This window comes from Geobacillus proteiniphilus, assembly GCF_001908025.1.
Classification (GTDB): domain Bacteria; phylum Bacillota; class Bacilli; order Bacillales; family Anoxybacillaceae; genus Geobacillus; species Geobacillus proteiniphilus.
In genome coordinates this window covers 1-53,916 of sequence record NZ_MQMG01000021.1, presented here as the reverse complement: position 1 = coordinate 53,916, position 53,916 = coordinate 1, and the positions used below count along the sequence as shown (strand labels likewise).

At 50.9% G+C, this 53,916-nt stretch carries 56 protein-coding genes and 3 pseudogenes; 48 read left to right on the top strand and 11 right to left on the bottom strand.

Annotation, left to right across the window (positions count from 1 at the left end; genetic code table 11):
• The first annotated feature begins 61 nt into the window (after positions 1-61).
• The 13 genes from nfsA to BRO54_RS08970 all read left to right on the top strand — a co-directional run bounded on the left by nfsA (position 62) and on the right by BRO54_RS08970 (position 11,434).
• The gene (gene nfsA / locus BRO54_RS09035) at positions 62-811 is read left to right on the top strand and encodes an oxygen-insensitive NADPH nitroreductase (protein WP_074043750.1); all 750 of its coding nucleotides are present in this window, start codon (positions 62-64) and stop codon (positions 809-811) included.
• A 189-nt stretch (positions 812-1,000) separates the two neighbouring features.
• On the top strand, positions 1,001-1,744 hold the full coding sequence (locus BRO54_RS09025) for an NAD-dependent protein deacylase (protein ID WP_011231148.1): 744 nt from the start codon (positions 1,001-1,003) through the stop codon (positions 1,742-1,744).
• 179 nt (positions 1,745-1,923) lie between these two features.
• Positions 1,924-3,102 carry an acyl-CoA dehydrogenase family protein gene (locus BRO54_RS09020; protein WP_074043748.1) on the top strand — a complete coding sequence of 393 codons (1,179 nt, stop codon included), beginning with the start codon at positions 1,924-1,926 and terminating at the stop codon, positions 3,100-3,102.
• Positions 3,103-3,138: 36 nt separating this feature from the next.
• Positions 3,139-3,903: a 3-oxoacyl-ACP reductase FabG gene (gene fabG / locus BRO54_RS09015; RefSeq protein WP_074043747.1), complete on the top strand. Its 765-nt coding sequence runs from the start codon at positions 3,139-3,141 to the stop codon at positions 3,901-3,903.
• Positions 3,904-3,921: 18 nt separating this feature from the next.
• Positions 3,922-4,371 carry a MaoC family dehydratase N-terminal domain-containing protein gene (locus tag BRO54_RS09010; RefSeq protein ID WP_074043746.1) on the top strand — a complete coding sequence of 150 codons (450 nt, stop codon included), beginning with the start codon at positions 3,922-3,924 and terminating at the stop codon, positions 4,369-4,371.
• Entirely contained in the window at positions 4,368-4,772 is a 405-nt protein-coding gene (locus BRO54_RS09005) for a MaoC family dehydratase (protein ID WP_074043745.1), read from the top strand. The genes BRO54_RS09010 and BRO54_RS09005 overlap by 4 nt, the downstream gene beginning before the upstream one ends.
• Before the next feature lie 80 nt (positions 4,773-4,852).
• The gene (locus BRO54_RS09000) at positions 4,853-6,022 is read left to right on the top strand and encodes a thiolase family protein (protein ID WP_074043744.1); all 1,170 of its coding nucleotides are present in this window, start codon (positions 4,853-4,855) and stop codon (positions 6,020-6,022) included.
• 20 nt (positions 6,023-6,042) lie between these two features.
• A complete protein-coding gene (locus BRO54_RS08995; RefSeq protein ID WP_074043743.1) occupies positions 6,043-6,633 on the top strand; it encodes a TetR/AcrR family transcriptional regulator in 591 nt (196 codons plus the stop codon).
• Positions 6,634-6,728: 95 nt separating this feature from the next.
• Positions 6,729-7,592 carry a branched-chain amino acid ABC transporter permease gene (locus BRO54_RS08990; protein WP_025039055.1) on the top strand — a complete coding sequence of 288 codons (864 nt, stop codon included), beginning with the start codon at positions 6,729-6,731 and terminating at the stop codon, positions 7,590-7,592.
• On the top strand, positions 7,592-8,629 hold the full coding sequence (locus tag BRO54_RS08985) for a branched-chain amino acid ABC transporter permease (protein WP_074043742.1): 1,038 nt from the start codon (positions 7,592-7,594) through the stop codon (positions 8,627-8,629). The genes BRO54_RS08990 and BRO54_RS08985 overlap by 1 nt, the downstream gene beginning before the upstream one ends.
• Before the next feature lie 3 nt (positions 8,630-8,632).
• Positions 8,633-9,397, top strand: a complete 765-nt coding sequence (locus tag BRO54_RS08980) for an ABC transporter ATP-binding protein (protein ID WP_074043741.1) — start codon at positions 8,633-8,635, stop codon at positions 9,395-9,397.
• Positions 9,390-10,097 (top strand): ABC transporter ATP-binding protein, encoded by a 708-nt coding sequence (locus BRO54_RS08975; protein WP_074043740.1) that lies wholly within the window; start codon positions 9,390-9,392, stop codon positions 10,095-10,097. The genes BRO54_RS08980 and BRO54_RS08975 overlap by 8 nt, the downstream gene beginning before the upstream one ends.
• Before the next feature lie 125 nt (positions 10,098-10,222).
• Entirely contained in the window at positions 10,223-11,434 is a 1,212-nt protein-coding gene (locus BRO54_RS08970) for an ABC transporter substrate-binding protein (RefSeq protein ID WP_074043739.1), read from the top strand.
• 191 nt (positions 11,435-11,625) lie between these two features.
• On the opposite strand, the gene BRO54_RS08965 is transcribed toward BRO54_RS08970, so the two are convergent.
• A complete protein-coding gene (locus BRO54_RS08965; protein ID WP_074043738.1) occupies positions 11,626-12,069 on the bottom strand; it encodes an OsmC family protein in 444 nt (147 codons plus the stop codon).
• 302 nt (positions 12,070-12,371) lie between these two features.
• Here BRO54_RS08965 and BRO54_RS20515 point away from each other — a divergent pair, with 302 nt between their 5' ends.
• Both BRO54_RS20515 and BRO54_RS08955 read left to right on the top strand, forming a co-directional pair.
• Entirely contained in the window at positions 12,372-12,674 is a 303-nt protein-coding gene (locus tag BRO54_RS20515) for a hypothetical protein (protein WP_074043737.1), read from the top strand.
• Entirely contained in the window at positions 12,671-12,928 is a 258-nt protein-coding gene (locus tag BRO54_RS08955; RefSeq protein ID WP_074043736.1) for a hypothetical protein, read from the top strand. Before BRO54_RS20515 ends, BRO54_RS08955 begins: the two co-directional genes overlap by 4 nt.
• 10 nt (positions 12,929-12,938) lie before the next feature.
• On the opposite strand, the gene BRO54_RS08950 is transcribed toward BRO54_RS08955, so the two are convergent.
• The gene (locus tag BRO54_RS08950; protein WP_074043735.1) at positions 12,939-13,445 is read right to left on the bottom strand and encodes a QueT transporter family protein; all 507 of its coding nucleotides are present in this window, start codon (positions 13,443-13,445) and stop codon (positions 12,939-12,941) included.
• Between the two features lie 74 nt (positions 13,446-13,519).
• Between BRO54_RS08950 and chrA the strand changes: the two genes are divergently transcribed.
• From chrA to BRO54_RS08905, 8 genes and pseudogenes are all read left to right on the top strand, one after another.
• Positions 13,520-14,728 carry a chromate efflux transporter gene (chrA, locus tag BRO54_RS08945; protein WP_074043734.1) on the top strand — a complete coding sequence of 403 codons (1,209 nt, stop codon included), beginning with the start codon at positions 13,520-13,522 and terminating at the stop codon, positions 14,726-14,728.
• 202 nt (positions 14,729-14,930) lie between these two features.
• Complete coding sequence (locus tag BRO54_RS08935) at positions 14,931-15,131, top strand: acyl-CoA carboxylase (RefSeq protein ID WP_239691237.1); 201 nt, start codon at positions 14,931-14,933, stop codon at positions 15,129-15,131.
• A 56-nt stretch (positions 15,132-15,187) separates the two neighbouring features.
• A complete protein-coding gene (locus BRO54_RS08930) occupies positions 15,188-15,622 on the top strand; it encodes a DMT family transporter (protein ID WP_074043731.1) in 435 nt (144 codons plus the stop codon).
• A gap of 269 nt (positions 15,623-15,891) precedes the next feature.
• A pseudogene (tnpB, locus tag BRO54_RS08925) lies at positions 15,892-16,999 on the top strand (IS200/IS605 family element RNA-guided endonuclease TnpB).
• A 117-nt stretch (positions 17,000-17,116) separates the two neighbouring features.
• Positions 17,117-17,362, top strand: a complete 246-nt coding sequence (locus BRO54_RS20510) for a YhgE/Pip domain-containing protein (protein WP_074043730.1) — start codon at positions 17,117-17,119, stop codon at positions 17,360-17,362.
• Positions 17,359-18,054, top strand: a complete 696-nt coding sequence (locus BRO54_RS08915; protein ID WP_239691236.1) for a YhgE/Pip family protein — start codon at positions 17,359-17,361, stop codon at positions 18,052-18,054. The genes BRO54_RS20510 and BRO54_RS08915 overlap by 4 nt, the downstream gene beginning before the upstream one ends.
• Positions 18,055-18,404: 350 nt before the next feature.
• The gene (locus BRO54_RS08910; RefSeq protein WP_239691238.1) at positions 18,405-19,511 is read left to right on the top strand and encodes a nitric oxide synthase oxygenase; all 1,107 of its coding nucleotides are present in this window, start codon (positions 18,405-18,407) and stop codon (positions 19,509-19,511) included.
• A complete protein-coding gene (locus tag BRO54_RS08905; RefSeq protein ID WP_011231172.1) occupies positions 19,508-20,290 on the top strand; it encodes an ABC transporter ATP-binding protein in 783 nt (260 codons plus the stop codon). Before BRO54_RS08910 ends, BRO54_RS08905 begins: the two co-directional genes overlap by 4 nt.
• Positions 20,291-20,325: 35 nt before the next feature.
• On the opposite strand, the pseudogene BRO54_RS08900 reads toward BRO54_RS08905, so the two are convergent.
• Positions 20,326-20,898 (bottom strand): annotated as a pseudogene (locus BRO54_RS08900) (trehalase family glycosidase); the annotation flags it as partial.
• A gap of 74 nt (positions 20,899-20,972) precedes the next feature.
• Positions 20,973-21,179 (bottom strand): hypothetical protein, encoded by a 207-nt coding sequence (locus tag BRO54_RS08895; protein ID WP_074043728.1) that lies wholly within the window; start codon positions 21,177-21,179, stop codon positions 20,973-20,975.
• A gap of 153 nt (positions 21,180-21,332) precedes the next feature.
• Between BRO54_RS08895 and BRO54_RS19825 the strand changes: the two genes are divergently transcribed.
• The 8 genes from BRO54_RS19825 (at position 21,333) to BRO54_RS08865 (ending at position 27,855) form a co-directional block, all read left to right on the top strand.
• On the top strand, positions 21,333-21,509 hold the full coding sequence (locus BRO54_RS19825) for a hypothetical protein (RefSeq protein WP_161496650.1): 177 nt from the start codon (positions 21,333-21,335) through the stop codon (positions 21,507-21,509).
• A gap of 46 nt (positions 21,510-21,555) precedes the next feature.
• Positions 21,556-22,722, top strand: coding sequence for an RNA-guided endonuclease TnpB family protein (locus BRO54_RS08890; RefSeq protein WP_239691235.1), 1,167 nt, complete (start codon positions 21,556-21,558; stop codon positions 22,720-22,722).
• Between the two features lie 44 nt (positions 22,723-22,766).
• Complete coding sequence (locus BRO54_RS19820; protein ID WP_161496649.1) at positions 22,767-22,934, top strand: hypothetical protein; 168 nt, start codon at positions 22,767-22,769, stop codon at positions 22,932-22,934.
• A 30-nt stretch (positions 22,935-22,964) separates the two neighbouring features.
• The gene (locus BRO54_RS08885) at positions 22,965-23,228 is read left to right on the top strand and encodes a hypothetical protein (RefSeq protein ID WP_079936096.1); all 264 of its coding nucleotides are present in this window, start codon (positions 22,965-22,967) and stop codon (positions 23,226-23,228) included.
• A 288-nt stretch (positions 23,229-23,516) separates the two neighbouring features.
• Entirely contained in the window at positions 23,517-25,175 is a 1,659-nt protein-coding gene (locus tag BRO54_RS08880) for an IS1634 family transposase (RefSeq protein WP_074043727.1), read from the top strand.
• A 252-nt stretch (positions 25,176-25,427) separates the two neighbouring features.
• On the top strand, positions 25,428-26,180 hold the full coding sequence (locus BRO54_RS08875) for an SDR family NAD(P)-dependent oxidoreductase (RefSeq protein WP_074043726.1): 753 nt from the start codon (positions 25,428-25,430) through the stop codon (positions 26,178-26,180).
• 76 nt (positions 26,181-26,256) lie between these two features.
• Positions 26,257-27,027: an SDR family NAD(P)-dependent oxidoreductase gene (locus BRO54_RS08870; protein WP_074043725.1), complete on the top strand. Its 771-nt coding sequence runs from the start codon at positions 26,257-26,259 to the stop codon at positions 27,025-27,027.
• Positions 27,028-27,075: 48 nt separating this feature from the next.
• Complete coding sequence (locus tag BRO54_RS08865; protein WP_074043724.1) at positions 27,076-27,855, top strand: enoyl-CoA hydratase/isomerase family protein; 780 nt, start codon at positions 27,076-27,078, stop codon at positions 27,853-27,855.
• 157 nt (positions 27,856-28,012) lie between these two features.
• On the opposite strand, the gene BRO54_RS08860 is transcribed toward BRO54_RS08865, so the two are convergent.
• The 3 genes from BRO54_RS08860 to BRO54_RS08850 all read right to left on the bottom strand — a co-directional run bounded on the left by BRO54_RS08860 (position 28,013) and on the right by BRO54_RS08850 (position 31,250).
• Entirely contained in the window at positions 28,013-28,840 is an 828-nt protein-coding gene (locus BRO54_RS08860; protein ID WP_074043723.1) for a serine/threonine protein kinase, read from the bottom strand.
• Positions 28,840-29,037, bottom strand: a complete 198-nt coding sequence (locus tag BRO54_RS08855) for a hypothetical protein (RefSeq protein WP_074043722.1) — start codon at positions 29,035-29,037, stop codon at positions 28,840-28,842. The genes BRO54_RS08860 and BRO54_RS08855 overlap by 1 nt, the downstream gene beginning before the upstream one ends.
• Before the next feature lie 119 nt (positions 29,038-29,156).
• Positions 29,157-31,250 carry a DNA topoisomerase III gene (locus BRO54_RS08850; RefSeq protein ID WP_074043721.1) on the bottom strand — a complete coding sequence of 698 codons (2,094 nt, stop codon included), beginning with the start codon at positions 31,248-31,250 and terminating at the stop codon, positions 29,157-29,159.
• A gap of 216 nt (positions 31,251-31,466) precedes the next feature.
• Between BRO54_RS08850 and BRO54_RS08845 the strand changes: the two genes are divergently transcribed.
• From BRO54_RS08845 to BRO54_RS08825, 5 genes are all read left to right on the top strand, one after another.
• Positions 31,467-32,840: a sensor histidine kinase gene (locus tag BRO54_RS08845; protein ID WP_074043720.1), complete on the top strand. Its 1,374-nt coding sequence runs from the start codon at positions 31,467-31,469 to the stop codon at positions 32,838-32,840.
• Positions 32,841-32,842: 2 nt separating this feature from the next.
• Positions 32,843-33,523: a response regulator transcription factor gene (locus BRO54_RS08840; protein ID WP_074043719.1), complete on the top strand. Its 681-nt coding sequence runs from the start codon at positions 32,843-32,845 to the stop codon at positions 33,521-33,523.
• A gap of 40 nt (positions 33,524-33,563) precedes the next feature.
• Complete coding sequence (locus BRO54_RS08835; protein WP_074043718.1) at positions 33,564-34,121, top strand: TVP38/TMEM64 family protein; 558 nt, start codon at positions 33,564-33,566, stop codon at positions 34,119-34,121.
• Between the two features lie 290 nt (positions 34,122-34,411).
• Positions 34,412-34,978 (top strand): YdhK family protein, encoded by a 567-nt coding sequence (locus tag BRO54_RS08830; RefSeq protein ID WP_074043717.1) that lies wholly within the window; start codon positions 34,412-34,414, stop codon positions 34,976-34,978.
• A gap of 237 nt (positions 34,979-35,215) precedes the next feature.
• Positions 35,216-35,392: a hypothetical protein gene (locus tag BRO54_RS08825; RefSeq protein WP_239691234.1), complete on the top strand. Its 177-nt coding sequence runs from the start codon at positions 35,216-35,218 to the stop codon at positions 35,390-35,392.
• Between the two features lie 51 nt (positions 35,393-35,443).
• On the opposite strand, the gene BRO54_RS08820 is transcribed toward BRO54_RS08825, so the two are convergent.
• A complete protein-coding gene (locus tag BRO54_RS08820) occupies positions 35,444-35,698 on the bottom strand; it encodes a hypothetical protein (RefSeq protein ID WP_074043715.1) in 255 nt (84 codons plus the stop codon).
• Positions 35,699-35,828: 130 nt separating this feature from the next.
• Between BRO54_RS08820 and BRO54_RS08815 the strand changes: the two genes are divergently transcribed.
• The 3 genes from BRO54_RS08815 (at position 35,829) to BRO54_RS08805 (ending at position 39,197) form a co-directional block, all read left to right on the top strand.
• Positions 35,829-36,311: a PH domain-containing protein gene (locus BRO54_RS08815; protein ID WP_074043714.1), complete on the top strand. Its 483-nt coding sequence runs from the start codon at positions 35,829-35,831 to the stop codon at positions 36,309-36,311.
• Positions 36,301-37,743, top strand: coding sequence for a PH domain-containing protein (locus BRO54_RS08810; protein WP_074043713.1), 1,443 nt, complete (start codon positions 36,301-36,303; stop codon positions 37,741-37,743). Before BRO54_RS08815 ends, BRO54_RS08810 begins: the two co-directional genes overlap by 11 nt.
• Positions 37,744-37,937: 194 nt before the next feature.
• Positions 37,938-39,197 (top strand): DNA polymerase IV, encoded by a 1,260-nt coding sequence (locus BRO54_RS08805; protein WP_074043712.1) that lies wholly within the window; start codon positions 37,938-37,940, stop codon positions 39,195-39,197.
• Positions 39,198-39,226: 29 nt separating this feature from the next.
• On the opposite strand, the gene BRO54_RS08800 is transcribed toward BRO54_RS08805, so the two are convergent.
• The gene (locus tag BRO54_RS08800; protein ID WP_074043711.1) at positions 39,227-40,945 is read right to left on the bottom strand and encodes a coiled-coil domain-containing protein; all 1,719 of its coding nucleotides are present in this window, start codon (positions 40,943-40,945) and stop codon (positions 39,227-39,229) included.
• A 412-nt stretch (positions 40,946-41,357) separates the two neighbouring features.
• Between BRO54_RS08800 and BRO54_RS08795 the strand changes: the two genes are divergently transcribed.
• Together BRO54_RS08795 and BRO54_RS08790 are read left to right on the top strand one after the other, a co-directional pair.
• Positions 41,358-41,993: a BMQ_0737 family morphogenetic spore coat protein gene (locus tag BRO54_RS08795; RefSeq protein WP_074043710.1), complete on the top strand. Its 636-nt coding sequence runs from the start codon at positions 41,358-41,360 to the stop codon at positions 41,991-41,993.
• A gap of 100 nt (positions 41,994-42,093) precedes the next feature.
• Positions 42,094-42,672: a hypothetical protein gene (locus tag BRO54_RS08790; protein WP_074043709.1), complete on the top strand. Its 579-nt coding sequence runs from the start codon at positions 42,094-42,096 to the stop codon at positions 42,670-42,672.
• A 280-nt stretch (positions 42,673-42,952) separates the two neighbouring features.
• On the opposite strand, the gene BRO54_RS08785 is transcribed toward BRO54_RS08790, so the two are convergent.
• Positions 42,953-43,435, bottom strand: coding sequence for a hypothetical protein (locus BRO54_RS08785; RefSeq protein ID WP_074043708.1), 483 nt, complete (start codon positions 43,433-43,435; stop codon positions 42,953-42,955).
• Between the two features lie 339 nt (positions 43,436-43,774).
• On the opposite strand from BRO54_RS08785, the gene BRO54_RS08780 reads away from it, so the two are divergent.
• The 4 genes from BRO54_RS08780 (at position 43,775) to BRO54_RS08760 (ending at position 47,774) form a co-directional block, all read left to right on the top strand.
• Entirely contained in the window at positions 43,775-44,908 is a 1,134-nt protein-coding gene (locus BRO54_RS08780; RefSeq protein WP_074043707.1) for an IS4 family transposase, read from the top strand.
• A 676-nt stretch (positions 44,909-45,584) separates the two neighbouring features.
• Positions 45,585-46,460, top strand: coding sequence for an IS4 family transposase (locus BRO54_RS08775; protein ID WP_239691233.1), 876 nt, complete (start codon positions 45,585-45,587; stop codon positions 46,458-46,460).
• A gap of 266 nt (positions 46,461-46,726) precedes the next feature.
• Entirely contained in the window at positions 46,727-47,059 is a 333-nt protein-coding gene (locus tag BRO54_RS08765) for a hypothetical protein (protein ID WP_074043705.1), read from the top strand.
• A gap of 46 nt (positions 47,060-47,105) precedes the next feature.
• The gene (locus BRO54_RS08760; RefSeq protein ID WP_074043704.1) at positions 47,106-47,774 is read left to right on the top strand and encodes a DUF2642 domain-containing protein; all 669 of its coding nucleotides are present in this window, start codon (positions 47,106-47,108) and stop codon (positions 47,772-47,774) included.
• Positions 47,775-47,920: 146 nt separating this feature from the next.
• Here the strand turns inward: BRO54_RS08760 and BRO54_RS08755 are convergent.
• Positions 47,921-48,796: pseudogene (locus BRO54_RS08755) on the bottom strand (ArsB/NhaD family transporter); the annotation flags it as partial.
• A gap of 785 nt (positions 48,797-49,581) precedes the next feature.
• Between BRO54_RS08755 and katG the strand changes: the two are divergent.
• The 3 genes from katG to BRO54_RS08735 form a co-directional block, all read left to right on the top strand.
• Positions 49,582-51,792, top strand: coding sequence for a catalase/peroxidase HPI (gene katG / locus BRO54_RS08750; protein WP_074043703.1), 2,211 nt, complete (start codon positions 49,582-49,584; stop codon positions 51,790-51,792).
• Between the two features lie 512 nt (positions 51,793-52,304).
• Positions 52,305-53,261 carry a DUF3800 domain-containing protein gene (locus BRO54_RS08740; RefSeq protein ID WP_074043701.1) on the top strand — a complete coding sequence of 319 codons (957 nt, stop codon included), beginning with the start codon at positions 52,305-52,307 and terminating at the stop codon, positions 53,259-53,261.
• A 233-nt stretch (positions 53,262-53,494) separates the two neighbouring features.
• The coding region (locus tag BRO54_RS08735) for an NUDIX hydrolase (protein ID WP_074043751.1) at positions 53,495-53,916 on the top strand (422 nt) is incomplete at its 3' end.

Genomic DNA, 53,916 nt, shown 5'->3' with positions numbered 1-53,916 from the left:
TTCTTTTTTGTTATCATGTTCACAAAAAGAAGCCGTTGGGCTGTTCAAGGAGGACATAGTCATGAACCAAGTCATCGAAACGATTCTCCAGCACCGTTCGATCCGCCGGTTTGAAGACAGGCCGCTCACGGATGAACAAATCCGCACGATCGTCGAATGCGCCCAGGCGGCATCGACTTCAAGCTATGTTCAAGCGTACTCGATCATCGGGGTGAAAGATCCGGAGAAAAAACGGAAGCTCGCCGAGCTGGCGGGAAATCAATCCTATGTCGAGCATAACGGCCATTTCTTTGTCTTTTGCGCTGATTTTCACCGCCATGAGCTCATTGGCGAGCTAGAAGGAAAAGACGTGCTTCCATCGCTTGAGAGTACGGAAAAGTTTATGGTTGCGCTGATTGACACGGCGCTTGCGGCGCAAAACGCCGCCATTGCCGCGGAGTCGATGGGGCTTGGCATCTGCTACATTGGCGGGCTGCGCAACAACCTGCCGGAAGTATGCCAACTGCTTAACATACCGAAACGGGTCATTCCGCTGTTCGGGCTTGCCGTCGGCTATCCTGCGCAAACGCCGGATCCAAAGCCGCGGCTGCCGTTTGAACACGTTTATCATGAGGACGAATACAACCAAGACCACGCCCGATTCCTCGAACAATTGCAACGCTACAACGAAACGGTTTCGGCGTATTATGAGCAGCGGACAAATGGCCGCCGCCGCGACACATGGACCGGGCAGATGGCCGATACGCTCAGCCGCCAAGTCCGGATGTACATGAAGGAGTTTGTGGAAGGGAAAGGGTTCAATTTACGGTAGCCTCTCTTCGTTCGGAAGAGGGGTTTTTCTTGCAGGCGATTCCATTTGTGAGAAAACTATGCCAGCCCGTTGGACATTGGTTTTAGTGATTGATTTTGTCTGGAGTTTCAGCTATACGTTATGGCCTCGAAAAGAACCGAAGGCGAGACTGGCAAAACCAAGAGGTTCGTAGGAAAGGAGAGAACGAGGATGGACCAAATCCGGCAACTGGCGCAATGGATCAAAGAGGCGAATACGATCGCCGTCCTGACCGGGGCGGGGATGAGCACGGAATCCGGCATTCCTGATTTTCGCAGCGAAAACGGCCTTTACGCCCAAGAGGACAATGTCGAATATTATTTGTCAGAGTATTATTACAAAAAAGATCCGGTTGATTTTTGGCGTCGATTCAAGCGGATGTTTTCATTAAAAATGATGGGCGGCTTTGCCCCGAATGACGGGCATCGGTTTCTCCGCTGGCTTGAGGAGATGGGCAAGACGGTGACGATTTTGACGCAAAATATTGACGGGCTGCATACGAAAGCAGGAAGCACGAATGTCATTGAGCTGCACGGCACGCTGCAGACGGCGACATGCCCGTCATGCGGCAACAAGTATGATCTGTCGTTTATCAACCGTCACGAGGTGCCGCGCTGTGAAAAGTGCCAGACGATTGTCAAACCGGATGTCGTTTTGTTTGGCGGGCTCGTGCCGCGCATGGAAGAAGCGTTTGCTGCGGCGGCCGCCAGCGACTTGCTTCTGGCGATGGGAACAAGTTTGGAAGTGGCGCCCGTGAATCAAATCCCGTTTTATGTCGCCGCCGAATCGCCGGCAACAAGGAAAGTATTGATCAACAAAACAGCGACAAGAATGGACGGGATGTTTGACCTTGTCATTTATGGCGGAATCGGGAAAACGGTCGCTAGCGTGCGCAAGCAAATACAGGCGGAATAGATCGATAGATTCCATGCCAACGGGAGAACGCATATGGCGTTTTCCCGTTGGACGAAAATCAAAAAAGGTATTGTACTTTTCAGAACATTCGAATATAATAAAGATAACATACCAACCGGTTGGTATTTTGATGAGTGGAGTCGAGCATAAAGGCGTAACGGAAAAGGGAGGGGACCATCATGTATTTGCGCTTAACGGACGAGCAGCGCATGGTGCAAAAAGCGATCCGCAAGTTTGTCGAAAAAGAATTGATGCCGCTCGAAAATGAAGTATTGCGCAATGAGCGCGAAGGGAAGCCTGGGCTCCCGCCCGAAAAATTAAAAGAGCTGCAGCTCAAAGCGAAGGAAGCGGGGTTTTGGGGGATCAACACGCCGGAGGAATACGGCGGCGCGAATTTGGGCCATGTCATGCAGGCGATTGTGTTGATGGAAGTGTCGAAAACGCTTGTTCCGTTCCAGTTTGGCGGATCGGCGGACAACATTTTGTATTACGCGAATGAAGAGCAAAAGAAAAAATATTTGATCCCGACGATCAACGGCGAGAAAAAATCGTGCTTTGCCATGACCGAGCCGGGAGCAGGATCAGATACGCGCAACATTAAAATGACGGCGGTGAAAGACGGCGACGAGTGGGTGTTAAACGGGGAGAAGACATTCATTACCGGCGGCAACGACGCCGATTTTGTCATGGTGATCGCCATCACCGACAAAGAGCGTCACCAAGCCTCGAACGGGCGCGAAGGGGTGACGTGCTTTATCGTCGACCGCGAGATGGGCTGGCGTTCGGAACCGATACATACGATGGGACCTTCCACTCCAGCCAGCTTAATTTTCGAAAACGTGCGCGTGCCGGAAGAAAACATTTTAGGCGAGCTGCATCACGGCTATAAGCTTGGACTTGAGTGGATCGGCTACGCCCGCTGGGTCGTCGGCGCCCGTGCGGTCGGAGCGGCCGAGCGGCTGTTGCAAATGGCCATCGACTATGCGAAGGAGCGCGTCACATTCGGCAAACCGATCGCGGAGCGGCAGGCGATCCAATGGATGATTGCCGATTCGGCGGTAGAAATCGAAGCGGCGAAATGGCTTGTGTTAAACGCGGCGTTTACGCTTGACCAAGGGGAGGACAACCGCCATTTAGCCTCGATGGCGAAACTGTTTGGCGCGAACATGGGCAACCGCGTCGTCGACCGCGTCATGCAAATCCACGGCGGCATGGGCTACACGAAAGAAATGCCGATCGAGCGCTGGTATCGTGAAGCGAGATTGTGGCGCATTTACGACGGCACGGATGAAATTCAGCGCCTCATTATCGCCCGCAACTTAATTAAGGGGCATGTCAAACTTGGACAGTTTCTCTAAAAAATGAAAGCGTTACCGAAAGGGAGGAGAAAACCGATGAGTCAACGGTTTGCAGGAAGAGTAGCGTTTGTGACCGGGGGGAGCCGCGGCATCGGCAAAGCGATTGTCACCCGTTTTGCCGAAGAAGGGGCGAAAGTGGCGTTCATTGATTTAAACGCGGAAGCCCTTGAAGCGACGGCTGCCGAGCTGCGGGAAAAAGGGTATGACGTTTACGCCAAAGTCGCGAGCGTCACCGACCGCGAACAAGTAGAAGCGACGATCCAAGAAGTGGTCGAACGGTTCGGTTCGCTCGATATTCTCGTCAACAACGCCGGCGTCATCCGCGACAATTTGCTGTTTAAAATGACTGATGACGACTGGCAAACGGTGATGGACGTCCATTTGAAAGGCGCATTTTACTGCGCCCGCGCCGCGCAAAAATATATGGTGGAAAGAGGGTACGGCCGCATCATCAACATTTCGTCGACCTCGGCGCTCGGCAACCGCGGCCAGGCGAACTACTCGGCGGCGAAAGCCGGCATCCAAGGATTTACGAAAACGCTGGCGATTGAGCTTGGCAAGTTTGGCATCACGACGAATGCCGTCGCCCCTGGATTTATTGAAACCGACATGACGAAAGCGACAGCGGAGCGGCTTGGCATTTCGTTTGAGCAGCTCATCCAAGCGAGCGTCGCCAACATCCCGGTCGGGCGCAGCGGCCGTCCGGAAGACATTGCTCATGCGGTTGCCTTTTTCGCCGATGAGCGGTCGTCGTTTGTCAACGGCCAAGTGCTGTATGTCGCCGGCGGTCCGAAATGCTGAAAACAAGGAGGACGGGGCATGTACCAAAATGACATCGGGAAACGGTCAGCGAAAGTGAAAAACGTCGTTGAGCGCGGAGCGGTGAAAAAATTCGCTGAAGCGATCGGCGATCTGAGCCCGATTTATTGGGACGAAGAGACGGGAAAACGGTCGCGCTACGGGCGCAACATTGCGCCGCCGACGTTTCCGCGCGTGTTTGACTACGGCGTCATTGAAGGGCTGAAATTGCCGTCCAAAGGGCTCATCCATGGCGAACAGCACTTCCATTATGAGCGCCCGTTGTTTGTCGGTGAAGAGCTGTATTGCTATGCCGAAGTGAAAGATTATTACGAAAAACAAAGCAGCATGGGTTTGCTTGGCTTTTTAGTGATCGCGAACAACGGCGAGGACGCTGATGGACGTCTTCTATTCACTTCCACCTCGACGATTATCATTAACGAGGCGGTTAGAAAGGCGATGAGCGTATGACGAGCATCCGCAAATGGCAAGTCGGAGAGTCGCTTCCCGAAGTAACGCTCGCACCGGTGTCCCGGCTCGATTTAATCAAATACGCCGGCGCATCAGGCGACTACAACCCGATTCATACGATCGATGAAGAGGCGAAAAAAGCCGGCCTGCCGGGCATTATCGCCCACGGCATGTGGACGATGGGCAACCTCGCGAAGCTGTTTACGCCGTACTACGAAGAAGGGTTTGTCCAAGACTATTTCGTCCGCTTCCAGTCGATGGTGTTTTTAAACGATGTCATCACCTTAAAAGCAATGGTGAAGGAAAAAGACGAGAAAGCGATCCGCTTTGCCGTCGCCGCCGTCAACCAGCATGGAAAAGAAGTCATTAAGGGCGAAGCCGTGTTTTCTCTGTATGAGTGAAGCAAGGCAGCGAGCCCGGTAACATCGAGAACGCCCAGTTGCCGGGTTTCGTACTACAAAGGGGATGAGGAGGAGTCAGGATGAGACGGGATGCCGTCATTGTGTCGGCCGTACGAACGGCCATCGCCCGCCAAGGTGGCGCTTTAGCGACGTTGCCGGCGCATATTTACGGCGCGGAAGTGATCAAAGAAGCGATGCGGCGGGCGAATATTGGTCCGGAGCATGTCGATGATGTCATTATGGGCAACGTCCTAAGCGGCGGCGGCAATATCGCCCGGCTGACCGCGCTGCAAACCGGATTGTCGCTTGAGCTGACGGGGGTGACGGTCGATCGGCAGTGCGGTTCGGGCATTAACGCCGTCAATTTAGCGGCGCAAGCCATTTGGGCCGGTGACGGAGATGTGTATATTGCCGGCGGCGTGGAAAGCATGAGCCGCGCGCCGTATTTGATGGACCGCCCGGAAAAACCGTACAGCTCGACGCCGCCGAGCTTTCGAAAGTCGCAGCTATCTCCGAAAGAAATCGGCGATCCGCCGATGGGGATTACGGCGGAAAACTTAGCGAAACAATACGGCATCAGCCGTGAAGAACAAGACGCATTCGCCTTGCGCAGCCAGCAGCGCATGGCGCGCGCCATGCAGGAAGGGCGATTTGACGAGCAAATCGTGCCTATTGCCGTGCCGGTGAAAAAAGGGGAGCCGTTCATCTTCGATACGGACGAACATCCGCGGCCAAACACAACCATGGAAGCGCTCGCAAAACTGCCGCCGGCGTTTTTGGAAGGCGGAACGGTGACGGCCGGGAACAGTTCCGGATTGAACGACGGGGCGTCGGCGCTCGTCATCATGTCGCGGGAAAAAGCAGAGGAGCTTGGCTTAAAGCCGCTTGCCGTCATCCGCGCCCATGCGGTCGCCGGAGTTGATCCGAACATCATGGGCATCGGCCCGGTGCCGGCGACAAGAAAAGTGCTTGAAAAGGCGGGGCTGACGCTTGATGATATGGACATCATTGAAATCAATGAAGCGTTTGCCGCGCAAGTGATCGCCTGTGACCGTGAGCTTGAGATGGATCCCGAAAAAGTGAACGTCAACGGCGGCGCCATCGCCCATGGCCATCCGCTCGGCGCGACGGGGGCGATTTTGATCACAAAAGCGGTGTATGAACTGAAGCGCCGCGGCGGGAAATACGCGCTCATTACCGCGTGCATCGGCGGCGGTCAAGGCATTGCGACCATCATTGAAAGAGAATGACGCATTGGAGACCGTGGAGGATGAAAGAAAAATTAAGGGAAGTTTCCATAGAGTTGTTCGAACGCAAAGGATTCAAAGAAACGTCGGTGCAGGAAATCGTCGAAGCGATCGGGGCAACGAAAGGGGCTTTTTACTACTATTACAAAAGCAAAGAGGAGTTGCTATGTGACATTTGCGTTTCCTATCTGGACGATTTGCTTCGGCAGCAAGCCTGCATTGTCCAAGATCCCGAGAAAAGCTGCACGGAGAAATTGCGGGCCATCGTCCATATGGTCATCTGCAATATCCGCACACGGAAGAAAAGCGCCCGCATTTTCTTCCGCGAAATGCGGCATTTGGCTGATGACCATTTGGCGGAAATCCGCGCCAAGCGGCGGTTGTTTCGCAAGCGGTATGAACAGCTGGTTCGAGAAGGGATCGCCCGCGGGGAATTCAAGCCATCGCTTCATGCAGAAATGATCACGTTTGGCCTGCTTGGCATCACCAACTGGAGCTATTATTGGTTCCGGCCTGACGGAGACATCTCTGAAGAAGAACTGACGGACATTTTCGTTGATTTCATTTTGCACGGCATAAAGGCGCCAAGAGCTGGAGAAAAGCGGTCGAAATGAGGCGGAGCCAGGCAATCCGGGCGTCCAGACCGAATGAAAGATCGGCGCGCCGCTTTGATGGTCTGGCCAAACGGCAAACAAAAAGGGGGATCGGGATGGAGCTATTCATCCAGCAGCTGTTAAACGGGCTGACAGTTGGAAGCGTTTACAGCCTTGTCGCGTTAGGTTTGACGCTTGTTTATGGCATTTTGCACATTCCAAACTTTGCCCACGGCGCGTTATATATGATGGGCGGTTATGTCACGCTCACTGCGATGACGAAAGCCGGGCTGCCGTACGGGTTGGCCGTTGTCGTGTCGATGGCCGCGGTCGGGATGCTCGGTGTATTGATGGAACGGCTTGTGTTTTATCCGCTTCGCGACGCACCGCCGCTCCATGACAAAATTGCGGCGATCGGCATTTTGTTGTTTTTGGAAGCATTCGCCCAGTTCGTCTGGGGGGCGGACTATCAGACGATGCCGACCCCATACGGCGACGTTGTCAGCATTTTCGGCTTGACCTTGACTATTCAACGCATCCTCATCATCGCATCCGCTGTCATCATCATGATCTTGCTTTACCTCTTCTTGAAAAAGACGTTCATCGGCGCTTCCATCATCGCGATGGCGCAAAACCGCGAAGGGGCGAATTTGGTCGGCATCAACACGAATAAAGTCGCCATGATGACATTTCTTCTTTCCGGCAGTTTGGCCGCGCTCGCCGCGTCGCTCGCTTCGCCGATCAACCTCGTGTTTCCCGGCATGGGCCATCTTGTTATCTTGAAGGCGTTTGTCATCATCATTCTCGGCGGCATGGGAAGCATTCCGGGCGCCATTGTCGGCGGCTATATTTTAGGATTCAGCGAAAGCTTAGGAGCGACGTATGTGTCGAACGACTACAAAGATATTATCGCTTTTGCCATCCTCGTCATCATTTTAACGGTCAAACCGAACGGACTGTTTGCCAAGGAGGGACATTAATGGCGGTATTCGCTAACCGGCGCTTATGGATCGCCGTCCTTGCGGCGCTGGCGCTTGCCTTTCCGTTGCTTGTCACTAACAGCTATTACTTGCACATAATGACGATCTCCTTTATTTGGATGATCGCTGTTTACGGATTGAATTTATTTGCTGGCTATACCGGTTATTTGTCGCTTGCCCACGCCGGGTTTTTTGCGATGGGCGCGTATGCGCTCGGCATTTTGACGGTGAAAGTCGGCGTGCCGTTTTGGCTGGCTTTCGTGCTTGCTTGTTTGTTCACCACGCTGCTTGGCGCCGTCATCGGGCTTGTCGCGCTGCGAACGAAAGAGCACTTTTTCGCCATTTACACGCTGTGCGTTGGTTATATCATTTATTTGGTCATTGACAAATGGGACAGTTTAACCGGCGGAGTGCGCGGCTTCATCGGCATTCCGGCGCCGGCTGACATCGGTCCGCTCTCGTTTCAAACGCCGGTCGCCCAATATTATTTGGTGTTGTTTTTCTTGTTTGCCGTCATCTTTGTCATGTATCGGCTTGTCTACTCGCTGACCGGGCGGACGTATATCGCCATTCGCAACAGCGAGGAGCTCGCGTTGACGCTTGGCATCTCGACGATGAAAAACAAGCTCGCCTCATTTGTCTTGTCGGTCTTTTTTACATCGCTTGCCGGAGCGCTGTACGCATCGTTCATCCGGTTTCTCGGCCCAGATATCGCGTATATAAGCGTCATGTTTGACTTTTTGACATATTTGCTTGTCGGTGGGATTGGCACGCTCGCCGGTCCGGTCGTCGGGACGTTGCTCGTTACGTTTTTGTCTCAACAGCTGCAGTTTTTGCAGGACTATCGGATGCTTATTTTTGGCCCGATTTTGACGTTGCTCATCATTTTTTATCCGCATGGCATCGCCGGCGGCTTCATCCGCTATCAAGCGAAGCGGAAGGAAGCGCGCCGTCTCGAGCCGGAAGCGAACCGAGCTGCTGCGGAACTGGCCGTTTCGAGCCAAGGACGAGGCGAGCGGCACGCAGAGGAGGGATAAACTATGCTTTTGCACGTTGAACGATTGACGAAGCGGTTTGGCGGGCTCCTGGCGGTCAACGATGTCACCTTTTCCGTCGAACAAGGGAAAATCAATGCCATCATCGGCCCAAACGGCGCCGGAAAATCGACGTTTTTCAATTTAATCAGCGGCTTGTACCGGCCGACGTCAGGGACGATTACGTTCAAAGGGCGCGATATTACCCGCTTGCCGGCGAACGAACGGGCGAAGCTCGGCATCGCCCGCACGTTTCAAACGACCCATTTGTTTGAACAATCGACGGTCATTGACAACGTGATCATCGGCCATCGTCTCCGCACGTCATCCAACTTATTTGATGCCATTTTGCGCACGAAACGGCACCGCCGCGAGGAACAGGCATGCAAAGAAAAAGCGATGGAAGTGCTCGACTTTGTCGGTTTAACCCATGTGGCGGATCGGATGGTGGCCAACTTGTCGCAGGAGCAGAAAAAGCGGGTGGCGTTCGCGCTTGCCTTGGCGACCGATCCGGAGCTCGTGCTGCTTGATGAACCAGCAGCCGGCATCAACCCGGATGAAACGGAAGGGCTTGAGGAGTTGATCGTCAAAATGGTAGAAGGCGGCCTGACCGTTTGCCTGATTGAGCACAAAATGTCGATGATCATGAAAATTGCCGACCGCATTATGGTGTTAAACTATGGGGAAAAAATCGCTGAAGGAACGCCCGAGGAAGTGCGAAACAACGAGGCGGTCATTCAAGCGTATTTAGGAGGGAGCGCCATTGCTTGAAGTTGCGAACGTATCCGTCCGCTACGGGAGTTTTACGGCCATTCGCGATGTGACGTTTTCCGTCAAGCGAGGGGAGATCGCCGTTTTGCTTGGCGCCAACGGGGCCGGGAAAAGCACATTGTTTCGCACGATCAGCGGGCTGCACAAACCAGTGCGGGGGGAAATCCGCCTCGATGGCGAGCGCATTGATTCGCTGCCGCCTGACCGTATCGTCGGGCGCGGCGTCGTGCAATGCGCGGAAGGGCGCAAACTGTTTCCGCGCATGAGTGTATACGAAAACTTGCTGATGGGCGCTTACGTCCATCGGAAGGACAAAGAAGGCATCCGCCGCTCGATCGAACATGTATACGAACTGTTTCCGATTTTGCGCGACAAGCAAAACGCGCCAGCCGGGTCGTTAAGCGGCGGCCAGCAGCAAATGCTCGCCATCGGCCGCGCCTTAATGTCACGCCCAAGCGTGCTGCTGCTTGATGAGCCGTCAATCGGACTCGCTCCGTTGATTGTCGAGCAGATGTTTGCGACGATTAAGCAAATCAATGAGGGAGGAACAACGATTTTGTTGGCGGAACAAAACGCTCATGCGGCGCTGTCGATTGCCCATCGAGGCTATGTGTTTGAAAATGGAACGATCGTTGCCTCAGGGACGGCGGAGGAACTGTTGGCCAACGACGATGTCCGCAAGGCGTACATTGGTGCATGATAGGCCTCATCCTGTCCATCAGCGAAAGCAAGGAGAGGAGATGGCACTGAAAGGGGGTGAATAACGGGTGTGCCAAATATTATCTAAATATTCACAATAATAAATAATCGATAGGGGGGAGTAGAATGAAAAAAAGAAAATGGTCAATCGCCGCTATGATCGCGGCCATCATGATGTTTATGCTTGCGGCGTGCAACAATTCGCCAAGCAGCAATAACGCCAACGGCGGAAACAATAGCGGAGGAGGCGGCGGTGAAACGGGCACGGTCAACATCGGCTACAGCGGCCCGCTGAGCGGCCCGGCCGCCTATTATGGCCAACGGACGTTAAACGGCTTGAAAATGGCGGCCGAGGAAATCAACAACAGCGGCGGCTTTGAGGTGAAAGGAAAGAAATACAAAGTTAACCTCGTCCCATTAGATGACAAATATTTGCCAAACGAAACGGCGGCGAACGCCAAACGCCTTGTGCAAGAGCATCATACGCCGATCATTTTCACGCCGCACAGCGGTGGCGTCATGGCGCTGCAAGTGTTCAACCAAACGGACAATTTCATCATCGCGGCGTATACGAGTGAGCCGAAAATTACACAAACGGGCAATAAGCTGACCGTGCGCATCCCGCCGCGCTATGACGGCTACATTCCGACGTTTACCGACTATGCCATGAAGCGGTTTGGCAAAAAACTCGCCGCCTTGCCGACGGCTACGCAATACGGGAAAGACTGGACAGAAAAGCTGTTGCCGTATTGGGAAAAACAAGGAGGAAAAGTCGTCTACAAATCATCGATTGACTTTACGAAAGACACCGACTTCTTTACGATCGTGACGAATGCATTGAAAGAAAAGCCGGATGTCTTGTTTATCGGTGGACCGTCGGAACCGACGGCAAAAGTGGCGAAACAAGCGCGCGAACTTGGCTTTAAAGGCGGCTTTATCATTATGGACCAAGCGAAACTCGATGAGATGAAACGAGTGACCGGCTCTTATGACATGCTTGAAGGTTCGATCGGCGTCATGCCGCTGGTCGAATCGGACGAACCGGCTGTTCCGGATTTTGTGAAAAACTACCGGGCGAAGTTCAATGAAGATCCGGGATCGGAAGCCGCTTACAACTATTTGGCGCTTTACGCTTTCGTCGAAGCGATGAAAGCCGCAGGCACCGTCGATGACCCGCAAGCCATCCGCGAACATATGAACGACGGCTTGAAAAACATTCCGGCAGAAAAGAAAGTGTATAACGTCCCAAGCATCGGCGACGATGGCGGCTTTGAATCGGAAATCGTCGTTGCCGCGGTGGAAAATGGAAAAATTGTGCCGATTGAGTTAAAACAATAATAAACGATGCAGACTGACAAGCAGAGGAACCCTATCATCGGGCTTTCAATGGGAATGTTCTTTGCATGAGCCCTGAAGTGTGCATCTTCTCAAGGATCCGTAGATGGAGCGGTATATGGATGGAGCAATAGAGTGGCTGTCTGAAAAGGTCATCGCACGACTTTTTCCAGACAGCCTTTTCCATTTTCGCATTATGACGTTTTTTGATTCGTTATAGGTACCGTGGGTACGCCCCTTAGGGTGTCTTTTACCGGGCAGACACGTTCAACGTGTTCAATCAAAGCTTGGACGTTTTTTGGATCGGAAGGAGAGTCGATATCAATATGGTAACGAATTTCTAAGAATCCAGGCCGAACGTCCGCTTTCTCCATAAAGCCATCGGGATCTAAATCCCCTTCTACGTGTACTTGAACTCCTTTCAGTTCGACCCCGTGATGGCTGGCAAACAGAGAGACCAGTACATTGATGCAACCGCCTAGTGCAGCTAGGACCAGCTCTACGGGATTCGGTCCCTGATCGGTGCCTCCCAAGACTGGGGGTTCGTCAATGATGACTTGTTTGCCGTTAATGTCAGCCACCGAGCGTACTCCTTCGCCAGACCATTTGACATCAGAGGAAAAGGTAAGCTTAGGCATGAAAAAAACCTCCTGACAAAATAAGAATAATGGATAAATTAAGAATAATACATAAATTCCTATTTGACAAGTAAGAATTTAAAGAAAACGGAGGTGACGGAAAGAAGAATGGATGCGGTGATGATAGGATTGCCGCCTGGCGGAACTGTTTCGGGTTGATAAATTCTTATTGTGTACTTCTTATCGTAAAAAACTATGTTCTAAATAATCAAAAAAACAAATAGAAAAATTTTCAATAATGCGATAAAATAAAACTGCTCTGCCACATGATGAATCTAATCACAGGAGGGGAGAGACCGACCATGCGGGAAATGGCCCTCGGCCTTGCCGCTTCGTTCTTTTTTGCGATCACCGAACAAATCGAGACGGAAACCGGAACCGTCACTGTGCGCCGCCCAATTGAAAAACGGGCGCTTTTCATCTCCTTATTTATTTTGCTTGGCGTGTTATCCGCCCCGCTTCCAAACGGTTGGGCGCTCGTCGGCTTAACGATCATTGTCGTTGGGATTTGTTGGCATAGCTTCGAGGCTGCAAAGACGGTGAAACGGTCGTCGCCCTCCGTTCCGAAAACCCGGCACTCCTATCAGGTGGGAAAAGAACCATGAGGACGATCGTGTATTTGCTTTTGGCTTGTCATGTTGCTGTCATTTGCTGCTGGATAAGCGACTGGACTGTGCTCACGACCCAAATTGGCCTCGCTGTATGGGCTGGCGGGATGGTCACGAGCTTCATCATCCTTCGTTTTTGCCAAAACATTCAGCCAAAGCTGCGGTACATGTTAAAAACGATGACAGCGACGTCGGTGCTGCTTGCCGTCTGTTCATTGATCATCGAGTGGGCGGTGCGCTCGATGCCGTAGGAACACTTGGTCAGTCGTTGCGGCCGTCAGCGGCCCGGAAGGCTTCTGGAGCAATCCGACGGCCGACGGCATACATGATCGGTGCACCGACGGCCATGACGACCAACTCGCCGATAGCCGTCGTGAGCCACGTAAGCCAAAACGGAAGGCCGAGCGCCAGTTTCAATTCGAAGGCGATAATGGCCATTGTCACAGTAAATGACAGCGTATTGACGGCCATGCGCGCCCAAACGTTTCGGACATACCGCATAGAGACGATCGTGATGAGCAGCGCCAACACCGACTGGCCAACGCCAAATACGAGATCATACGCGACGATCGGCGAGAAAAACCAGTTGGCGAAAAACACGCCAAGCACAATGCCGATGGCGTATGTTTTGCGGAACACGACCAAGTGATTCAATATTTCTGACACGCGAAACTGAATATTCGTAAAGCCAAACGGCTGAATGAGTGCCGTCACCGCGATATACACGGCGGCGATCAAGCCATTTGCCGCTATGATCCGAATGTTCATAACGTCCTCTCCTCGCATTGATGATAATATGATTGTAGCACGACAAACGAATGAACGAAAGGAAGTGAATCTCGTTGACCTTGACGGATCAACAAGCAACAAGCCGGCGGCGATCGGTTTGGGAAGTCGGAAAAACAGCGCTTCTCCTCGGTTTAACGTCATTTGGTGGTCCGGTCGCTCATCTCGGCTATTTTTACGAAGAGTACGTCAAACGAAAAAAATGGATTGATGAGAAAACGTATGCCGATTTGGTCGCTTTATGCCAATTCCTCCCTGGTCCGGCGAGCAGCCAAGTCGGCATCGGCATCGGGTTCATGCGTGCCGGCGTTTGGGGGGCGTTGGCAGCTTGGCTTGGTTTTACGCTGCCGTCGGCGGTCGCCCTCAGCCTGGTTGCTGTTTGGCTGCAACACAATTCTTGGGGTGACGCCGGCTGGATGCACGGCTTGCTGTTGGCGGCCGTGGCGGTCGTGGCGCAAGCCGTATGGGAGATGGCGCGCAAATTCGCCTCTGGCCGCCTCGAGGCAACGGTCGCCATCATAGCGGCGGCCGCCGTGCTTCTTGTGCCGGGCGCGTGGAGCCAAGTAACCGTCATCGCCGCAGCGGGGGGCATTGGCGCTGTTGGATTGCGAAAAAACGTCGCACCTTCTTCGTCTTCGGCAGGCATCCCGCCTTCCATTCGTCGTTCCACCGGTTTGACGCTGCTTTCATTGTTTGCCGTGTTGCTTGTTGCGCTGCCGCTCATTCGCACTTGGATCCATTCACCGTTTTTGGCGCTGTTTGACAGCTTTTACCGCGCCGGGGCGCTCGTGTTTGGCGGCGGTCATGTGGTGTTGCCGCTCTTGGAGGCGGAAGTGGTGCCGCAAGGGTGGATAACCGCCAACCAGTTTTTAGCCGGCTACAGCGCCGCCCAAGCCGTCCCTGGGCCGCTGTTTACGTTTGCCGCGTATATTGGAATGGCGGCGTTGGGCTGGAAGGGAGCGCTAGTGGCTACCACAGCCATTTTTCTTCCATCCTTTTTACTCGTTCTTGGCGCGTTTCCGTTTTGGCACTGGCTTCGCCATCATCCACGCTTTCAAGCGGCGCTTGCTGGCATTAACGCCGCTGTGGTCGGGATTTTGCTTGCGGCGCTGTATGACCCGATCTGGACGAAAGCGGTGAAGGGACCGGCCGATTTGGCGTTTTCCCTTGGGGCTTTTCTTCTTCTTGTCGTGTGGAAGTGGCCAGCATGGGCGGTCGTCCTTGTTTCGTTCGTCGGCGGATGGCTGCGCGCTTGGCTCGGCTGATCGCCCTAAGCACCATGATGGCGGCTTTTCATTATCGTCCGAAAATGGACAACGACGTGTTTGGCTTTGCCGTTGCAATAGCCGGCAGATGCAAATAGATGCATAGATCGATCAACAGCAGCGCCAGCCAAGAGAAACGCTATGAGAAAATGGATGGTCACAATAGCAGGCGGGAGGTCAAACCAGACAACAAGGGCGCCGAGTGCGATCTGCGCCGCAAGCAAGCCAGCCGCCGCCGACCGTCGTGGCGAGCACGATGGCGTCGATCGTCAACCTCGTTTCCTTAATGGCCGGCGCCAGTGTATTAGTGATGAGCTTGATCAAATGGTTTTCGTTTGCATGGAAGCGATACCGAGGCGGCAGAAACAAAAGAGCGCCGGCATGGCGTAGGGCTGTGCGCTGAAAGGAAAGCTCGCCGCCTGATCCGCAGGCGTATATAGGCAAAAGGAGGGGGAGCCGATGAAGTGGGTATGGATGCTGCTCGCTCTAACGGCCGGGATGGCTGTCTCCGTACAGGCAGGAGTGAACGGCGGCCTCGGCAAGCGGGTTGGTGTGTTGGAAGGGGCGTTCGTGTCGTTTTTAATCGGAACGATCGTCTTATTTTTAGTGCAATTGTTTTTCGGAAAAGGAGAATTGCTGGCCATGTTTTCTGTGCCGAAATGGCAGCTGACGGGCGGCATTCTCGGCGCTTTTTATGTGTTTGTCATGGTGCTGATCGTTCCGAAAGTCGGCGTCGCCAACTCTCTGGCAGCCGTGATCGCCGGCCAGCTCGTCATGAGCTCGATCATTGATCACTTCGGGTTATTCGGGGGACAGCGCATTCCGTTTGACATGACGCGCCTCGCTGCTATAGCCTGTTTGTTTTTGGCGCTTTGGCTTTTTTTCCGCAAATGAACAACAGGACTGGCCAAGTTGGTTTAGTTTTCCGTGATCCGCTCATACTAACAGCAGCATCATCGACTTGAAAGAAAAGGAAGCGGATCAAAGTGAAACAGGCATGGCGCATTTATCATCCTGAACCGAGAAGACCCCCACTTCCACGCGTGAGCGTAAGTGGGGGAGGAATCGGGATTCGTCATCGATCTTCCTCTTGCCTGAACAAAACAGAAGGTGTAAAATGGATAGCAATAGAACACACGTTCCCTGATGTAGGAGAGAAGATCATGTATCAAGCCTATCGCTTTCGGCTGTATCCCACCCGAACACAAGAGGAGCTTATCAACCAAACGATCGGGTGCTGCCGGTTTGTGTACAACCACTTTTTGGCCGAGTGGAATCAGGCGTATGAAACCACGGGAAAAGGACTCGGTTACAACGAGTGTTCCAAACGATTGACAGCGTTGAAGAAAACCCTTCCGTGGCTGAAGGTTCCCGATTCGACCGCCTTGCAAAACGCGCTGCAGCAGTTGGCCGAGGCGTTTGACCGATTCTTTGATGGAACGGCGAACGCTCCCCGCTTCAAAAGCAAAAAACACCCGAATCCATCGTACACCGCCCAGTGCAACTACCCAAAGAAAGGACGCCCATCGATTGAAGCGGATGGCCATCGTTTGAAACTCCCGAAGCTTGGATGGGTAAAGTTTGCCAAAAGCCGTGCGGTGGAAGGCTGCATTCTCTCCGCCACCATTCGTCGCAACCGAACGGGGAAGTATTTCGTCTCCATCTTGGTGGAAACGGAAATCCCTCCATTACCGGCGACGGACAAGCAAGTGGGTGTCGATTTGGGATTGAAACATATCGTGGTGTTTTCCACAGGCGAAAAGATCGAACACCCCCAGTATTGGCGCCGGTATGAAGAAAAGCTCGCCTACTGGCAGCGGGTGATGGCCCGCCGGAAGCCGGGCGGTTCGAACTGGCAGAAAGCCCGTTTAAAAGTAGCCAAGCTTCATGAAAAAATCGCCAACTGCCGGAACGATTTCCTGCACAAATGGTCCACCCGCCTCATCTGCGAAAACCAAGTGGTGTGCGTGGAGGACTTGCGCGTCAAGAACATGCAGAAGAATCACAAGTTGGCCAAGGGCATTTCCGATTCCGCGTGGGGGCGCTTTCTCAACATGCTCTAAAGCGAAATGGTACGGGCGGACGGTGGTCCGTGTCGGGAGCACGTTCCCATCGAGCCAATGGTGCTCGTGCTGCGGGCATCGGCAGGTTAAGGTGAAATCGCTCGACATCCGCGAGTGGGTGTGCCCAAAATGCGAAGCCGAACACGATCGAGACGAGAACGCCGCCCGGAATATCCTGAATGAAGGGCTTCGTTTGCTGTCTTTGTAAGTAAGGCAGCTGAACCGTGGGACGCACGGGGATGGCTTGGTTCATAGCCTGCCGTGGGGCGGGTGTTCCCAAGAATCTCCCACCTCTAAGTATAAGCGTAGGTGGGAGAGCGTTCAAGTGAACGATTTGAAACATCTCACGACCAACTGGGCCGCAGCCATATTGGCTCTCGGTCTGATCGTTCTTCCATCGCTTTACTCTTGGATCAATGTAGAGGCTTCGATTGACCCTTATGCCCATACAGATGATTTACCGGTTGGGGTGGTGAACGAAGACCGCGGGGCGGAGTTGGCCGGTCACCGGCTTCACGCCGGCGATGAGATCGTCAAGGCCTTAAAAAACAACCACCAGTTCGCTTGTTGAAACAAGATCCACAGGCGAAAGGTGCATTTTTGGCCCACCCGGTTGACGTGCAAACGTTCCACCTTTTCCCGTTGCCGAACTATGGTTCGGGCATGAATCCATTTTACACGGTGCTGGCCATATGGGTAGGATGTTTGTTGCTTGTTTCCGTCTTGTCGACGGATCCTTCTTCGTTTTCGGAAGCGAATGAGCGGGAAAGATATGCCGGACGGCTGTTGACCTTTTGGACGCTGAATGCTTTGCAGGCGATGGTCGTGACAGCTGGAGCTGCTTTCATCTTGCCGAATATTTTCGTCCGTGAGCCGGGATGGTTCATGACGTTCGGCCTTTTGTGCGGTTTTGTCTTTATGACAGTGGTTTTTTCGCTTGTTTCCTTGTTCGGCAATGTGGGAAAAGCGATGGCGATTGTGTTGCTCGTCTTGCAAATTGCCGGAGCGGGAGGAACGTATCCCGTTGAGCTGATTCCTCCGTTCTTTCAGCAATTAAACCCTTGGCTGCCGTTTACCTATGCCATTGATGTAATGCGCGAGGCGGTCGGCGGGATCGTATGGGAAAATGTTGAGCATGATGTCAAGCGGCTTCTCTCGTTTGCCGTTGCCGCCCTTTTGGCTGGGCTTTTGTTGAAAGCCCCATTAACCCCATGGATGCGCGTGCTGAAGGAAAAAGCTGCTCAAAGTGGTTTGTTTCATTGAAAATTTTCTGTTCTCTTTATGGAAGCATCTGTTACAATAGGGACGAGAGCGTTGCTTCATTCTCAATTGCCCCGTAGGATAGACGTCTCCCAAGCATTGTTCACTGCTGCTTTTGCGCGATGGGAGAGCGCTCGATGGCGGGGAAAAGGGGAGAGAATCATGTCGATCCGTCGACTGCTTGGTTTTGCGCTCATTTTTTTGGCGATTTCGATGTTTATCGAGCAAATGTGGTGGGTCGGGGGAATTTGTTTCATGATTGGAATCGGAATGTCCATGAAGAGCTCAATCAACGGAAAGTGGAGAAGAAAGAAAAATACATGGTAAATATCGAGAGTGGTGTGAATCAAACCATGGCGGTACAGCATGATGCACAGTTGCTACCAAAAGCAGAACAGTTTATCACTTTAAGTTATCGAGAGCTTGGAAAAAGTGAACAGGAAATTAAGCGGCGGTTGAACGAAATCCGTTGGGAAGTGGAACAAACCGGCACATATATTCATACGTACGAAGAGTTAAGCTATGGGGCTAAGATGGCTTGGCGTCATAGCAACCGTTGCATCGGCCGCTTGTTTTGGCAATCGCTCTATGTCATTGATGCGAGAGAGGCGGTTACCGTAGACGAGGTTTTTTCTTATCTATTCCATCATATTGAGTTTGCGACCAATGGCGGGAAAATCCGGCCGACGATCACGATCTTCCGTCCAAATGGGGAAGTGCGCATTTGGAATCATCAACTGATTCGTTATGCCGGTTATGAAACCGAAGAAGGGATCATCGGCGACTCATCCTCCCTCACTTTCACCCGCGCCTGTGAACAGCTTGGGTGGAAGGGGGAAAAAACGCCTTTTGACGTGTTGCCCTTGGTGATCCAGGTAGGCGGCCAGAAGCCTGTTTGGACGCCGATCCCTAAAGAATTGGTGCTTGAGGTGCCAATTGAACATCCGGAGTTTCCGTGGTTTCGCGATCTGCAGTTAAAATGGTACGCGGTCCCGATTATTTCAGATATGTGTCTAGAAATTGGCGGCATTCGCTATATGGCAGCACCGTTTAACGGGTGGTACATGGGTACGGAGATTGGAGCCCGCAATTTTGCCGATGATTATCGCTACAACATGCTTCCGAAAGTGGCCTCTTGCATGGGGCTTGACACTAACTCCAACGCATCATTATGGAAAGACAAGGCGTTGGTCGAATTGAATATCGCTGTTTTGTATTCCTACAAAAAGGCGGGCGTCAGCATCGTTGACCATCATACCGCCGCGCGCCAATTTCAGTTGTTTGAACAGCAAGAGAAAGCAGCCGGCCGCCATGTCACCGGCGATTGGACATGGCTGATTCCGCCTCTTTCTCCGGCGACAACGCACATTTTTCACCGAACTTATGACAACACGACCATGTTGCCCAACTTTTTCTATCAGGACCGTCCATACGAACAACAAAGGGGAGAGGAACAATGACCGTCATCATCCGCATGCGCGATGTGTCATGGGCAAGAGGAGGGCGCATGATTTTGCGTGATATAAACTGGGAGGTGAAAGAAGGCGAGCAATGGGCGATTCTTGGCCTAAACGGCTCCGGGAAAACATCGCTTCTCAATATCGTCACCGGCTATCAGTACCCGACGCGCGGGGATGTTGAAGTATTGGGCTATCGGTTTGGACAGGCGAGCTTGTGGGAATTGCGCCGGCATATCGGGTTTGTGAGCAGCTCGCTTGATCAGTTTTATGATACCTTGCAAGCCGAAACAGTCGAAGATATTGTCATCAGCGGCAAGTTTGCAACGATTGGCCTGTACGATGCCGTCACTGAGGACGATCGGTCCAAAGCGCAATCGTTAATCGAGTCTTTCCGCCTCGAAGCTGTCCAAGAAAAGCGGTACGCAACGTTGTCACAAGGAGAAAAGCGAAAAACATTGATCGCCCGAGCGTTGATGGCGAATCCGAAGCTGCTCATTTTGGACGAGCCGACGGTCGGCCTTGACTTATTGGCCCGCGAAGAAATTTTAGCATTGATCGGACAGATCGTCACTCAGCCGTGCCATCTCTTATACGTCACCCATTATATCGAAGAAATCGTCGACTCCATTACCCATGTCTTGCTTTTGCAAGACGGGCGCATCCTTGCGGCTGGCCAAAAAGAGGAAGTGTTAACCGACGAGCGGCTTTCAGAAGCGTTTCGCCTTCCGATCCGCGTTCATTGGGAAGACGGCCGGCCGTGGGTGTCCGTCCATCGGTAGGGCGGCCGTTGGCAGCCGTTCCTAGGCCGACTGCCTCAACATACCGTGCACCCAAGAAGGTCAACCGCTATTTTTTGATAGACCGCATTGGTCCAGCCGAACCCTTTTTGCGAAGGGTAGCGGCCGATGGTGCGGATGCTCATGTCGACCACATTATATTTTTCATACATGTTGCCAGTTTCCAAATACACTTTGGTGCAAAGCCGAATCCATCGCCGGGCGATCTCTTGCGCTTCAAGGTCATAGCCGTAGTTTTGCAACCCTTTGATGACAATCCAGTGAAGCGGGGCCCAGCCGTTCGGAAAATCCCATTGAAATCCGGTTTGGACATTGGAGGCAGCCAATCCGCCGGGTTGAAGGAACAAAGGTAAATGCCGGACGACTTTCGCTGCTTGCTGTTTAGAGGCCGCCCGAGCCCATAACGGATAAAAAGCAGCCAACGAATAATAGCAGTGCTGCCGCCCGTTGAGGAAATGAAAATCAAAATACATGCCAAACGACTCGTTCCATAAATATTGATTCATCAAGTCTTTTCGCCGCTTAGCCGCCTGCTCCCATTGTTCCGCTTCGCCGTTTAAAGCTAAAAGGCGGGCAAACGCCGCTAAATCGGTTTCGTACTTTTGAACGCTCTCCCACCTCTAAGCGTGAGCGTAGGTGGGAGAGCGTTCAATTTCCTAGCGGCTCAAAATGCTCGGTCAACAGGCGGAAGATCGATGCCATCCGCCTCTTGGCGGCTGTCAGCCGGCGTCACTTCGATGACCGGCGGCCGACCGTTTTCAAAACCGCGGGCGATGTCGCGAATCGAGCTCATTTCATCGGGAACGCCAATTCCCGGGGTATAGCGCGGCAGGCTGGAAGTGGCGCCGCGTTCTTCCCAAGGCTCTCTCATGAATCAACACCTCCATATTCTCAGTATGGCCATTGATGGATGCCGTATAAATGGAAATCAAATCCTTTCCCGCCAATTTCTTTTGTGGAGCCCTGTCATCTGTTGTAGGCATACTATGGATGACAATATGGGCAACAGGAGGGAAGGAACTCAATGCAGTTCGGGAAAGATGCGATCGAAGCGATTTGGCGCCGCCAGTGCGGAGCGTGGGAGCGGAGCGATGCGGCATGTGTCCAATCATTTTTGGTGGAATGTTTACAGACCTGCGAGCGAGAAAGCCCACTCCTTGAGGGGTGGGATGAAAGCGAGCTGTTTTCTTATATGGAATGATTCTAAAAAAAACGGTATCCTGTAATCGTCACAAGGAGGTGAATCCATGCCCACGATCACACTAAGGCTGGAGCTGCACAAACCAACGAAAGTCAAACAAGACATGTATGAACGGATGACAGAAGTGAATACCGCGTTTGCGAATTGGCTGTTGAATCATCCCGAGCTGAATCAAGCGACGAGCAAACGATTTAAAGAATTTTCATCGCAGCGGTTTCCTTCTGCCGTCGTGAATCAGACGATTCGAGAAGTGAAGTCCCAAAAGAAAAACCAGAAAACAAAGAAGTTTCGAACATTATGGTGTTGCTTTAACAATCAAAACGTAAAGGTGGAAAAGAAAGGAGAGTTCTACACCGTTTCATTCCCCACACTGGAGAAGCGAATTGGCGTGCCAGTGGTCACGCGCCCCTATCAAGAAGCATGGCTGAATCGGCTGCTCGATGGAACCGTCAAACAAGGGGCAGCCAAGCTCTACAAAAAGAGAAAGAAATGGTGCTTGGCTGTTGCGATCACAGTTGAAGTCCAACAACGGGAAGAAACCAAGGTAATGGGAATTGACCTAGGACTTCGCTATATTGCCGTTGCCAGCGTTGGAACGAAATCGTTGTTTTTCAAGGGCAGCCAATGCGCTTTCATTCGCCGACGATATGCGGCTTTGCGTCGAAAGTTGGGCAAAGCCAAGAAGCTCCATATGATTCGCAAAATCGGCCGTAAAGAATCCCGTTGGATGAAGGATGTCAACCACAAAATCAGCCGTCAAATCGTGAATTTTGCCCTCGCCAACGGTGTTGGCGTGATTCGGATGGAAGCGTTGACAGGGATTCGCAAGCGAGCAAAATCGGCCAAAGAAGCGGGGCGAAGCCTTCATTCTTGGGCGTTTCATCAACTGCAAACGATGATCGCCTATAAGGCGGAAATGGCGGGCATTCGGGTGGAGTGGGTGGATCCGACCTACACGAGCCAAACGTGTAAATGCGGACATCGGGAAAAGGGAAATCGTCATGGCATCCACTTCCAATGCAAAAAATGTGGATATACGATTCATGCCGATCTGAATGGCGCGATCAACATCGCCAAAGCGATTTCGGGCTTCGCCGCTGAACCTAGCGCACTGGTCACAGGTGCGCCGCCCATTGGGGTACATCGTAACCCGATGGGACGGGGTGATGACACAACCCTGAACTTGGGCGTTGTCCGAACCAGAAATGGATGAGGGCGCAAACGACCCAAGAATCCCACGCCCTTTAGGCGTGTGGAGTGTCAAAACATAACCTTGATCCGCAAGACGGGCTCAATTGGATCATTGAGCACCGCACCCAGCTTTCTGACGCCGATGCAGTGGTGGACGCGGCACTCCGTTGGGTGAATGAACATACGTCCACTGGCTCCCCGGTGTCAGGAATCGGAGCGGAACAACAAGAGTGAGGCGGCGAACAGGAAAGGGCGGAACAAAGGATGGTATGGGTCATCAAAACAAAACACGAAAATGACCAAGGGGAGACGGTCGGGCTGGAGCTTGAGAGCGAAGATGGCTGGCTTGACGCCAACGTCCGCTGGGACGGATGCATGGAAATTCACTTGTACTTGGTGACGGAGGAAGGCCGCGAACTGAGCGATACGCTCCATACGTGCGATTTGCAGGGGCTGATCGAGCGGTTGCAGTCATTGGATTCCGTGTGTCGATCGTTCTTTTTCCAAATTTCAAGACAGGGGAGCTGATGAAGGCCGAACCGCCGGCAGCGCCGCTGACCTCATCGATGAATGAACGAGGAGCCAAAACCGAGGCTCCTCTTTTTTCCTTAACGGCATGGTGTTCATTGAAGGAAGGAGACGCGTCAGGAGGGGAAGCAGGCTCGATTGCCGTTGGCTTCGTCTTTGTTTGGAGGTGCAGGCTTTTCTGATTAAGACTCACATTTCGCACCCTCTCGACGAAAATCGGGAGGATTTTTTCGTTCCGATGTCGAATGAATCCTTGACACACAAGGAAAGCAAAGGAGTTTGCCCACCATGGATGTTCGAATTCGCGCGATTTATGAAAGTTCCTATTTAAATATAATAAGCACCCTCTTCAAGGATCTTGACCTCCCTCAGCTGATGGATCGGCTGGTTCCGGTGGATCCCCAATGCCAAACCCGAACCAGCGATGCGGTCAAGCTGATCATTCTGGATATCTTGAGCGGTCGTCAAGCGCTCGTTCATTTGGAACGATGGGCGCATGAGATCGATTTGCCGAAGCTGATCCGACCAGGACTAGAGCCCTCTTGGTTCAATGATGATGCGTTGGCTCGTCATCTCGACCGCCTGTATGAGGCCGATATTCACAAGGTCATCAGCACTTGCTTGATTCATATTTATCGGAAAGAAGGCCTTCCTCTCCGAGTATTCCACGCCGATACGACGGACAAGACCGTTTACGGCGCGTATGAATCGGTCTCGTCAGAGGCCCTGCAGATCACGCATGGTTACAACCGGCATCACCTTTGGCAAAAACAGATCGGCTTCGGGCTGATCGGCAACGAGGACGGCATCCCGTTTTACGGCGATGTGCACGACGGCAACGTGCCGGACAAAACGTGGAATCCCGAGGTGCTGTCCCGTGTCCATGAACAGCTCCAACAAGCCAAGATCGAAGACGAATGGATTTATGTGGCCGATTCCGCCGCCATGACGAAAGACACTTTGGCGCAAACCAAAGCGGCGAACGCCTTTTTGATCACGAGAGGCCCTTCGTCGCTCCGAATCGTGAAACAGGCGTTGGCTGAAGCGGATGCTCAGGACACGACGTGGAGCGATCCGTTTTCGCTGGCGGAAAAACACGGCGCCACGTATCGTGTATGGGAAACGGCCGGGACGTATGAAGGCCATCCGGTTCGGCTGGTCGTCGTTGAATCGAGCGCTCTTGACCAACGGAAAGGAAAGACGCTTGAAAAAGAACGAGCAAAAGAAGCGGAGCTTCTTCGCCAGGAACAAGCCCGCTGGGAGCGTCACCCGTTTTCGTGCCGGGAAGACGCCGAACAAGCCTTGGCTTCCCTTTTGTCCTCCCTTCGCCTCCGGTTTCATCGGGTCGAGGCCGTGGTGGAAGAGATCGTGCGTCCGAAAAAACGGCGCGGACGGCCGAAAAAAGGGGCGAACCCGGACATGGAGACGCTGTATCTCCTGCGCCTTGACGTCGAATTCGATCAAGAGGCGTGGGAACAGGCGAGACGGAAAGCGTCCCGGTTTGTCCTTGTCACGACCGTTCCGAAGGAATGGAAGGGCCAACGAATGGATGCCCAAGAGATCTTGAAGTTGTATAAAGGGCAGATCTCCGTGGAAATGAATTTCTCCTTCCTAAAAGATCCGTTCTTTACCGACGAGATTTACGTGAAAAAACCGGAACGAGTGGCGGTGTTGGGCTATTTGTTTCTTCTCGCATTGGCGATTTACCGCGTCTTCCAGCGCCGGGTGCGTCAGTTCATCACACCGGAACGCCCGTTAAAGGGCGCCGGAGGCCGCAAGCTGACCCGACCGACCGGGCAAGCGATTTTTCAGTTGTTTGAGTATGTGAAAGTCGTCCTGTTGGAGCTGCCGGATGGGCACATCCAACGCGCGCTAGGGAAACCGCTCACCTACGAGCAACGAAGGATTCTGCAAGGGTTGGGAATGGATGAGAGCATTTACGTGTAACGTCATACGGAACGACCAGCGATGGTAAAAAAAGGATTACCATCGCTCGTCGTGTTGGTCAAAAAGTTATTCTGAAAAACTAAATAAAAAATCCTTTGTTTCTACCTTGTTAGGGTGCGAAATGTGAGTTAAGATATAAAAATGTTTAAAATATTCTAAATGTGATGTATAATAAAAGAAACAACATACTAACCGGTTGGTATATCGTCTGTTGAAAACGGATTCAGAAGCGGATCGAAAGGTGGGAAGATCATGAGGCTAAAAGGAAAAGCGGCGATTGTCACCGGCGGCGCGAGCGGCATCGGCCGGGCGACGGCGATCCGCTTTGCGGAAGAAGGCGCCAAAGTGGCGGTGAGCGACATCAATGAGGAAGGAGGGGAAGAAACGGTCCGCCTGATTCGGGAAAAAGGAGGGGAGGCGATTTTTGTCCAGACGGATGTCGCCGATTCCAAGCAAGTGAGCCGCCTTGTCCAAACGGCGGTTGATGTCTTTGGCGGCCTACATATTCTCTTTAACAATGCCGGCATCGGCCATTCAGAAGTGCGGAGCACCGACTTGTCTGAAGAAGAGTGGGACCGGGTCATGAACGTTAATTTGAAAGGAGTGTTCCTCGGCATCAAATACGCGGTGCCGGCACTGAAAGCATCCGGGGGTGGGGCGATTGTCAACACAGCAAGCCTGCTCGGGCTGAAGGGAAAAAAATATCAAGCCGCCTACAACGCATCAAAAGCAGGCGTCATTTTGTTAACACAAAATGCAGCATTGGAATACGGGAAATTTAACATTCGCGTCAACGCCATTGCGCCGGGGGTCATTGATACGAACATCATTACGCCGTGGAAACAAGATGCGCGCAAATGGCCGATCATCTCGAAAGCGAACGCCCTCGGCCGCATCGGGACACCAGAGGAAGTGGCGAACGCGGTGTTGTTTTTGGCGTCCGATGAGGCGTCGTTTATCACCGGCGCGACATTGTCGGTCGACGGCGGCGGACTGACGTTTTAGCGGCCCGAAGTTTGAAAAAAGAAGGGCAGGCCCAAACGGCCGGGCTAGCAACATGAAATGAGGGGAGAGGAAAACGATGCGTTTTTTGAATACCGTGGCAGTGGTCACAGGAGGAGGCAGCGGCATCGGCAAGGCGACGGCCCTCCGTTTTGCTAAAGAAGGCGCCACTGTCGTACTTGTCGGCCGTACAGCAACGAAACTGGAGGAGGCTGCAGCAGAAATCGCGCGTCTCGGGACGCCGGGGGGCGCTGACCGGTTTGCGGCGGATGTCACCGACCGCGAACAAGTGAAAGCGTTGGCCGAGTATGTCCGACAGCGGTACGGCGATTTGCATGTGCTTGTCAATAACGCCGGCATCTCCACCCATGCGAGATGGCTTGAGTTGACGGAACAAGAGTGGGATGACGTTCAACGCATCAACATCAAAAGCGTGTTTCTCGTTTCACAAGCGCTCGCTTCACTGATGATCGAAGGGGCAAAACGCGAGCGCGCCAACCGGGCGATTGTGAACGTGGCGTCATTGTCCGGCCATCAGGCCGGGGCGGAAATTCCGCACTACAGCGCGGCGAAAGCAGGGGTCATCAACTTGACCAAATCGCTCGCTTTGGAGCTGGCGCCATATGGCATTCGCGTCAATTCCGTCTCGCCCGGCTTTGTCGAGACGCCGCTTACCGAGCGCGGCCTGCAAAACGAGCGGTTTGTCAAAGCCATCGAGCGCAACACCGCCTTAGGCCGAGTCGGGACGCCGGAGGAAATTGCGAACGTCATTGCGTTTCTTGCTTCTAACGAAGCCTCATACATGACCGGTTCCGATGTGCTCGTCGATGGCGGTTGGCTGATCAAATAAAGAGTTGCGTCAAATTCCATCCAAACACTAAAAGAAAGGGAGAGGAACATGGAAACGCCTCATTTGCTTGTGGAACAATCCGGATCGATATTATGGTTGACGCTGAATCGCCCGGAGCGGCTCAATGCCTTCAGCCCGGAGATGATTGCCGGACTAACGCAGGAAATCGAACGCGCCGCGGCGGATGATGCCGTCCGCGTCATCGTCTTATCCGGCGCTGGGCGGGCGTTTTGCGCCGGCGGGGATGTGAAAACGATGGGGCAGTCGAGCGCCCCGCAGGCGTATGAGCATATCGGCCGACTCAATCGGCTCATTTTGGCGATGAAATCATGCGAGAAACCGATCATTGCCGCCGTGCACGGCGTGGCGGCCGGGGCAGGGTTCAATTTGGCGCTGGCTTGCGATTTGATCCTCGCGGCCGAAGACAGTCAATTCATTTTGAGCTTTGCGAAAGTCGGTCTTGTCTCCGACGGTGGCGGGTCGTATTGGCTCCCGCGGCTTGTCGGCCCGCATTTGGCGAAACAGTTTTTCTTCACCGCCGAGCCGATTCCGGCCCGCCGCTTGTACGAGTTAGGCGTCTTAAGCGAAGTCGTTCCAGCCGAGGGGCTGCGCGAAGCGGTGGAAACGCTCGCTTTGCAGTTGGCTAGCGGTCCGACGAAAGCGATCGGCAAACAAAAACGGCTGGTCGAGCACGCGTTGACCGCCACACTGGAAGAGATTCTCGAGGAAGAGCGGCTCATTCAAGGATTGATGGTGGAAACCGAAGACCATCGCGAAGGGGTGGCGGCGTTCAAAGAAAAACGGAAACCGTTGTTTTTAGGGAAGTAAGCTACTTCCAACCAGCGCGAACGTTTGTTTTAAGAAGGCTGCCGCCTCGACTTGCACGAACATGGAATCAGCCCCTCTTCCTGCCCATAGGCGGGCGGCGAGGGGCTTTTCGTTCGATGCAACGGTTTTCATTGATTCGAAGAGGTTCTATGTTCTGTTAGTGTGCCTTGGCTTGGGTTGCGTTGTGTTCGGCCAACAGCCGATCCACGTCGCCGAGCAACTCGTCGACGTTGTCGTACGGCGGATCAAGCTGCAACATCTTCCGCAAGATCCTACGGGCGTTCATCGACAAATCGAGTTCTTCTTCCCAGCTTTTTTCCTCGTCACTCGTCGGTTCATAGGCAGAATACAATAAAAACAAGGTGAAGTGTCCAAGGGCATAGAAATCGCTTCGTGGATGCGGTTCGCGCCGCAGTCGCTTCTCAAGCGGGTCGTCATCGCGGAAATCCACCGGTTCGCCGATGCGGCAGGCTAAGCCGAAATCGATGATCGCCGCCGTTCCATCGCGCCAAATGATGTTCGGGATGCGCAAATCGCGGTGGACGATGCCGAAAGCATGGACGTGCCGGACGACCTCAAGCACCTTCTTTAACAATCGAAACGCCTCTTGTTCCGTGTACTTGGCTTCCAGCTTGAAAATCTGGTCTTCCACCGTTTCTCCGTCGATATACTCCATCACGAGATGCGGCTGTCCGCGCTCCACAAACCGATCATACAGCCTCGGAATTTGCGGGTGGCGCAAACGGGCAAGCAGATCCGCTTCGCGCTGAAGCAAGCGGCGGCCGTCTTCTCCTTTTGTCCGCCGCGCTTGTTTGATGACGACAAGACGGCCTGTCAGGTGATCGCACCCTTTGTAGGCGATGCCGTAGCTTCCCATCCCGAGCTCTTCGATGACTTCATAGCGGCCAGAAAGCACATCCCCGCTCCGATGCGGCCGGTCAAACCAGCGGGCGATGAGCGGATGGCGTTCGAAAAAGCGTTTCATCAGCTGCCGAAGAAGCTTGAGAAGAAACTGCCGCTATGATGTTTCTTTTTGTAGTGATGGTGTCCGTACTGGGACGGGTGATGGTGCGAGTGATGCGTCGGGTTGTAATGATGGTGGTCGCTGCTGCTGTAATGTTTATGGTAGTGCGACGGATGATGGGGATGGCCTAAAAGTGCTTTTAGCAATTTTTTCAACATCGCGATCGCTCCTTTGCCATAGATTTACCTATATATACGAGGCAATGAGAAGGAGGTTTCAGATTCAAAGATGCAAATGAAACCGCCAGGGGCATAGCCCCTAGCGCGGTATGGCAACCTCATTCCTCTTTTTCGTTCAACGCCTGCTTGAGCAGCTCTCCTAAACTCGTGCCAAACGATTCGTTGGACGGGCTGTATTTTTTGAGAAGCGCCCGTTCGCTTCCTTTGGCTGCTATGCGTTTCGTCTCGTCCGCTTTTTCGACAATATTGCACGGGCGGCATTGGAAATAGAGCCCGGCTTTTCCTTCGTGCATTTCCATGCGCCGGTGGCATTGCGGGCAGCGGCGGTTCGACAGTTTCGGGTCGCGCCGGCGGCGGTAGCGGCACGCTAAGTTCGAGCAGACAAGCATCCGTCCGTCTTTCGTTTTCCGCTCTTTTAAAAGCGCGCCGCATTCTGGGCACGTGAGATTCGTGAGGTTCGGCGCTCTGTACGTCTGCTCGCTCTGCTTGATTTCGGCGACAAGCGCTTCGGTTTGCCGACGGATGTTCGCCAAAAATTGCTTCGGGTTTCCTTTTCCGTGGGCGATCGCCTCAAGCTCACGCTCCCAGCGGGCGGTCAATTCCGGCGATTTCAACTCTTCATTGACGAGCTCAATCAGCTGTTTCCCTTTTTTCGTCGGATAAAACCGTCCGTCTTTTCGCTCGACCACTTCGGTTTCGACCAGCCGTTCGATGATGTCCGCTCTTGTCGCCGGCGTGCCGAGCCCGTATTTCTCCATTTGCGCGAGCAAATCGGCTTCCGAATAACGGGCGGGCGGTTCGGTAAACGATTGTTCCCTCTCAAGCTGCACCGATGGGAGCGTCTGACCTTCCGCGAGGTGTGACAACGTCGGTTTGGCATCCGTTTCTTCTTTGCCGAGAACGGCTTTAAATCCGAAGTTCACAACCGCCGTCTCCTTGGCGACAAACATTTCGCCGCCGATGTCAAAGACAGCTGTCGTCGTTTCGGATTCATACGGCGGGAAAAACAGCGCCAAAAAGCGACGGGCGATGAGATCATACAGCTTGCGCTCATCAGTCGACAGCCTGCTAAGGTTGAGCCGCTCATCCGTTGGAATGATGGCGTGATGATCGGTCACTTTGTCATCGTTAAATACCCGCTTGGCTGCTTTGGCTTTGCCTTTGGCAAGGAGCGGAGCGATGACGTCCTCATAACCGGATTTCATCGCCAACAACCGCTCGGTCATCGTCGCTTCCATATCGCTTGGCAAATAACGCGAATCGGTGCGCGGGTACGTGACGAGCTTGTGTTGTTCATACAGCCGCTGCAACACCGAGAGCGTCTTTTTTGCCGAAAAACCAAACCGCTTGTTCGCCTCCCGCTGCAGCTCGGTTAAATCATACGGCAGCGGGGCGGGCTCGCTTTTTCGTTTCCGCTTGACCGACACGACGCGCGCCGGCTGACCGTCAAGGCGGGCGACAAGCTGCTTCGCTTCGTCTTGGTCAAACAGACGATGTTCTCCATGTCGCTCCCATACGGCCGTGATGGAACCGATCTTGGCCCGAATCGTCCAATATGGCACGGGAACGAACGATTGGATCTCGCGTTCGCGCTCGATGATCATTGCGAGCGTTGGTGTCTGCACGCGCCCGGCCGAAAGCGGGTCGTTGTATTTCGTCGTCAAGGCGCGCGTCACGTTCAGCCCGATCAGCCAGTCGGCTTCGGCGCGGCAGACAGCGGATTCGTACAGCCGGTCAAATTGCGCCCCGGGCTTTAGTTGGCGGAAGCCGTCGCGGATGGCGCGGTCGGTTTGTGACGAAATCCATAGCCGCCAAATCGGCTTGTTCCAGCCGATCATCTGCAAAATCCAGCGCGCCACAAGCTCCCCTTCACGGCCGGCGTCGGTCGCAATGACGCAATCTTTCACATCCGGTCGTTTTGCCAACCGTTCAATGGCGCGAAACTGGTGGCTCGTTTGCGGGATGACTTTCAAACCCATTTTCTTTGGGATGATCGGCAAGTCCTCCAACCGCCATGTTTCGTATTTCCGGTCGTAGTCTTCCGGCATCTTCAGCTCAACTAAGTGGCCGAGCGCCCAAGTGACGATGTAGCGCGGCCCTTCAAAATATTGTTTGTGCGTTTCTTTGCAGCCGAGCGCGCGGGCGATGTCGCGGGCGACGCTCGGCTTTTCTGCTAACACGAGCGATTTCATCAATAAACCCCTTTCTGTCGTCTCCAAATGAGCACAGTCTGTTTTTTAGTATAATGGAAGAACGAGAAAGACGCATCCGCCAAGGTTTGTCTCCTTGGCGGGACAAGACGCCTTGGCGCGGCGCGAATGCCGCATCTCCACACTTTTTGCACATTTGCCAAATAAAATAGTAAAATTAAAATGACATTCGGGCTTGATGGATGAGGAGAGGAATCCGTGCGAAAACTGTCATGGAAACTCGGAATGCTGTTTTTTGCCTTTGTCTTGGCCATTGAAATGGTGCTGTTCGTTTCCCTCTACGCTACGCTCGTCCATGCGCGCATCGAGGAAGAATTCGCGCAGCTGTTGGCGCGGGGAAACAGCCACCGCAACGTCTTGGAGAAAAATGACGACCGAACGACGTTGGCGCATGTCGTGATGATGGAATCAGAGGCGGAAACCGATGTCGCCATCACTGACGCCCGGCGCCGGATTGTATCGGCTTCTAAAGGTATTGTTCCGTTTGCCAAGCGCATCATTCCTTTAACGAACGGTCGCCATATTCCCCGCCGGGGGATGATGGTCGAAACCGACTGGAAGCGGGCGTCGCATATCGCCGCCGTCAGCCCGATTCAAATCAGAGGCGAAACGAGAGGATATGTGTATATGTTTCAAGACACCCGCTCGATTCGGACGATGGTGTATAAACTGAAGCATCATTTTATCGTCGTTGGCGTGCTGTCGGTGGCGATCACCGTGTTGACAATCGCCTTTTTCTCTCGCGCCATCACGATGCCGCTCCTTCGCATGAAACGGGCGACCGAGGCGCTCAGCCATGGGGATTTTTCCGTCCGCCTCGAGATGAAAGGCAACGACGAGCTGGCGCAACTAGGGAGAGCGATTCAAACGCTGGCCAACGATTTGGCGTATTTGAAACAAGAGCGGAGCGAATTTTTAGCGAGCATCTCTCATGAATTGCGCACGCCGCTGACGTATGTGAAAGGATACGCCGACATTGCTAGGCGTCCGCATCTGTCTGAGGAGGAACGGGCGAACTATGTGGCGATCATTTACGAAGAAGCGGAAAAGATCGAAAAAATGGTCAAAGACTTGTTTGAATTAGCAAAACTGGAGCAACACTCGTTCCAGATTGAAAAGCAGCCGACTAATCTTTGTTCGTTTTTGGCAAAATTGTGTAAAAAACTGCGCCCCGCGTTTCAGGAAAAATCGCTGTCGCTTGTGTGCCAGTGCCCTGGTTCGGTCACGGCCGCGATCGATCGGCAGCGGTTTGAGCAAGTGATGATCAACGTGCTTGACAATGCGCGAAAGTATGCGTATTCCGGCACGACGGTGGCCGTCGCCATTCACCTGCAAAAGCAGGGAATCGTCATTACCGTGTCCGATGAAGGAGTCGGCATTCCGCCGGAAGACGTGCCCCGTATTTTCGAGCGGTTTTACCGGGTCGATAAATCACGATCGCGGACAAGCGGCGGGACCGGACTCGGTTTGGCGATTGCCAAAGAAATCGTCGAGGCGCACGGGGGAACGATCACTGCTAGAAGCGAACAAGGAAAAGGAACGACCATCTTCATTACGCTGCCGGAGGGATAACAATGTATACGTTGTTGTTGGTCGATGATGAAGAGCGGATGCTTGATTTATTGGAATTGTATTTAGCGCCGAACGGCTACCGCTGCGTGAAACGGCGTTCGGGAGCGGAGGCGATTGACTATTTGCGGCGCCATCATGCGGATTTGGTGTTGCTCGATGTGATGATGCCCGAGCTCGACGGATGGGAGACGTGCCGCCGCATTCGTTCGTTTTCGCATGTTCCGATTATGATGGTCACGGCCCGCGACGAGACGGCGGATATCGTCCAAGGGTTGAAAATCGGAGCGGACGATTATGTCACAAAGCCGTTTGATGAGGCGGAGCTGCTTGCCCGCATTGAAGCGGTGCTGCGCCGCACGGTGGGTGGCCGCTCGGCTATCCGCACGGCCGGGCTTGTGTGGGATGAAGAGGAGCATACGGTCCGCTACGAAGACAAGCTGATTGCGTTGACACCGAAAGAGTTCGCTATTTTGGGTCTGCTGTTAAAACACCCGAATCAAGTGTTCAGCCGCGGGCAAATTATCGCATCGCTATGGGGCTATCTCGCTGACACGGAAGAGCGGACCGTAGATTCCCACATTAAAAACATCCGCGAAAAATTGCGTAAAGCGGGATTCCCGGCGGACGAATATTTGCAGACGGTCTGGGGCGTCGGCTACAAATGGGAAGGGCGCAAGTCGTAACCGGCGCCGCTTCTAGGAAAGAGAGGCGTTTCTTATAGTCATGAAAGACAGGATGATCGATGTCCTTCAAGCATATGACGAGACCGCGTTTCTCCTCAGCCTGCTTTGTAATCTCGCCATCAGCGTGCTCGGGGTCGTACCAAGCGCCTTTTTGACTGCCGCCAATTTGACCGTTTTCGGATTTTGGCCCGGCTTTTGGGTGTCGTTTGCCGGCGAGGCGCTCGGAGCGGTCGTCTCGTTTGTCTTGTATCGAAAAGGACTTCGCCGATGGAGCCAAACCACATGGCTTTCCCATCCCAAGGTGAAGCCGTTGCTTCATGCCAGTGGCAAGGAGGCGTTTGGGCTCATTTTCGCGCTTCGACTGTTGCCGTTTGTGCCATCAGGGGTGGTAACGTTTGTCGCCGCCATCGGCCGCACGTCCTTCCTCGTCTTTGCGGCCGCCAGTTCGCTCGGCAAGCTCCCAGCTTTATGGATGGAAGCGTATGCTGTCGATCAGGTGATCCGCGTCACGTGGCAAGGAAAACTCATTCTTGCTGTTTTATCCGGAGCCATGTTTTTGTTTATTTGGCGGAAGATAAGGAAAAAGATGCCTGGATGAAACGGAGAAGCGGAAACAGCAGGCTCCCGCTCCCTCTTCCGTTTAAGGCGGTGGAAGAGACTTTGTATACTTAAAAACAGGGGAAATCCGCTGCGGCCATCTGCCGTCTTCCTGCGTCCAGGGCTCATCGGTTCCTCTTGCACCACAGCCTGCAGCTCCACAGACCGGCAAACCTCGCCTTTCCATCACATGTTTACATGCACGGTCGCCACTTTTTGCACGATCAAGGCCATCTCCATAAAATCTGCACAAATGCCGGGTATGCTAACAAGGCAAGGAGGGTGAAAACGATGAAAAAATTAAAAATGTTGCTAGGCACAACTTCGGTCATGGCAGCGCTCTTGCTATCCGCCTGCACCGGTGCAGACGACAACAAAGCGCCAAAGGAAAATACGGCTTCTCACACCGGTCATGAGGGAATGAACCACTCGGGTTCAGGAGAGGTGCCGGCTGGATTGAAGGAAGCGAAACAACCAAAGTATCCGATTGGAAGCCAAGTCATCATCCATGCGGATCATATGCCGGGAATGGATGGAGCCAAGGCGACTGTCACCGGTGCCTTTGACACGATCGTCTATACGGTCACATACACTCCAACCACGGGCGGGAAACCAGTGAAAAACCATAAATGGGTCATCCATGAAGAAATCGAAAACGCCGGTGACAAACCGTTTCAGCCGGGCGATGAAGTCGTCTTGAATGCCGATCACATGGAAGGGATGAAAGGTGCCAAAGCGGTCATTGATTCGGCGAAACAAACGACGGTGTATATGGTCGATTTCATCGATACGGAAACCGGTAAAAAAGTGACAAACCACAAATGGGTGACCGAAGACGAGCTGTCGCCGGCCAAATAACGAATAGTCATCAGTGTTTAAGAAAAACGCGCAGCCATTTCCCTTGGAGCATAGGGGAATGGCTTGTTTTTTTTCGGCTCATTCGTGAAAATTGTGGTATAATTGTACGCAAATTCCTTATTTTTTCAAAAATAGACACAGGCGGCTTCACCTGCTGTCTCATGGATCGATCGGGAAACCCAAGGAAGAAAGGAAGAAACGATGCGGCGATTTTGGTTGGGAGTTATGTGGTTTTCAGTGGTTTGGGTGCTTTACGGCATCGGAGCGGCAGGGTATCGTTTATGGACGGAACACCGGATGGACGGACAGGCGTTGATTCTCGCGCTCGGCATGGCGATCATGGCCTGGCGCGCATGGGACGAATATCGTGGGAACGGTTGGACACGGAAAAAGGAAGACGGGCGCCATAAATGATGAAAAGACGCCCGCCTGCAGCGATCGCTCGAGCGAAAGGAGGCGGTTTGGTTACGCCGTTCGCCCGGGCGCTTTTGTTTCCAGGCGCCGGCGCTGTTTTTCTTTGATGGCTGTATACATAGCCAGAACACTTAAGATCGCCAAGCAAAGGATGGAACCGAAGCGATGCTCATTTTCGAATAAAAATTCAATCCAAATCGCTCCGAGCGATACGACCGCCACGATTGTCGTGTACGGGAAGCCTTTCGTTTGGAAAAACGGCTTCGTTTCATCGATGTACTTTTTCACTTTTATGCGGTTAAGCAAAAAAGATAGTTTCAGAATATAATAGTTAGGTCATTCTGTCAACGATTTGTGAAAAACGACATCGCCAACATGGAAAGCTTTTGTTATACTGGAAATGAAGTTCACCTCACGAAAAAAGGAGATTCGAAGAATGCTTCATGACAGCGGCAAACCGATTTCGATCAAAGCGGTCACCGTGTGGCGCTTGACCGGAGCGCTAGGGGCAGCGGCTTCCGGTGTGGTCATCGGGGGAGTCGCGTTTTTGATCTCACGCTTTCATGCTCCTAGTTGGCTATTTGCGGTTTTGGCCGGCGCTTGGGTGGTGGAAGCGATCGTATGGATGGTCTGGCTTCCTCCGTTGCGGCAAAGACGGTGGCGCTATGACATTCGCGAAGAAGAGATTGACATTCAGCGAGGGGTCTGGTCCATCAGACGGACGCTCATCCCGATGGCCCGCGTTCAGTACGTCGATGTGCGGCAAGGTCCGCTTCTCAAGCGGTACGGGTTGGCTTCCATCGCGGTGTTCACGGCGGCGGCCGCTCATGAAATTCCCGCTCTTCCGATGGAAGAAGCAGAGCGGCTTTGCTGCTTGATTGCTGAGTGGGCGAAGGTGGCGGATGAAGATGACGCCTAGACGCCGCCTTCATCCCATTGCGATTATAGCGGGAGTAGGAAAAGAACTGAAAAGCATGGTCGTTCCGCTCCTCGTGATCATGGTTGCCGGCAGCCGCAATGATTTTTCATGGCGCGATCTCATCGTGCCGCTTGTGGCTGTGGCCTATACGATGGTCATGGGGATTCTTTCGTGGATTCGCTTTACCTACGAATGGAACGAAGACAACTTGCTCGTGGAAGAAGGAGTGTTTGTCCGCAAAAGGCGTTCGATTCCGCTGGAGCGCATTCATGGGATTTCGGTGACAGAGGGAATATGGCAGCGGATGGCGGGAGTTGTTCAAGTACATATTGAGGCGGCGGGCGATGCCCTCGGTGAAGCAGAAGTGACGCTTCGGGCCATATCAAGGGAAGAAGCTCGCCGCCTGCAACGATGCGTTGAACAGGCGAAAAACAAGGCGGAAAACGCCGCCCATCCGGAACCACTCGCGAACCGCCCACATCCTGCTCTGTTTACCTTATCGATGAAAGAAGTATGGGTGGCTTCTTTGACAAGCGGTGGGGCGCTTGGCGTGGTCGCCGCTTTATGTGCGTTTTTGTCGCAATTTAGCGACTTCATTCCGTATGAAGCGCTTGTCCGTGATATTCAGTCGACATGGAACGGACATGGACGATGGTATATTGGTCTATTCATCTTGTCTATTCTCTTGGCCGCCTATGGAGTAGCCGTTGTACAAAATATGATCCGGTACGCTTCGTTTGTCGTGCGGAAACAAGAAGACACGATTGTGATTGCCCGCGGATGGTTGGAACGAAAAGCGGTGTCCGTCCCTGTTGCCCGCGTCCAAGGTGTCGTCATTCATGAGAATTGGCTGCGCCGTTTTTTCGGATACGCCTCTGTGTCCATTATTCATGCCGGAGGGAGACTGGATGGCGGCGGGGCAGGGGATGTTGTTCTTTGCCCGCTTGTCGAAAAGAGGAGAGTCGCGTCGATCATTCAAGCTTGTTTGCCCGAGTACGATCTCGATGCCCACTTTCATCCATTGCCGAAACGGGCTCAACGCCGCTACATGCTTCGTCCGCTTGTTTGGCTCGTGATTCCAACCATCTTGGTGGCGTATATGGAACGCCCATGGGGCATGGCCGCTTTGTTCGTGCTGCCATTAGGGGCATGGATCGGCACCCGCCGCTTTCGAATCGCGGGTTGGGCGCTTTCGTCGAGGCAGCTGGCACTTCGAAGCGGGTGGTTTCGGCAAACGACGACGTATTTGTTGAAACGCCATGTTCAATCGCTCGAAGCATCGGCGACCTGGTGGCAAAGGCGAAAACGGCTGGCGACAATCTCGGCTTCCGTCATGCCGATCGGCACCCGCGCCCGCGTCGTGGATGTGGATGAAGAGGATGCGGCTTCGATCTATCGCTGGCTGCAAGGGGAAAAGGGGGACCAAACATGATGAAGGCCTTTCTTCACGGGCTAATCCTTGCGTTTGGACTCATTTCTTGATGCCGCAGTGTTCTCGTTAAAGCCCCCTAAACCGACCCCGTGAGACGTCAAAAGACTTTCTGCACGTAGGAGAATGGGCTGTTTTCCGCGAACAAATGATCTGGTACAATGAAGAAGAAAACAGAGAAAAGAAAGGGAAAGGGCATGTCAACAGAGCGTGAATCCCGCCGACGGATCATTTTTCACGTCGACTGCAATTCGTTTTTCGCCAGCTGCGAGATCGCCCGCCATCCGACGCTTCGGGAAAAGCCGGTGGTCGTAGCAGGGGACCCGAAAGAGCGGAGAGGGATCGTGCTGGCGGCGAACTATGTGGCAAAGCAACAGTTTGGCATCTATACGACGATGCCGCTCTGGGAAGCGAAAAAACGCTGCCCGGACCTTGTCGTGCGGCCGCCGGATTTCGCCTTTTACCGCGAGATGAGCCGCCGCATGTTCCAATGGCTCGAGCGTTTCTCGCCTGTTTTGGAGCGCGCCTCGATCGATGAAGGCTATTTGGACATGACTGGCCGGACGCCAACCGTTCACCCGCTGGCCGTGGCCCATCATATCCAGCGCGGGCTGTTGGAGCAGCTGTCCATTCCAGTGAGCATCGGCATCGCCCCGAATAAGTTTTTGGCGAAAATGGCAAGCGAGATGAAAAAGCCGCTCGGCATCATCGTGCTGCGTAAACGCGATGTCCCGTCCGTGCTATGGCCGCTTCCGGTCGAACAGATGCATGGCGTCGGCCATAAAACTGCTGAGAAGTTGCGTGCGTTGGGCCTGCGCACAATCGGCCATGTGGCGAAGGCCGACCGCGAACTCCTTCGTCAGATATTTGGCGTTTACGGTCCGCGTCTTCACGACCGTGCAAACGGCATCGATCCGCGTTCGGTCGATCCCGACGCAGGGGAGAAACGGAAATCGGTCGGCCATTCGACGACGTTGCCATACGATATGGACAAAGAGCGGGAACTGCTCGCTGTGTTGCGCCAGCTAGCCGCCTCGGTCAGCGCAAGGATGAAACAAAAACAGGTGGTCTCCCGAACCATCCAACTGACGATCCGCTATCATGACTTTCACACGATCACCCGCAGTCAAACAGGGAATCATCCGTTCCACGACGCGGAAGCGATCTATTCTTACGCGGCACAGTTGTTTAAAAAGCATTGGGACGGCCGCCCAGTGCGGCTTCTTGGCATCGCCGCGATTCACGTGTTTGACGAGCGGGAAGAAGGAAAGCAGCTCGATTTGTTTCATTATGAAGAGGAAGCGAAAGCCGAAGCGCTTTGGCACACGATCGAACAGCTGCGGGCCAAATTCGGTGATCGCGCCCTTCGAACGGGTGCTGAGCTGCTACGTGGCATCCATTCACGGCCCGCGTTGGCTCAAGAAAAAAAGAAAGGCGATGTTTTGGATCCAAAATAGGAGAGGCAGGGAGATTCCCCACCTCTTGGTTACGGGACAATTTTCGTCTTTTTGAAGAAGGATAGCAGCCGCCATTTATGGCTTTTTATTTCTTCTTCAGCGGATGGATTGTCTGCCTGAACCATTCTATCCGTTTCCATTGGCGAAGAAGATGGATGGGCCAGGTTCGTTTCGCTAGTTGCTTTGGTAGGCGAAAGGGGGGCAGCGGCGGGGGAGGAGAGCACATCCTGCATGGTTGATTCATTTTTTGTTATTGGAGCTGGAAGCATCAGTGTTTCATGGATCTCATTTTCACTTTCTGTTTTTTGGTGATTCCCCCTCATGTCTTTAAACGATTGGTCATGATGGGTTATTGTATTGGTTCGATCTTGGCTTTCTAAAGCGGACGCCCTATCGAATGGAAGTTCAGTTTGCGAAGGGATAGAAAGTGTATGTTCGTTGTTGTTGATCCATTCAGATATTCTGGCTTCTGTACCTAGCGTATCTTGCGATTGGATGGTGGATGCTGGTGAGTTCGGTGACCTGTCCTCTTCCTCTCCTGCCGACGATTGATGTCGTCGGGATGGATGGCGACTATGGTGAGAGGAATGGTTCTCCATTCGAACACGTTTCATCTGGTTGGACTTTTGAGAAGATAGATGGGTTGATGAGGTTAGATGTGATTCTTTGGTTCTTACAGGTGAAACCACGATGGGCTGTTTTGTTTCATCAATAAATTCTTGTAGTTTCAAAAAGCTGTTCGACGATGAAGATTCTGTCTGTTTGCTGCCAACCAGTTGCTTGGCTGATTGGATCGTTCGAGAGGAAGTTTCGTGTTCTATGGTCAATAGTTGCACAATCTGACGCAACATATCTTTTAATTCGCTCATGTTGCTATCAGGATCCTCTCTTTCTCGGTCATCCCATTTTTTAGTAAAATTTTCCATTTGTTTAGATAGATGTTCAATTTCTCTAGAAAATCGCGATGTTTTTTCCAAAATAGACTCCAGTTCAACTTGTTGGTTTAAAATGTGTTTTTGTAAAACCAATAAATCCTTGTGTCTCTCTTGATCCATTTGCGATAGTTTTTCTTCCACCGTATGAAGTTTGTTGACCAAGAGGCGAACTTCTTCTTTCAGTTCATCTGCTTCTGGTTTATGAGTGACCAGAGCGTTTTTCAGTTCTTCCACCTCTCGAGATAGTTGATGGTTGTACTCTTTTAAAATACCATAATCTTTTTCCATCGTCTCGATCCTTTCTTTGCAAAGTGTTAATGTTGACTGAAACGAAACATGTTCGTTCATGAAAGATCGTTGCATAGAAAGCTCCCTCTCTAGGGATCGTTTTTTTTCTTCGATCATTTCCCGCTCTTTTTCCCATTCTGTTTGCTTTTGCTTTAAATCCGTTATCTCTTTTAATAAAGACTGGATGTGCTCTTCTTTCATTTTTGTTTGTTCTTTCCAATAGGAATGCTCCGTTTTCAATTGCTCGATCTCCTCGCGCAACTTCCCGTTTTCTTGATCCATCTTCTCTAACATTGCCGATAAGTCATGAATCTCCGTTGTTTGCCTAGACAACATGTCTTCATACTGTCGGCATTTCTCGGTAAGTTCAGTGTTTTCAGCCATTAGCTGGTTGGTTTGTTCGTGAAGATGGGCTAACTGGTCCTCAGAGGTTAACGAAGCGAGCAATGTTTTGTATTTGTCTAATTCGGATTTTAGATGGATGATTTGTTGCTGCAATTGAATACTTTTATGATCTCCACTCACGGCTTCACCCCCCTTTTTTAGCCATCTGTCATATTAGTGATTATATGCAAAAAATGGATGAGTATTTACACTTCATTTGAGGCAAATGTATCAGTTAAGGCTGTATTGGTACAGAATCGTTTTTGAGTGTATTTCGGATTTCCTATATAGATGCAATTGGAAACTTTACCATTTGCAGCTTTTACAGAGCCAACCGGCATTTGATCGACTGTCGGGCGACGGAACAACGCCATCTTTCATCCCACGATGGAAACCGTAGGCTTTCAGACGTCTTTTTCTGTAAAATTTATTATCTTTGTCCTAAACAATGGATTTTAATTATAAAAATAGGCTTTTTAACCATCACTCCCATTCGTTCATGACATACTATAGAGTAGCCTAAAAAAATGTAATGAAAGGAAGGGTATATTCCATGCCGATTAATTTAGAGCAATTTGCTCAACAATTCGACCGTGAATGCATCCAAGTTTGTAAAGTATATGACTGGACAACACACGTTGTACAGCTCGCCCAAGAGATCACCTTTACGTTTCCGACTGATTCTTTAACCGGCGTTACGATTTCTCAGGTCAATTGTTCCATCACCTTGTTGGAGTGTGCCGAAGACGCGCCTCGCCGCGATATTGAGTGTATGGTGGGCGATCAAGTAGTAACATTGCAGGCTGTCACTTTAAGCAAAACGATTCAAGTCGTTTTAGAGGTGACTGGAACCAATACATCTGGCGCTCAGGTCACGGTGCTCAGCAACCCCGTATTGATCACGACCAGTGAAGAAGTGATTCTTTGTGCTCCAGAAGGCACAACGGTGTGCTGCAATGCTGTGCAAAATACCTTCAATACTTGCCGCGTAGGGGCGTTTACGCAAAACGGGAACAACATTACTGCGAATATTTCGATCAGAATCTGCCAAAGCATTGTCGTGACATTTGAAGTCATTTTGGAAGTCGCTGCAAGATTTTGCCAACCCCGCCCGGAAATCATCTGCGAAGAAGAATGCCCTGTGGATGTCTTTCCGCCGCAATGTCCTGCCGTCTTTCCAACGATGTAAAAAACAATGTTTTGTTTATCCCGCAAAAAAGAGGAGATCACTCCTCTTTTTTCATACATATAAAATTAATAACGAACGGTTACAGGGGAGGAGGAAAAGGATGATTAGCCATCTTCCAGAAATGGAAAATAAAATCCGTGCCATTGAGAAGGAGCTTCATGTTGTCAAACAAGCATTAAAAGAGATGAAAAATTTGACCCAACAGGATAAACACGATGAGATTCGTGCCATTTGTTATTTCACATATTCATTATTGCTTCCGAAAACAGCGGGGCACAAAGGGACAGTTGCAGCGAACTTCACGATTCGCAATATGGGTTCTGTTCCTTTGGACAATCCTTTTATATGTTTAAGGGTCACCCCTAAAGAACACATTGCATTATCGGCAAAATTAGGAGATGGTATCCAATATGACCAACGTATCAATCCATTAGTGATGGAGCCATGGAACTATATGACCGCACAAGCGGAGCAAATGGCCGAAGAGAAAGGGGAGTTTTGGTTAAAGCCGGTTCGAGTATCAAAAATTGAGCCGGGGCAAAACCTTTCTTTTTCCAACTTTCAGTTTCAGATCGACATGGGAGAACAACCTACAACCTACAAAATGGAAGGATTTTTTTTCTGTCAACAGTTTCCTGACGGGATGCGAGCGTTGAATAATATTGTCATTCATACTTAATGGCTGAACACATTGTACAATCAGGGCTGGTTCATGACAAACCGTTTTCGTTCGGAAACTACAAAACAAAAGCTGACTCAATGGTTATTTATATCTCATATTTCGCAACCTTTGCATAATATACAAAAAACAACCCGGATATTCGCATAAAAATAATTTTTTATACAAAAAATTGTAAAATAATTAATTTTTATTCGGTCAAATCGGGCTTATTTCGAATTTTTATTCATGGTGCGAAATGTGAGTTATATATCTTTTCATTGAGTCAGCTTTTTATTCGTTATGCGTTTTTGACGACAAGGGCGTTCAAGGCGCGAGTTTCAGCTGTGATGCCGCTTAACAAAGTGGATAGAATTCCTCCGTTCGTTTCAATAACAACGCGATAGATATGCGTGCCCACTCCTGGTACATCCACCCATGTCAAGTTCGGGAATAGCGTCGTGTTGGCGGCAGCCGTTAACACAGGAAGAAGCGATTCGACATCAAGGGATGCAATTGGCGTAAAGGCTCCTCCGTTCGTTGAACGCTCTAAGCGATACGTAATGCCTGTTAAGGTCACGCCGGATAGGAGAGCCAATACGGCCAATTCCAATTCGACCATCGAATCAAGCTTGACACGATCCCCGCTCAGGGTGGTAATCGGTTGCAAACGAAGCACTTCCGTGACGGCTGTTCCTGTCAGCGGGATTGTAATGGGCAGATCAGTTGAAGACTGCGTAAAAAACAATTGGGGAAACAATCCACCATTGCACACACAAACCATTCATCTATCATCCTTTCCCAATAGTTTAGGTTTGGTACTACTGTATTAAATGATAATGTTTGGAGAAATGATTCTGATGAATAACTATTTTTTGACCTATTTCCTGTAAATGGGGGAATAACTAATTCTTGAATCCGTGACAGTGGTTCATGAAAAATACCGAAAAACCCTATTATATCAAGGATTTAGCTAAGTGTCGGACATTCACTTATTGAGTGAAAAGCAAAAAGTGTTATCAGGCGTGTTGATTATCCAATAAAATCCAAAGGGTATAGAAAAAAGAGCACCTTTCCTGTAGAATGTGAGTAGCAACACAAACAAACCCAGGAGGTGCTCTCTATGAACAAGCATACCACACTCCCGAATTTGATGCAAAAACTTGTTTCGGATGAAGAGATTCAACGGATTGCCGAAGCGGTTGGGTATCGTGATTCGTCTCGAACCTTTCCGTTGCGCGAGTTGATTCACTTCTTCCTGCTGGCCGCCATGCATCAATGGAAAAGCTTTCGCCACGGAGCCGATGTGGGGCCTCTGTATGGATTGCCGCGATTCCATTATTCAACTGTATCCAAGAAAGCGAAAGAAGTTCCCTATGACATCATGAAACGCTTGTTGGCGTTGATCATTTCCAAGTGCAACCGCCAAACCCGCCGTTCGCTTCGGTTTCCCAAACCGCTTCGGGTGGTGGATTCGACGACCGTCACGGTCGGGAAAAACCGCCTGCCATGGGCGCCGTATCACGGCGAACGCGCCGGAGTGAAGCTGCACGTCGCGTATTCGCCGGAATCCTCGTTGCCGGCAGACGTGGTGGAAACCATCGGACTGCGTCATGATGGCCCGGTGGGAGAACAGTTGACGAACGCTCAACAAGTGCTCGTGGAAGACCGGGCGTATTTCAAAATCGAACGCCTCGATCGATTTGTGGAGCAGCATCAGCTCTTTGTCATTCGGATGAAGGACAACATCGAACTTCATCAGAAAAAAAGCTTGAAACGCCTTTCCAGCACATCCTCATCGGTTCAAGCCGACTTCACGTGCCAGTTGGGGACGAAACAATGCCGCTCCACCAAGCGTCACCGGGTGGTGATCTTTCGAGATGCGAATGGCCGCGACATTCGGGTCGTGACGAATCTCTTCCATGCGTCTGCGGAAACCATTGCCGACATGTACCAACAACGTTGGACCGTTGAAGTCTTTTTCCGCTGGGTAAAGCAATATCTGAATGTCCCAACCTTGTTTGGCACGACGGAAAATGCGGTATACAATCAGCTGTTTGGGGCGTTCATTGCGTATGTGTTGCTGCGATGGCTGTATGATCAAACCAAAAAACGGACGAACGTCTCTCTTTCCTTCATTTCGTTTGTTCGCCGTTTTTTCTCTGGGCAGCTTCCTCTCGATTGGAAATCCGGGATGGCCGCTGCTTTGTTTGAGTATGCCCAAATTTATGGAAGACGTATGTCTAATTTTGGATAATCAACACTCGTGAAGTGTTATATTTGTTGATTTGGCAAGCTTTCTCGGCAGTTTCAGGGCATTCTCATCATGGATTCAGCTAATGAGACAAGAGGATGAATGTGGTGAACGAGGGGGCGCCAACCCATACCCATCAAGTTAAGAATTTTGGTCTTTGTGCATCGTCAAAAACATGGTATCCTTATCTAACGAACACTCCACGTTAGAAAGGATTTTTTTCATGGAAAAACAAATGAAAGCATGGATTCAAACCATTCGTCAACTCTTTTCTCCCGAAGAATGAACCCGTCTCGCACGGAAAACAGGCTTTATCCGGCGGCAGCGTTCGTTAACGGCGGAAGCCTTTCTGACTCTCTGTGCATGGGGAGATGGCTCACTGGCAAAACAGTCGCTTCAGCGGTTGTGTGCGGCCTTGACGCTCTGGCATGGCTGTTCCCTTTCAAGCGAAGGCTTGAATCAGCGTTTTACCGATCGGGCCGTGGCATTTTTGCGAGAAGTGTTTTTCCTTCTCCTCCTGCATCAACGTCCATTGCTTTTGTCAGCCATGGAGACCTATCGAACTTGTTTTACCCGCCTGCGGATTTTGGACTCAACCAGCTTTTTGGTTCCCGCTGACTATGGGGAAGACTATCGAGGTTCCGTTTCGTCGGGGGCAAAACTTTAGTTTGAATATGATTTGTTATCCGGCGCCTGCCTTCAGCTATGCGTTCAATCGGCCAATGACTCGGACGCCCGTTTTGCCTATCATGCCCAGCACACGATTTTACCGAATGACCTATGTATTCGGGATTTGGGCTTTTTCTCCGTTGCCGCACTGGCCGAGATCGACGCCCGCGGAACGTATTCTATTACTCGGCTCCGTTCCGATATGAAAGTGTATATCAAGGAGAATGGCCAGTGGAAGGAATGGGATTGGGAATCCCTTGGGAATCAATTAGAGGAAGGGGAATCAGTGGAAATGGAGCATGTATACATCGGGCATGAGCGCTTGTATATCCCACGCTTGATTTTTCGACGTCTGACGGCGGAAGAATGGCAAAAACGGATGGCGTATGTGCGAAAAAAGGAAAAAAGAAAAGGGAAGGCGCTGGCACGCCAAACCCTCGAACAAAAGAAATACCACATCTTACTGACGAATTTACCACAAGAGTCGTTTGATGGTCAACAGGTTTATGAGCTCTATTCCCTGCGCTGGCAAATTGAATTGTTGTTGAAAGCCTGGAAATCCGTATTTGATTTGGAGAAAGTCAAGGAGATGAAAAAAGAACGTTTCGAATGCCATTTATACGGGACGTTGATTGCCATTTTGGTCACCCAGACGTTTCTGTTTCAAGCTCGGATGTATTGGCATCAAAAGGAAGACATTCAAATCAGTGAACGGAAAGCGCTCGATCTTCTCCAATCGTATTGGCACCAGTTGCTTTTGCGTTCGCATATGGCGGAAATCAACCTTTTCTCTCTCCTTTCCCTGTTACGAAAACATGCCAAGAAAGGTCGAAGGAAAGGGGAAGAAACGGCATCAGATATCTTAACGAAATTAGAGATATGGTAGAATTAGATATGGATATAAATACCAAATACCCCTCTTCTGGAGGGGTATTTGGTATGCCCAATAATGGATGTGATCCCCATCATTCACTGCGGGGATGAACACGAGTATCGTCTTAAAAATTTTATACCGCTAAACTTGACGGGTATGGGATCCTCGTTCCCAGCGGCAGCGGATATTATACAATTGTCAATGGAAATGAAATTATTCGAGTCCATCCTTATCACATCAAAAGCATCAGCTGTGGCCCCAAAGGAGCGTTTCAAGCGGTGACGGCGGGAGAAAGCCAAGGAGGCGGCGAGAACCAGGGAGAACAAAAACAGCAGGAATCGCAAGCATCCCATCAGGAGAAAAAGGACGAAAAGGAAGGGGAACGGCACAAGAAAGAAAAGAAAAAGAAAGAAGAAAAGGTCAAAGACGAGAAGAAGACAGAATCGTCTTCCGATAAGCAACAAGAAGGGCAGAGTGAAAAGGAGAAAAAAGGAAAGGAACGCGACAAGACGAAAAAACATGGGGAAGACAAGAATAAGAGAAAAGGTGACCATCAGGAAAAATCAGAGGAGAAACCGAAAAAAGAGGATCAAAACCTCAAACACGATTAACATGCAACAGGCGGCATTCACCTGAAACCAAAAAGGATGAGAGGCAATGGATCCACTAAAAACATTGTTAGGAAAACATGTGAAGATGGAGATTTCCGGGGGGACAACGGTTCAAGGGATTCTTGTCGACTTTGGTTTAGATATTGTGGTGATCTATACAGGGAAAGAGTATTTGTATGTCCCCCATTTGCATATTCATTGCGTCAAACTCCACACTGATCCCACCTTCCAAATCGCCAGTCCCTTTCCGGAAGTCCCGTTGCAGGAAGAATCGGGAATCTCTTACCGAAAGACGTTATTAAATGCCAAAGGGCGATTTGTTGAAATTTATGTGATTGGAAATAAATCGATCCATGGTTATATTACCAATGTGTTCAATGATTACTTTGTTTTTTATTCACCGGTCTATAAAGCCATGCTCATCTCGTTGAATCATTTAAAATGGTTAACTCCCTACCAAAAAAATATTACTCCTTACACATTAGGAAACGATGTGCTGCCGGTGCAGCCGACTTCGTTTTCCTTGCAGCGGTCCTTGGAAGAACAGCTGAAAAAGATGGAAGGTCAATTAGTCATTTTTGATTTGGGTGATCACCCAATGAAAATTGGCCTGTTAAAACATGTGCAAAGTAATATCGCCGAACTTGTCACAGCGGGTGGAGATTCGATTTATTGGAAGGTGATTCATTTAAAAACCGTCCATTTTCCATCATAGAGAAAGGGACACTACAAGATGGCGAATCGAACCAGACGGAGGATCTCTTGTTTATGGGATGGTGTGGGGCAAACTTGATTAAACTGTCATTGACAAGCCAAAATCCCTCCTGGCGTGAAACGAAGGAGGGATTTTTGGCGGGGTTACATATTTAAAGCGTACCATCGCCATCCTAATAGTACACACGATCCTGTGAGCGCGACCATTTCAACCGGAATATGCATGTACGAAGCGACAAACAGGCTCAACCGGACAGTCAGCACGAACAGAAGAATCATCTTCATTTTGTTTTCCGATACTTTCATCTCATCATAGGCGGAACGGTCCTTCAGAGGATGGTGGAAAAACGAGCGGGGAGTAATAGGAACCACCATTGGAGGCAGCGTTTTAGGGATATCATGATAAAAAACGAGAAACAATAACCCTAGCAAAAACAACAACCCCAGCACCGAGGGAACGAACATCATCGCTGTCTGCATGTATAAGTTCATATCGATGATTTTTAATGAAATTAAATTGACCATGTTGCTTACGCCGATCGGAGCGCTCGAGGCGGTGGCAATCAACGCCCCGCTGATGAGATATGGCAATTTCTGATGTTTTTTCAGCTGAAAGCTGTTTAAAAGCAATAGTAAAATGGGCGTCGTGATCATGATGCTGCCGTCATTGTTAAAAAAAAGCGTCATCAGGAAACAAAGGGTGTTGGTGTACCAAAATAACCGGATCCCCGACCCGTTGGCCCGATGGGCAAGAAGAGAGGCGATCCAATGAAAAAACCCGATGCTTTCAAGCACAAGCGCCATGACAAGAGTTGAAATGATTGTCATGGCCGCCCCGCTTACTTTGACGCTAATATCCATCAGATGGGACACGTTCACCGCTCCGCTGGCGATGACGATTAACGCGCCGATGGTTGCGGGAATGGCCTCATTCATTCCTTTTGGGCGCCAGTAAATGAGCATGATCGTAAAGAAAAAGGCAAAGAGGACCATAGCTGATGTAATAGACATCACTCCTTTCATGGTTTCAGATTGTTTTGATCCGTCCATCTTTAAATTGTCCATATGGCTTGTTTGTACTGTATATATATGTGCCCTAAAACAGTCTTGTACTGTGCCATTCGCGCAATTTCTACAAAATCCGCATTTGTTCGCTATGGATGATAGTCTAGAGGAAAATATGGATGGACAGGGAGAGGAATCGGGAGATGTAAAACATTGGATGGCCAACGCTTTCCCATACGCAAAGAGGGGACAATTGTATGATAACTAAGGTTTTGAAACCCTGCGCTCTCGATGGTTTTTCCAATGCTCCAAAAGATGATGGGCGTATCTTCAGGAGAAGAAGATTGGCAGACAAACAATCCCTCTTCAGCAAGGAGCGGTGTAGAAGAGTGTAAAATTCAGTGATATATAGATCACTGACGATTTGATCAGTCGGATCTGGAAAATCAATGATAATGATTGAGTACGGAGCGGGATGGGAAGCAAGAAAATCAACCGCGTTTTGGGGATGGATGGTGACGCGGCGGTCATGGAGCGAGTATTGGTTCAAATCCGCTAAACGTTTGACATGCTTCGCTGCATGCAAGACAAAATATACGATAGGAATGGCATGTCTTGAGTTGATACGATGGTGCGATCGAAGATAGGAAGATTGTATACTAAAAAATATTTTTTATCCTTTACTAATAAATATCAATTTAGTATAATTTTAATGTACTAATCATTATCAATTCTAGTTGTCAGAGAAAACAACTAGAAAGATAATGATAAAATTTGAATTTATGATGAAAGGGGAAGAGGGAATGGAAAACCAAAATCAACACAATGTTTCCAAATGTCCGTATCATGGCGGCGTGACCAGTCATGCCTCGAACAGAACAACAAACAAAGACTGGTGGCCGAACCAGCTGAACTTAAGCATTCTCCATCAACATGACCGAAAAACGAATCCTCATGATGAAGAGTTCAACTATGCTGAGGAGTTTCAAAAACTAGACTACTGGGCGCTCAAAGAAGATTTGCGCAAACTGATGACGGAAAGCCAAGACTGGTGGCCGGCCGATTACGGCCATTACGGGCCGTTGTTTATCCGCATGGCCTGGCATTCAGCTGGCACGTACCGCATTGGTGACGGCCGCGGCGGCGCTTCGACCGGCACGCAGCGCTTTGCGCCGTTAAACAGCTGGCCGGATAACGCCAACTTGGATAAAGCGCGGCGGTTGCTGTGGCCAATCAAAAAGAAATATGGCAACAAGATTTCTTGGGCGGACTTGTTCATCTTGGCAGGCAATGTCGCCATCGAATCCATGGGAGGAAAAACGATCGGATTCGGCGGCGGCCGAGAAGACGTATGGCATCCGGAAGAAGACATTTATTGGGGATCGGAAAAAGAATGGCTCGCTTCTGAACGCTACAGCGGGGATCGCGAACTCGAGAATCCGCTTGCGGCTGTTCAGATGGGGCTGATCTATGTCAACCCAGAAGGGCCTGATGGCAAGCCGGATCCGAAAGCAGCGGCGCGCGATATTCGCGAAACGTTCCGCCGTATGGGAATGAACGATGAAGAAACAGTCGCCTTGATTGCAGGAGGCCATACGTTCGGTAAAGCGCATGGCGCTGGCCCGGCTACACATGTTGGCCCCGAGCCGGAAGCCGCCCCGATTGAAGCGCAAGGGCTGGGCTGGATCAGTTCGTATGGAAAAGGAAAGGGACGCGACACGATCACAAGCGGCATTGAAGGCGCTTGGACGCCGACGCCAACCAAATGGGATACATCGTATTTCGACATGCTGTTTGGCTATGACTGGTGGCTGACGAAGAGTCCGGCTGGGGCATGGCAATGGATGGCGGTCGATCCGAATGAAAAAGACCTTGCACCGGATGCCGAGGATCCGTCGAAAAAAGTTCCGACGATGATGATGACGACGGACTTGGCGCTTCGGTTTGATCCGGAGTACGAAAAAATCGCCCGCCGATTCCATCAAAATCCAGAAGAATTTGCCGATGCATTTGCCCGGGCGTGGTTTAAACTGACTCACAGAGATATGGGTCCGAAAACGAGATATCTCGGTCCGGAAGTTCCGAAAGAAGATTTTATCTGGCAAGACCCGATTCCGAAAGTCGATTATGAACTGACCGATGCCGAAATCGAAGAAATCAAAGCGAAGATTTTGAATTCAGGGTTAACGATCAGCGAACTCGTGAAAACAGCTTGGGCTGCGGCCAGCACGTTCCGCAACTCGGATAAGCGCGGCGGAGCCAACGGCGCCCGCATCCGCCTTGCCCCGCAAAAAGGCTGGGAAGTGAACGAACCAGAACGCTTAGCCAAAGTGCTTTCGGTGTATGAAGACATCCAAAGCGAGCTGCCGAAGAAAGTCAGCATCGCCGATCTCATCGTTCTTGGCGGCAGCGCCGCGGTCGAAAAGGCGGCCCGCGACGCCGGCTTTGATGTCACAGTGCCGTTCATTCCAGGACGGGGCGATGCGACACAAGAGCAAACCGATGTCGAGAGCTTTTCGGTATTGGAACCGTTCGCAGATGGCTTCCGCAACTATCAAAAGCAAGAGTACAGCGTTCCGCCGGAAGAGCTGCTCGTCGACAAAGCTCAGCTGCTCGGGTTGACCGCACCAGAGATGACCGTGCTCGTCGGCGGCTTGCGGGTGTTGGGTGCGAACTACCGTGATCTGCCTCACGGCGTCTTCACTGATCGCATCGGGGTGCTGACGAATGACTTTTTTGTCAACTTGTTGGATATGAACTATGAATGGGTGCCGACCGAAGGCGGCATTTATGAAATCCGCGACCGGAAAACGGGCGAAGTGCGGTGGACGGCAACCCGGGTCGACTTGATTTTCGGATCGAACTCGATCCTTCGTTCGTACGCGGAATTTTACGCCCAAGACGACAACCGAGAAAAATTCGTCCGCGACTTTATCAACGCTTGGGTCAAAGTGATGAACGCCGACCGCTTTGATATTCATTTGAAACAAGCAAAAGAGTCGGTCACGGTTTGATCGGCGAGGCGAAAAGAAGCAGCTTGCCGCTGAATTGGCAAGCTGCTTTTGTATGTCTAGAAATCTCTTTCTGTGGCGGAAGGGCGGCTGAAGGCAGACGGAACACTCAATCACTCGATTTAATTGAGGGTGATGAAGAAAACAAGGTCATGTCGATCGTTTCACTGGTGATTTCAATGCCTGTTTATTTGATTGTGAGAGGAATAATTGGGAATAGTATGTATTTTATTGACAAATTATGTAGTTTTCAGTATTATTGCGGCAGGACCAAATAACATAGAATAGAGGAGAAGGAAAACACAACCGCTCATGTCAAAAATATAATAAAGATAGCTCAGCCCTGCCAAACGGTAGCGGGGAAAAGCTATCTTACCGTACGTTGAGATGCTATCAGCCCTGCCAAACGGTAGCGGGGAAAATAACATCTTGCTATTCTAACTATAAGATATAAACGTGTTTTAGTCAACAAAAAATGAAATTATGTATCGGAAAATAGGGGAGTCTGCTCATTTATGCACTACTTAATCTATTTTGATGAAAGTAATAAGCTTGACCAGTTTAACGCTGACTATTCTTACTATGGGGCCTATGGGGGAACCGATGCCTCGATGGCGAAGGTAGTTAAGCAAGTTCGAAATATCTTCAAACAGTGTAATTCTTTTAGTGAACTTCATTTTCGAGAGTATACGAAAGACAACCTTGTCAAGAAATATTTCCAAACCCTTCATACGGTTATTAATGAGAATGTACAAATTAATATTCTAACCGTTAATAATAAGGACGCTTTATATGCGGCACAAAGAATTGGATTAACGACGACTGAGCTAAGAAACTTATTCTATATTAAAATACCGGAAAGGTTATTTTATGGAATGACTCGGGATTTATCGAGTCAAGAATCTGGAATGGTTAGGGTGAAGATTAAGGTAGACCAGAATGATGAGTATGATAAGCTTTTTCTTGAAACGAAAATCATTGAACAGATGAATGCACATTCGGCTTATCGCAATAAAAATTATCGCGTTGTTAATGTCCTTTCCCAAAACTCTGTCAAATCAATACCTTTGCAAATAGTGGATACATTTATGGGGATTGTTATATTTTTGCTGGAACAAAATTATCTCGAATCATCCAATACCGCTAAGATAAAAAGTGATTTAATATACCGATTTCTCATTGAAGGGAATAACTTAATTAACTTTCAACGGCAAATCAAACTATACAAATGGACGGGACACGAAGAACTCACCTCTATTAACATCAGCGACTATGTATCGCCCTTTATGGCTTATAAGGCAGCATACGATTCACAAGAAATAATACGAATTCAAAAGATCATGGTTGAGAATCCCGTGATGTCTCTAAAAGAGCTTAGACTCAAGGTGGGTTATCCGAATACCATGAAGAATACACTTATCGGATATAAGGATCAGATTGAAGGGCGGGGAAGAAATTATTCTATTTTATGATTCTCGTATTTTTCATCAGCAAACTGACCGTTTTATCCCTTGCAGTGCTCCTATTGGTGTTGATCACTGTTGTATGGATTCGGAGGGGGATCGGAAGCCGCGATGAGAGACAATGAAAAAATGCTCCAACGGGCATATCAAACTTGCTAAAGCTTATCTTATAATGTAATAGACTGGTAATCAAGGCCAACTGCATCAGCAAATGATCTAATAGATTCGGAAAGGAGCGCCCGATGAGGATACGCAAATGTTCTAGAGCAGTGATCGTCAATGAGCGAAACGAAATTCTTCTTCAGAAATTTGAATTTCGGGACGTGGCAGGAAACAAAGTGTTATGGGTTACTCCAGGAGGGGGCATTGAAGAAAACGAGACCCCAGCTGAAGCTTTAAAAAGGGAATTATACGAAGAACTAGGCATAGTTGTTGATCTTCTCGGTGAGCCCATATTCCAACTGGATGTATGGATTGAAGGAAAACAAGGTTCTTTTATTAGCCGGGAAATTTATTATCAAATCACGATCCAATCCGATACGGTGTTGTCTATCGAACATATGACAAAGAACGAAAAAGACACACTGAAAGGGCTAAAATGGTGGAGCAAAGACGAATTGCAAAAAATCAACGACTTTGCGCCGCGTGAAATATTGAATTACAT

Bases quoted from the DNA above. Each gene is read 5' to 3' on its own strand.
- BRO54_RS08985 (WP_074043742.1), top strand. From the start codon at position 7,592: ATGGCGGTATTCGCTAACCGGCGCTTATGGATCGCCGTCCTTGCGGCG.
- BRO54_RS08860 (WP_074043723.1), bottom strand. From the start codon at position 28,840: ATGAAACGCTTTTTCGAACGCCATCCGCTCATCGCCCGCTGGTTTGAC.
- BRO54_RS09025 (WP_011231148.1), top strand. From the start codon at position 1,001: ATGGACCAAATCCGGCAACTGGCGCAATGGATCAAAGAGGCGAATACG.
- BRO54_RS08870 (WP_074043725.1), top strand. From the start codon at position 26,257: ATGCGTTTTTTGAATACCGTGGCAGTGGTCACAGGAGGAGGCAGCGGC.
- BRO54_RS09020 (WP_074043748.1), top strand. From the start codon at position 1,924: ATGTATTTGCGCTTAACGGACGAGCAGCGCATGGTGCAAAAAGCGATC.
- BRO54_RS08830 (WP_074043717.1), top strand. From the start codon at position 34,412: ATGAAAAAATTAAAAATGTTGCTAGGCACAACTTCGGTCATGGCAGCG.
- BRO54_RS08805 (WP_074043712.1), top strand. From the start codon at position 37,938: ATGTCAACAGAGCGTGAATCCCGCCGACGGATCATTTTTCACGTCGAC.
- fabG (WP_074043747.1), top strand. From the start codon at position 3,139: ATGAGTCAACGGTTTGCAGGAAGAGTAGCGTTTGTGACCGGGGGGAGC.
- BRO54_RS08910 (WP_239691238.1), top strand. From the start codon at position 18,405: ATGGCGGTACAGCATGATGCACAGTTGCTACCAAAAGCAGAACAGTTT.
- BRO54_RS08955 (WP_074043736.1), top strand. From the start codon at position 12,671: ATGAGGACGATCGTGTATTTGCTTTTGGCTTGTCATGTTGCTGTCATT.
- BRO54_RS08785 (WP_074043708.1), bottom strand. From the start codon at position 43,435: ATGGTTTGTGTGTGCAATGGTGGATTGTTTCCCCAATTGTTTTTTACG.
- BRO54_RS08835 (WP_074043718.1), top strand. From the start codon at position 33,564: ATGAAAGACAGGATGATCGATGTCCTTCAAGCATATGACGAGACCGCG.
- BRO54_RS08965 (WP_074043738.1), bottom strand. From the start codon at position 12,069: ATGCCTAAGCTTACCTTTTCCTCTGATGTCAAATGGTCTGGCGAAGGA.
- BRO54_RS20515 (WP_074043737.1), top strand. From the start codon at position 12,372: ATGCGGGAAATGGCCCTCGGCCTTGCCGCTTCGTTCTTTTTTGCGATC.
- BRO54_RS08760 (WP_074043704.1), top strand. From the start codon at position 47,106: ATGGATCCACTAAAAACATTGTTAGGAAAACATGTGAAGATGGAGATT.
- BRO54_RS08815 (WP_074043714.1), top strand. From the start codon at position 35,829: ATGCTTCATGACAGCGGCAAACCGATTTCGATCAAAGCGGTCACCGTG.
- BRO54_RS08795 (WP_074043710.1), top strand. From the start codon at position 41,358: ATGCCGATTAATTTAGAGCAATTTGCTCAACAATTCGACCGTGAATGC.
- BRO54_RS09010 (WP_074043746.1), top strand. From the start codon at position 3,922: ATGTACCAAAATGACATCGGGAAACGGTCAGCGAAAGTGAAAAACGTC.
- BRO54_RS08855 (WP_074043722.1), bottom strand. From the start codon at position 29,037: ATGTTGAAAAAATTGCTAAAAGCACTTTTAGGCCATCCCCATCATCCG.
- BRO54_RS08850 (WP_074043721.1), bottom strand. From the start codon at position 31,250: ATGAAATCGCTCGTGTTAGCAGAAAAGCCGAGCGTCGCCCGCGACATC.
- BRO54_RS08890 (WP_239691235.1), top strand. From the start codon at position 21,556: ATGCCCACGATCACACTAAGGCTGGAGCTGCACAAACCAACGAAAGTC.
- BRO54_RS08895 (WP_074043728.1), bottom strand. From the start codon at position 21,179: ATGAGAGAGCCTTGGGAAGAACGCGGCGCCACTTCCAGCCTGCCGCGC.
- BRO54_RS19825 (WP_161496650.1), top strand. From the start codon at position 21,333: ATGCAGTTCGGGAAAGATGCGATCGAAGCGATTTGGCGCCGCCAGTGC.
- BRO54_RS08840 (WP_074043719.1), top strand. From the start codon at position 32,843: ATGTATACGTTGTTGTTGGTCGATGATGAAGAGCGGATGCTTGATTTA.
- BRO54_RS08990 (WP_025039055.1), top strand. From the start codon at position 6,729: ATGGAGCTATTCATCCAGCAGCTGTTAAACGGGCTGACAGTTGGAAGC.
- BRO54_RS08810 (WP_074043713.1), top strand. From the start codon at position 36,301: ATGACGCCTAGACGCCGCCTTCATCCCATTGCGATTATAGCGGGAGTA.
- BRO54_RS08980 (WP_074043741.1), top strand. From the start codon at position 8,633: ATGCTTTTGCACGTTGAACGATTGACGAAGCGGTTTGGCGGGCTCCTG.
- BRO54_RS08995 (WP_074043743.1), top strand. From the start codon at position 6,043: ATGAAAGAAAAATTAAGGGAAGTTTCCATAGAGTTGTTCGAACGCAAA.
- BRO54_RS09000 (WP_074043744.1), top strand. From the start codon at position 4,853: ATGAGACGGGATGCCGTCATTGTGTCGGCCGTACGAACGGCCATCGCC.
- nfsA (WP_074043750.1), top strand. From the start codon at position 62: ATGAACCAAGTCATCGAAACGATTCTCCAGCACCGTTCGATCCGCCGG.
- BRO54_RS08790 (WP_074043709.1), top strand. From the start codon at position 42,094: ATGATTAGCCATCTTCCAGAAATGGAAAATAAAATCCGTGCCATTGAG.
- BRO54_RS08740 (WP_074043701.1), top strand. From the start codon at position 52,305: ATGCACTACTTAATCTATTTTGATGAAAGTAATAAGCTTGACCAGTTT.
- BRO54_RS08950 (WP_074043735.1), bottom strand. From the start codon at position 13,445: ATGAACATTCGGATCATAGCGGCAAATGGCTTGATCGCCGCCGTGTAT.
- BRO54_RS08875 (WP_074043726.1), top strand. From the start codon at position 25,428: ATGAGGCTAAAAGGAAAAGCGGCGATTGTCACCGGCGGCGCGAGCGGC.
- BRO54_RS09005 (WP_074043745.1), top strand. From the start codon at position 4,368: ATGACGAGCATCCGCAAATGGCAAGTCGGAGAGTCGCTTCCCGAAGTA.
- BRO54_RS08905 (WP_011231172.1), top strand. From the start codon at position 19,508: ATGACCGTCATCATCCGCATGCGCGATGTGTCATGGGCAAGAGGAGGG.
- BRO54_RS08930 (WP_074043731.1), top strand. From the start codon at position 15,188: ATGAAGTGGGTATGGATGCTGCTCGCTCTAACGGCCGGGATGGCTGTC.
- katG (WP_074043703.1), top strand. From the start codon at position 49,582: ATGGAAAACCAAAATCAACACAATGTTTCCAAATGTCCGTATCATGGC.
- BRO54_RS08865 (WP_074043724.1), top strand. From the start codon at position 27,076: ATGGAAACGCCTCATTTGCTTGTGGAACAATCCGGATCGATATTATGG.
- BRO54_RS08880 (WP_074043727.1), top strand. From the start codon at position 23,517: ATGGATGTTCGAATTCGCGCGATTTATGAAAGTTCCTATTTAAATATA.
- BRO54_RS08780 (WP_074043707.1), top strand. From the start codon at position 43,775: ATGAACAAGCATACCACACTCCCGAATTTGATGCAAAAACTTGTTTCG.
- BRO54_RS08885 (WP_079936096.1), top strand. From the start codon at position 22,965: ATGGTATGGGTCATCAAAACAAAACACGAAAATGACCAAGGGGAGACG.
- BRO54_RS08970 (WP_074043739.1), top strand. From the start codon at position 10,223: ATGAAAAAAAGAAAATGGTCAATCGCCGCTATGATCGCGGCCATCATG.